The organism is Corynebacterium riegelii, from assembly GCF_001263755.1.
GTDB classification, from domain to species: domain Bacteria; phylum Actinomycetota; class Actinomycetes; order Mycobacteriales; family Mycobacteriaceae; genus Corynebacterium; species Corynebacterium riegelii.
Genome location: NZ_CP012342.1, coordinates 1,972,945 through 2,030,615 on the forward strand (window position 1 = coordinate 1,972,945; position 57,671 = coordinate 2,030,615).

The following is a 57,671-nucleotide window of genomic DNA, read 5'->3' on the forward strand; positions in this document are numbered from 1 at the left end:
CACCTGGGTCCGACTATTGGGAGACACGACCTAGTCGTTGGCGGACGAGAAGATTCGTCAGCATGGCAGAGTAGCCACACTTCGAATTTCAGGTTAGAAACAACAAGTTCAATGCCTTCCTTTTTCGCAAGTTCAATTGCCTGCTGCAGAGCAGTGGGCTGTTGTCCTTGATCCCACTGGTCCACGTCCACGACAGCGAAGCAGCGAGCATACGGCACCACGTCTCGACCTTGATTGGCTGCTTCATCACGGATACGGATGGCTTGTTCCACCACGCTAACTGGGTTACTGGTCCACTTTGTGTTCGGCTTGTTGCTCAACTTCGGCCTTACGACAAGCTGGACCCCGAAGTCTTCACTGATGATTCCTTTGAGGCGTTCGAAGTATTGGGGTTCTGTCACCGTGCCTTCCGTCACCACGAGAACCTTGTTCTTTACCTCTTTCGGTGCACGCCTCGCCGTTGCCTTTCTCCGCGACGGATTACCAGATCTGGACTTCCTTGCTGCCATTAGCGCTACCCACCCACATTCGCGTTAGTTAGGCCCCGTAGCGTTGCCGGGGAGAGGTTCGGGATCGCCCGGTAGCGGCCGTCAAGGTAGCGGCGCTCATAGTTTGCACGTGAATCCTTCCTGAAATCCGCCAACGAGTAGACCGTGGTTTTGCCGTCGGAGCCTTTTTCGGTGAACCAGAACGACTGTTCCTTCAGGTTCAGCTCCTGCATCCGCTCCAACAAGTTTGTGCTGTGTGAGGTGAAAAACAGTTGCGCGCCGCCCACATTGATTGTTGTGTCTGTGAAAGCTTCAACGATGAGAAAGAGCAGGTGCTGGTGCAGGTGTGCATCAAGCTCATCAACAACCACCACACCACCGGTCTTTAGCGCTTCTACCAGAATGGTGGCGAGTGAAAACCAGGTAACGGTGCCGTCGGATTGCTCACGTAGTCCGAGCGACATCGTGCCGTCCTCGGATTGATGCTCAAAGATCAAGTGCAGCGCCACAGCCTCCAGATCCTTTTCTGAAAACTCGATGACTCCCCCGTCACCGTCGGAAATCGTCAGCGCAGCGCCTGCCCTAGGCGAAGGATGAAGTTGCTTAAGTGAGGTGGCCGCTGTCTGAAGCTTCTCAACGAGGTCTGGTGGCAACTTGCTTTCATCGAGCGTGACGTTGACTATGCCGGTGTCCGCAGCCGCAAGAAGCTGTCCCACATCATCAAAGTTCATCGCTCCGCTTCGCAGCGCTCGCATCACATTGTGAATACGCTGCTCACGATGCTGATCACTCAAAGCGATGAAACGCAGCGAATGGACGATCGCCTGAGCCAGGGCGCCGAGTTTTCCAAATTGTCCGCGCAATGCAACCGAAAGGTAGAGCTCGCGGGGGTTGGCAAAGCGCAGCACTGCCTGCTCATCTTCGAGCACAACGCGGTTGTTGAACTCGATGGTCTCATCGCTTCGCTCAAAGATTGGGGTCCACCGCTCGTTGGGAACGTAATGCAACCATTCGCCCTCAACACCGAGACCGCCGTATTCAAACCCGTACAAGTACCGTTTGCCGTCTACAACAAAGTCGAGTTCAAAAAAGCTTGGCTTCACGCCAGAGCTCTCCGAGGCGAACGGGTAAAACATCACCTCACCAGGATCTTCGAGATCTTGCCAACGGGTGGCTGAAAGTCGGATGGCGCGGGAAAAGTAGCCCAACGCGTCCAGCATGTTGCTCTTCCCAGACGCGTTTGCCCCCATCAGCACCGTCACCGGCCGCACAACATCTGCCCACGGGACATCAGGTACCGAGCTTTCGCCAGGCCAGTAGGCAAAATCAATCGTCTGCTCATCAGCGATGCTTTTGAAGTTTCCGGCGGTAAATCGAATGAGTTGCACACCGAAAGGATAACTTAAAAAGGCTTTCTGCGTACTTTTTACGCATTTTCCGTGGTTGGCTACAGCAGTTCGTCCATAAGCAACTTGGTGCTCAGCACCACCACCAGCCCGAGCAGTGCGAACCGGACCAGCTTGGAGCCGCCGGCGAGCACCGTGCGGGCGCCGATTTGCGCGCCGATGACGTTGGCCACCGCAAGGCCGATTGCCAGTGGCCACACCACGTAACCGCCGATGATGAACACGCTGAGCGCGCCGATATTGGTGGCGGTGTTGACCACTTTGGACATCGCTGCGGAGCGGATGAAGGATTGCGCGAATACGGCGGTGAAGGCCATGATGAGGAACATGCCGGTGCCGGGGCCGAAGATGCCGTCGTAGAACCCGATGGCAGCGGCCGCTACAAGGGCCATTGCTTGTCGACGCCCCGTGAACACCCCATCACCGCCCACCCCAAACTCCGGCCGCAACGCCACAAACGCGCCCACGGCTAAGAGCAGGACGATGATGATGGGGCGCACGACGCTATCACTAATCAACGCCACCGCCGCCGCACCACCTGCACTTGCCGCGCCCGCCGCTAGGGCATAGGACCACGTTGCCTTGGGCACGCCCACTTTGCGCACCAGCGTGATCGCCGCCGACGCCGTGCCCGTGACCGCCGCGACTTTGTTGGTGGCAAGCACCGATGCGGCAGGCATGCCGGTGACGCTCATCAGCACCGGGATCAGCACCAAACCGCCGCCGCCAATCACCGCATCAATCCAACCGGCGAAGGCTGCGGCGATGGCGAGGATGGTGATGGCGGTTGGAGTCATAAGCGCAAAGGGTATCCTAAGCGGCTGTGAACCGTTGGCTTTTCGTAGTACCTGCGTCCGTGGCGCTGGGCGCCCTGCTGAGTTGGGCGCACGTGCCGGCGGCGTGGATCTTGGGCGCGATCATCGCTTCCGGTGCGGCCGCGCTGATTGGCAAGCGTGAGCTTGAAGTCAACGACATCTTTTTCAAGTTCGCCCGCGGCATCATCGGTGTGATGGCGGCCCTGCCGCTGGTTGGCATCCCGCCGGCGGACCTGGTGCGCTACCTTGTGCCCGGTTTGGTCAGCGCGGCGTTCATTATCCTGCTGGCGTTTGGCGGCGGCATCATCCTGGCCAACCACGGGGTGTCCCGTGAGACAGGCGTGTTGTCACTGTTGGCGGGTGGGGCGTCCATCATGCCCGCAATCGCCCACGAGGTTGGTGCGGACGTGCGCTATGTTGCGCTGTCGCAGTACCTGCGGCTTCTGGTGGTGTCGTTCACGTTGCCACTGGTGGCTTCGCTGCTGGGTGCCACCGGCGATGGCAGCTTCAGCGCGCAGCCTACCGAGTGGTGGATGTGGATCCTGGTTCCCGCCATGGCCTTTGTGGGCCAGCCGCTGGGCAAGCTGCTGCGCCTTCCCAACGCACCGATCTTCGGCCCGATGTTGCTCACTGTGCTGGTGGGCTACGTGGTTAAGGTGCCGGTGGTCAGTCCCGCCCCGGTTACCATTGCCGCGCTCATTGCCATTGGCTGGATGGTTGGCGGCGGTTTAAGCGTGCCATCACTGAAGCTGTTTTCACGCATGCTGCCAGCCACGTTCCTCTACATCATCATCCTCATGGCCGCCTGCGCTGGCATGGGCTGGGTGATGTCTCAGTGGCTGGGCCTGATCCCGCTTGAGGGCTACCTGGCCACCACACCCGGCGCGATTGAAACCGTGCTCGCCCTGTCCGCTGAAGGCGGCACCGGCCCAGCCGTGATCACGCTGCAGCTGATCCGGTTGATCTGCGTGGTGCTGTTCGCGGGCTACTTGCCGCAGATCCTGCTGCGGTTGAAGCACCAGCGCTAAGCAATTAGCTCAGTCGTGGCCTCCTAGCAGACAACACGAAAACGGTGCTGTGTCTACATAATCCACCTGGGGATATGCAAGCCTGTTTTCGTTATCTGCTAGCAGGCAGCCTGTTTCCGGGTGGCCTACTAGCACACAACACGAAAACGGTGTTGTGTCTACACATTCCACCTGGGGTTTTGCAAGCCTGTTTTCGTTATCTGCTAGCAGCCAGCCTGTTTCCGGGTGGCCTGCTAGCAATGTCCAAGAACACCATGGATTCCGTGTCCAAAAAGACACCGGACTCCATGTCCAAAAACCCTATGGACATAACACGCCAGCGCTAGCCACCAGCGCTAAGCGCCGTGGTTGAGCACCTCACACGCCAGCATGTCCATCGGCATTGAGCCCAGGCGCAGCGCCTTGTCGTGGAAACGCTTCAGGGTCATGCCCTGCTCCAGGGCCTTGTCGCGCAGGTTCAGCCAGTCGCGGAAACCAAGGGCGTAGCACGGCGCTTGGCCTGGCCAACCCAGGTAGCGGTCCAGCTCAAACGCCACCTGTGCCTCGCCGAGCGCGCAGTTGTCACGCAGGAATGCCTTGGCGTACTGGGCATCCCAGATGCCCGATCCGTCGGGGGTGGGTTTTTTGAGGTGCACGCCTACGTCGATAAGCACACGCGCCAGACGCAACCTGCGGGCATCCAGCAACCCCATGCGATAGCCGGCATCCTCAAAATAGCCATGCTCTGCCATGAGGTGCTCGGCGTAGAGCGCCCAGCCTTCGCCGTGGCCGGAGTAGAACAGGTTGCGGCGCAGCAGGTTGATGCTGCGGCGCTGCAGAAGCGCGGTGCCAATCTGCAGGTGGTGGCCCGGCAGGCCCTCGTGGAAAACGGTGGTCAGTTCCTGCCAGGTGTGGAATACCTCCTGGCCGTGCGGCACGGACCACCACATGGTGCCGGGGCGCTCCAGATCGTCTGAAGGCGGGGTGTAGAAGATGCCGCCGGAACCGGCGCGGTCAATCGCGCACTCCACCTTGTGCAGCTCAGGCGGAACGGTGAGGTCCTCGCCGTTGAGTTCAGCAAAGGCGCGCTCGTTGACCGAGTTCATCCACTCCAAAAGCGCGTCGGTACCGCGCAGCTGGTAGCGCGGGTCCTCATTGAGCTGGCGGTAGGCGGACAGCACGGTCGTGCCAGGGCCATAGAGTTCCGACGCCAAGCGCCCCTGCTCATCCACGGTCTCCGCGAGCTGCTCCTTGGCCCAGTCGTAGGCCTCGTCCCAGTCAATGTCGCGGCCCAGGAAAAGGCCCGCGAAGAGTTCGTAGCGGTCACGGCCCACAGCGTCCTCGTGGGAGGACTGCGGGGACAGCTCTGTGGACAGCCAGTCCGCAAACTCAGCGAACGCGTCCTTGGCGTCCTGCACCGGCGCGCTCTCCGGATCCACGCCGAGCTGCTCCAGCTGGGAGCCGACCTCTGCCAGCGCCTCCGCCTGGTTAATTACAGCATCAATCTGGCGATGCGACGCCACGTTGCCCGTCTGCGCCGCCTCCGCCAAGGACTCCGCATACCCGTGCAGGGCGCCGCGCACCTTGGACAGACGCGAGGCAATCGCCTCAATGTCCTCGGGGGTCTCCTGGCTCATCAGGGAGAAGGAATCGCGGATAGTCTGCAGCGGCGAGTCAATAACGTTCAGACTGCTGAGCCACTCACCGTTGTGGTGCAGCTCCAGCTCCCTAGTGATGCGGTCACGCACAACGGCGGCGGTGAGGTGGTCGACGTCATCAAAGTCGTCTTCATCGTCCGAATCATCCGTGGAGTCATTCAGGGCGTCAATGTCCTGGACCAAGTCACGCATGCGCTCAGCCACGGAGTTCCAGAATTCCGGGCTGTAATCTTGCAGCTCACCGTCTAGGCCCTCCATGCCTAGTTGCGTGCCCAGGGTGGGCACGAGCTCCGCAATGTCGTACACGAAGTCCTCGCAGGTAGCGTCAAGCAGAGATGGCTTACGCAAGGGCTCGGATGTTGCAGTCATGGGAAGGCAGTCTAGCCCAAATCGCGTGTTTTACCACGAATCCAGCCTTGCACAGCTTACTACGCGCCGAATGGACAAAGCGGTCTAGAATGGTGTACTCATTATGCATGGCTTTCCTCCGCCCTCAGACCCCAGCCGCGAAGTGCTTGCACCTCGTACGGCTCGGTCAGCTGTCCACCAGGGCCGAACTTATAGAGGCCACCGGACTATCCCAGCCCACAATCACCCGCGCAATCGCCGCACTTTCGCAAGCCGGCTACGTCACCGAACGCTTCGACCTAGCCAAGACGCGCGGCCGCGGCCGCCCCACCGTCCCGCTTGAGTTGGCAGAGCCGGAAGCGGTCCACGCCGGCATCTCCATCGGCACCGACTCCACCTACATCGCCCTATTTGACCTGAAAGGTCGCACGCTGCGTTGCGTTGACGCGGAGCTGCCCGTGGCAAAGCTAGACCAGGATGACTTCATCCAGCACATCATGGCGGAGCTGAACAAGCTCACCGCCACCATCCATCGCCCCCTGGCCACCGTCGGAGTTACGGCTTCGGGCACGGTGACTATCGACGGCCACGTCACCGCCCCCAACCTCAACTGGCAAAACGTCGCGCTGGGCGACCAGCTGCGCGAGCAATTCTCCGTACCCGTCCAGGTCAGCTCAGTGTCCGCGGCCATCGTCGGCTCTGAGATGCAGTCCAGTCGCGACCTTTCCAACCCCTCGGTCCTCGCCCTGTTTGCGGATGATTCACTAGCCTGCGCCATTACTACCGACGCCGGCGTGAACAACATCAACGTCGAACGCGACGACCTGACCACCTTTGGCCTGCTCAGCACCATTAACAAGCCGGAGATTCGGTCGCTGCGCCAGGCGGTGACGGACTCGAAGTACCAGACCGTGACCCGCCCGGCGCTGGACAAGCGCGCCCGCAACCTAGGCCAGCTGGTTGGTGAGCTGTGCACGGAACACAACCCCTCCACGGTGGTCATCGCGGGCAGTGCGTTTATTGATGACCCATTGTCCCCCGCCCCCTTCGCCCAAGCGGTACGCGCAACCGGCGACCACGCAAAGATTGACCTGCGCATGCTGCCCGGCCACCGCGAGATGGTCCGCGACATCGCCCGCGCCGTGGCCCTCGACCTGGTGCTGACCGATCCGCTTAGTCGATCCGCTTGAGCCCGGTGCGGTAGCGCTCGGCCAGCTCAACGTAGCCTTCCGCGTGCTTGATGCGTGCTTGACGAGTTTCCGGATCCAGCTCACGCTTCACCTTCGCCGGCACGCCCGCCGCGATGGAAAACGCCGGGATCTCCTGGCCCTCAAGCACCACCGCGCCGCCGCCGATGATGGTGCCCTCCCCCACCACTGAGCGGCTGAGCACGGTGGCGGACATGCCGATCAGGCAGGCGTTATCAATCGTGCAGGAGTGCAGCATGGCCATATGCCCTACGGTGACGTACTCCCCCAAGACCGTCTCGCCACCGGTGTCCACGTGGATCACGGAGTTGTCCTGGATGTTGGAGTGGGCGCCGATGGTGATAACGCCGACGTCGGCACGCAGCACAGCCCCCGGCCAAACATTGACATGGGGGCCAAGGGTGACCTGCCCGATCACCGTGGCCTCTGGGGACACCCAGGCGGTGTCATGGATTTGGGGCGTGTGGCCTTCGAAACTGTAGATCATGCCACCAGAATAAGACAGAGCTGTTCATCTCGATTTGGGACACGCCACGGCTAATGGTGTAGGTTAACTGCGTATTCTCGGTTTCTGATGAACCGATCTGTCTATTGGAGTTACAATGCATCTACCAAAATGGGCTACTAGCTTCGGCGCCCAAGTCATCGCAGGCCTCATCATCGGCCTGATCCTCGGATTTATCGCCGCCGGCATGGGCGACGACAACGCGCTCGCCGCAGCCTTGAGCTGGGTCGGCAAAACCTACGTGCAGCTACTCAAACTGCTCATCCCCGCCCTCGTCTTCACCGCGGTGGTCACCTCCATTGCCAACCTGCGCCAAGTCACCAACGCCGCACGCCTAGCAGTGCAAACGTTAGTCTGGTTCGCCATCACCGCGTTCTTCTCCGTGATCATCGGCATCATCGTTGGCCTAGTGGTCAAACCCGGAGTGAACTCCACCGTGGACGCCGCCAACGCCGCCGACCCCTCCTCCACCGGCTCTTGGATGGGCTTCATCAACTCGGTAGTGCCGTCAAACATTTTGGGCTTGAGCGCCAAGCTTAACGACGCCAACGCCATCTCCATCAACTTCAACGTCCTCCAAATCCTGGTGATCTCCCTGCTCATCGGCATCGCTGCCGTGCGCGTGGGCAAGGCCGCGGAGCCGTTCATCAACGTTTCCGAATCCCTGCTGAAGGTCATCCAGGAAGTGCTGTGGTGGGTCATCCGCCTCGCCCCAATCGGCACCGCCGCACTCATTGGTAACGCCGTTGTTTCCTACGGGTGGGACGCCTTGGGTTCTTTGGGCAAGTTCGTCTTTGCCATCTACCTCGGCCTCGCACTTGTCATCTTCGTGCTGTACCCCGCGGTTCTGGCCGTGGTTGGTCTACCGGTGCTCGGATTTTTCAAGCGGGTCTGGCCGGTGACCACGCTCGGCTTTGTCACCCGCTCCTCCATGGGCGTTATGCCGGTGACCCAACGCACCACCGAGGAATCCATGGGCGTGCCGCGTGAATACGCGTCCTTTGCCATCCCGCTTGGCGCCACCACCAAAATGGACGGCTGCGCCTCCATCTACCCGGCAATCGCCGCGATCTTTGTCGCCCAGTTCTACGGCGTTGAGCTTGGGTTTACCGATTACTTGTTGATTGCCATCGTCGCCGTGCTTGGCTCCGCGGCCACCGCCGGCACCACCGGCGCAACCGTCATGCTCACCCTGACGCTATCCACCCTTGGCCTGCCACTTGCCGGCGTTGGCCTCCTCCTGGCCGTGGACCCGATCATTGACATGGGCCGCACCGCCGTCAACGTCACCGGCCAAGCACTTGTTGCCGCCGTTGTGGCCAAGCGCGAAGGCATCCTGAACCAGGAGGTTTGGGACGCCGCCGAGAGCGGCGTTGAGGCTGAGCCGACTGCCGCGGTTGAGCCGGTAGCCACGGCTGAGCCGGTGAATCAAGCCTCCGAGTAACCATGAATTCGATCTGGTCTTGAACTGGGTCTTGAACCTGGCCCACATGTAACAAATATGCAGGGGAAGATATGCAGGTTCCCTGGTCAGGGCGTTTTTTCAATAAGGCACCCGTTAATGAAAATGGTGCGCGACCTGCAGACCTGCATATCTTCCCCTGCATATCTGTGTTTCCGGGGTGCTGCGGACCCTGCCCGGGGCCGCGGCGTGGATCGCCGGGACGCCCGCCAGGCCGGGCTGCGCCGACCGCACCGACCGTGCCGGCTGCACCAGTGCAGTAATTCCCCGAGTAGTTGCACCCACCTGGGTGTTTCAAAGCAAAACTGCACCAATTTGGGAATTGGTGCAGTCGGTTTCGGGTGCCCTGGGCGTTTCAAGCCCTAGCGCATGAACTGTTGCGCAAACCCCGCGAGCACGCTCAGCAGCGAGACAATCGAGACGATGATGCCGATGATCGTCCGAGCGTCAGAGCTCGAACCACCGCCAAGCGGGCCGGTCGGCGGCTCCTTGTATTCCTGGATGCCCGTCGGCTTCTCGCCATCTCGGGCTGGGCGGTACAGGTTCAGCGCCTGTTTGCCTTCCGGAAGCGCTGCGCCACCCAGGGTATGTTCGCTTGCTTGACCTGCGGAGAAGTCATAGAACTGGCGCCCCTCGTACACGTTGACCGTGCCAAATCCGTAGTAGTGGAATTTGGGGTTAAGCAGCGTGTGAAGGTGGCCGTTCCTCGGGTTGGATTTCCCGTTGGCCCTCTTCAACGCGTCCAGCTCGCCATAGCCCCAACCCTGGGAAATGGCGTCAGCCATTTTGCCAGCCGCAAGAATTTCCGCCCAAGACTGCTTGCCGTCAATGGTGGCAGTCCAAGTATCGTTAGGCCTTACGCGGTCGTGCGAAAGCTCGCCCCAGTATCCACCGGTTGCGTACTGCTCCGCTGCGCGCTGGACGGCGATACGGGTCAAGTTCGCATCAATGTTGACGGCGTTGACGTATTGCTCCTTGGTCTTCAAACCAGCGGCAAACGCCGCCTCGCGCAGCGAAACACCGTTGAACGGCGGGTTGATGTCCCACATCTCGCCGCGCAGCTTCTTCAGCTGTGGCAGGCCGATGGTGTAGGCCTCGGTGAAATCAAAACGTGAGTTCACGGCTACAGCACCGTCAATAGTGGTACCGAGTTCCACGCCCGTGACGGGGGCGGGTTCAGCGTTAGCGGTTTGGAGAGGGGCGGCGATGAGTGCGGCGGTCAGCGTTGCCGCGAGAAGACGTTTGCGCATACTCCAACCATAGCTGATAGGCACCGTAACCTGCGTAAATAACCATGAAACACAACGGCACTAACGTGAACGCGATGTTGGGGACGCTAAAGAGCCCGTAGGCAACGTTGTCCGCAACAAAGGGCAGCATGAGCACGATCATCGGCACCGCGCCCCACCAGCGGTACACCACACACCCCAGCAGCACGATCCACACCCAGTGGTGATGCCAAGAAAACGGGCTGACCAGGCAGGACGCCATGCCGGTGAGGGCGACGGCGAGGGGGAGATCGTGGCGTCGATAAGCAAAATAGGCTCCAAACGCCGCGATCGCCGTGACCAGAACCGCCAAGAGTAACCACAGGGCGGTGGAGTCAATACCCAGCTCACGGCTGAGCACCTGGCGCAGCGCCTGGGCGCCGGGATTGTCCGCCACGCCCACGCGATCCGAGTTGAACATGGACTCAGTCCAAAAACGGGCCGCGTCCGGGACCAGCTGAAACCCAACCGCCACCGTGCACAGGAAGGTGAAACCGGCAATGGCGATCGAGCCCCACCGGCCCTGCACCGCCAGCAGCAGCAGGAAATACGCGGGCGTGAGTTTCAACCCCGCGGCCAGGCCCGTACCAATGCCGGGCAGCCGGTTGCGCGGCAGAAAATCCAGGCACACCAGCGCCATCAGGAAAATGTTGATCTGGCCGAAATACAAGGTCGCGTGCACCGGCTCGGTTGCCAGGATGAAAAACACCGCAAGCAAGGGAGCATTTATGCTTCTCGACGCCCCGTAGCACACCACCCCCAGCAACACCACAGCCAGCGCATTCCACCAAAACGCAAGGGTCGGCGTGGGCAGCCCGAACCACGAAAACACCACACCCGAAAACGGCGGATACGTAAACGGCAACCCGGGCAACAAATCCCCGTCATAGAGATCCTGGTGGTTGGCCACCTTCTGCCCACCAAGCAGATACACCTGCAGGTCAGAGGGCACCTCTTTGGTGAAGACGCTTTCCAACGTGCCAGCGTTCACGCTGTAGCGCCAACCGCAAAACGCAATTGCGGCAAGCAGAATCACAGCGTTTATGACGGTCATGGTCGTCATAATCCCACGCCGTCAAGGATTTCATCCAACGCCTCGCCGACATCGGTGCGCCACACCGTATCCGCCTTCACATCCCCACGCCCCGGCCCGCCGTTGATCACAGTGACGGGTTTGCCCTGCTTCGTAGCGTCAATGATGAACTTGTAGCCGCTCATCACCGCAAGGCTCGTGCCGATGGCAATCACGCCCGTAGACTGCGCCAGCCATCGATCCGCCTGCGCCCGGCGCGCCTTCGGCACGTTCTCACCGAAGTACACCACGTTCGGCTTCAGGCGTTCACTTCTGCAGGTCGGACACCCAATCATGGTGAACTGCTCCACGTAGTGTGCGGGCAACTCCACGTCACCGTCTGGGTTGATGGTTAGGTTTTCGTTTTCAACCAGGGTGAGGAAGTGGGGGTTGGCGTGGGTTAAGAGGGCGTCGATAAGCAAACGCTCATGCAACGTATGACAATCCAGGCACACCACATGATCCATGTCCCCATGCAGCGCAATGACGTTTTGGCTGCCGGCCTGCGTGTGTAGGCCGTCGACATTCTGCGTGACCAGCCCTGTCAGCAGCCCGGCGCGCTCCAGCTCCACCAACGCAAAATGCGCGCGGTTCGGCGCGGCGGCGCGCATCATGCGGATGCCCACAAACGCGCGCGCCCAATAACGTCTGACCTGTTGTGGCGAATGCGCGAACTCCTGAAACGTCATCGGCCGGCCCTTGGTCAGCCGCCCATTCTTGCTGCGATAATCCGGAATCCCCGACGCCGTGGACACGCCCGCACCCGTGATAACCAGGTTTTTCGGGTTCTGGAGCTGGTTGATGGTTTGCTCCAGCGCCTCCTGTGGCGGGGTCGCCGGCACCGTCTCATGCACCACCCGCTCAATCGACCGCACGGCGCTTTTGTGCGCCATGGCCACGGCCGGGTCATCAAAATCGGTGAAATCTGTACGGTGCATCGTTGTTCAGATTAGTGTGTTGGGCATGGGGGATTGGAAAAAGGAACTTCGGGGACAACTCACAGACATCCGCGTACACCGAACGCTGCCGCGGGAGACACACGAGGCGCTGCAGCGCGGGCGCCTGCAAACGCTATCCACTTCGCACGCCATCGACGCGGTTGCCTACCTGTCGCTGCCCGTCAACCAGCAACACTGGCTGCGCGCCTACTGCGTGGGACTGTCCATGCGCAACGCCGTCATAACCGGTCGCGCCTCCGCCTACCTCAACGACATGTGGGTGGCCAACACACCACTGCACGAAGTGCAGGTAGTGCTCAAATCCGTCCCGCCGCGCCCCAGCTGGCCCGCCGGTGTGCGCTACATCCAAACCACCACCCGCGACATCGTGCGTGGCGACCACATGTCCACCACCAGCCCCTTCCAAACCTTTTTGCACATCGCGCGTTTCGACGGCTTCCCCCACGCCCTCACCACCGCCGACTGGCTCGTGCAGTATGGCGGATTCTCCGTGGCCAGTTTGCAACGCGAAGTAGCCATGTCGCCACGCGTTCCCGGCATCGGCGTGGCAGCCTGCGCCGCCGCCCACGCCAGCACCCGATCCGAATCCGCACCCGAAGCGTTCATGCGCGGCCTGCTTATCCACGCCGGTTACACCGACCTTGAAGTCAACCCCGTAGTCACCGACAAACGCTACCGAGTCGACCTCCTCCACCGACACCGCCTAGCTGTTGAAATGGACGGCCTAGTCAAAATGGACGGCGCCACCTACGGCCCCACCGACCAGGCGTTTCGCAAGGAAAAATTCCGGCAGGACTACATCACCAACCACGGCATCGACTTCCTCCGCGTCGCCCCCTGGCTTGTGGAGCGCGAACCCGAACGCTTCCTTGCCATGTTCAACGCCGCCGTTACCCGCATCTTCGGGCCCGACGCGGTGCCGTAACTTGATTCGCGCCCCTTTTCGCGCCGCTTTTCAACAGATATGCAGGGGAAGATATGCAGGTTCCCTGGTCAGAGCGTTTTTTCAATAAGGGGCCCGTTAATGAAAATGGTCCGTGACCTGCAGACCTGCATATCTTCCCCTGCATATTTGTTCTCGGAGGGTCCCGTGGCGACGCGAGAGCGCCGCGCGAGAGCACCGCGCGAGAGCACCGCGCGGGAGGACCCACGCGGCACCCCTACCGGAACGGGACTTCGCCGATGGTGCGTCGTAACTTGCGGGTGCGCAAGCGTTCGGGGCGGCGGGCTAGTTTCTCCATGGCGCGCACGGCGCACATGACGTGGGCTTCTTTGGAGTTGGCGTAGAAGGCCTGGGCGCCGGCGGGGAGTTTCGGCACGGCGTGCAGCGGCAGATCGGAGACGGCCAAAAGCGCGCCGTAGGGGACGCGGTACCGGTAGCCGTTGGCGGCGATGGTGCAGGATTCCATGTCCACGGCGGCGGCGGTGGAGCCGCGGAGCCAATTCCAAAGGTCGCGTGGCGCTTTCCATTCCCAGTTTCTGTCGCCGGTGGATAGGACGGTGCCGGTGCGCATGAGGGAGGTGTCGTCGCCGTAGACCCGGGCGACGGATTTCTCCAGCGTGCGCTGGATTTCTGGGACGGCGGGGATGGGTAGTTCGGGTCGAAGGTGCCCGTCCAGCAGGTGGTCGTGGCGTTCGTAGGCGTTGCCAAGGATGAGGTCTCCGATGCGCATGCGGGCGTCCATGCCGGCGCAGTGGCCGATCATGATCCAGGCCTCTGGGCGCAGTACTGCCAGGCAGTCGGTGATTGTTTTGGCGTTGGAGGGGCCGACGCCGATGTTGATCATGGTGATGCCGTCGCCACCCTCGGTGGCTAGGTCGTAGCGTGGCATTTGGAATTTGGAGCCGAGTTCGAGGTCTTCGACGGCGACGGTGTCGGAAATGGTTTCGCCAGAAGGCAGCACGAGTCGGGTGTAGCGGGAATCCTGGCTGGCCAGTTCGCGCACGCCGAAGCGCACGAATTCGGTGACGTGCATGGCGTAGTTGGTGAACAGGATGTATTTCTGCAGGGTGTCTACGTCGATGCCGGTGTAGTGGCGCAGGCGTGCAATCGCCAGGTCGAAGCGTTGGGGGCTGAAGTGGAACAGGGGTTTTTCGTGGCCGTGGAAGGCGTCCCAGTGGCCGTCCACGATCGCGTCATCAACAGCGTCGAGCGCGGGCCGCGGCACGTATTCGCGCGCTTCCGCAGGTAGTTCCCCGAACCCTTCTAGGCCGGGGATGTATTCGGGTGGGATGCTCACGTCGGAGTAGGTGACGGTGACGTCGCAGTCGTAGTTAGAGGTCAAGGCGTCAAGTTGGGCGCGCAGGTAGCCGGCCATGAGGTCGGGGCGCGAGAGCACGGCGGAGTAGATGCCGGCTTCGTCGACGTAGCCGAAGGGTTCGAGGCGGTCGATTGGTTGCCAGTGTTTGACGGTTACGGACAGTTTTGGGTAGCGCACGTCGGCGTATCGGTGCCATTCGCCGGTTTTGAGGGTGTCGTGGGCGAGGGTGACGGAGGCGTCGTAAAGCGAGCTAAGCTCCTGCACTGTGTCCATGAAACCTACCGTAGTTACTCCAGGCCTCCCTGCGCCCGAGGCTGCCGCACTTGCCCTGCTCAAAGACCTGATCCGCAACGCGTGCGTGAATGATCTCACGCCCGATTCCGGCCAGGAGGTCCGCAATGCGGACACGTTGGAGGAGTTTTTCCGCCAGGGGCTTTTGCTTGCCGACGCCCCGTTGCCCATCCACATCCGCCACTTCGAACCCCACCCGGGGCGCGTGTCCGTGGCGTTTACGATTGAGGGCTCGGATCCTTCCGCGGAGCCGCTGACCCTGCTGGGGCACACGGATGTGGTGCCGGTGGATGCGCCGAAGTGGACGCGCGATCCGTTTGGTGCCGAAGAGGTAGACGGCAAGATTTTTGGGCGCGGTGCGACGGACATGCTGTACATCACGGCATCCATGGCCGCGGCGGTTCGTGACGTGGCGATGCGCGGGGTGCCGCCACGCGGGACCCTAACGTTTGTGGGGTTGGCGGACGAGGAGGCCCGCGGCGGCCTGGGCGCCGGATGGATTGCGGAGCACGAGCCGGAGGCGTTTTCCTGGCGCAACTGTTTGTCCGAGGAGGGCGGGTCCCACCTGCCTGTGGAGGACGGCAGCGACGCGTTGATCGTGGTCGTGGGAGAAAAAGGTGCTGGTCAGCGTCGGTTGACGGTGCATGGGGATGCCGGGCACGGCTCGGCGCCGCATGGGCGCGAGTCTGCGGTGGTCAAGATTGCAGAGGTTGCCAGGCGCGTGGCTGCGTTGGAGCCTGAGGTAACAAGCGACGAGCCGTGGCCCGGTTACGTGCGCGCGTTCAAGTTTGATCCGGAAACGGAGGCGGCGCTGCTGCGCGGCGAGGGCTACGAGGCGCTCGGGGAGTTGGCCCGTTACTCGCACGCCATGAGCCACTTAACGTTGGCGCAGACGGTGCTTCGCGCAGGTCAGGCGATTAACGTGCTGCCGTCGGTGGCGTGGTTGGAAATGGATATCCGCCCGCTGCCGGGCCAGACGCAGGAGGATATTGACGCGCTGTTGGTCGAAGCGCTGGGCGACATGGCCGATGAAGTGGAGATCACCCACCTGATTACTGAAGACGCCACCGTCTCCCCCACCGACGGCCCCCTCTACCAGGCGATTCTGGACACGTTTGCGGAATTCTTCCCCGGCGTACCGGTGGTGCCCACGTTGGCGGCGGGTGGTTCGGACCTGCGCTTTGGCCGCCGAAAAGGCGGTGTGGGGTACGGCTTTGCCATGCACCAGCGCCACCAGACGTTGGGCAGTGTGCTGGATACGCTACACAGTCACGACGAATACGTGGAAGTCGAAGACGTCCGCCTCACCGCCCGCGCCTACCGCTCTTTGGTGGAGCGGTTCTGCTTCTAGCGCGCATTAGCGCGTTCGCGCGCGTTTGCGCGCTGTCACAGGTGACACTTGCGTCACTTCCGTGACATACTGTCGTGCATGCGAAATCCTTTCCCTGCACGCACCCTTGCCCTTGGCGCCGCCGTGGCCAGCACGATTGCGCTGGCACCGGCCGCCCAGGCCGACATGATTGACGACGCTTTGGCGAAACTCCCCTCCGGCCCCATCTCCTGCGACCAAGCGAAGCGCTACTGGACCAACGAGGCGGACTACAACTCCAAGGTCCGCCAGGCGCAGACCGTCGCCCGCTTTGACAGCCGCGGTCCGCAGATCCTCAATGCGCTCGCGCGTGTCGACGAAGCCGCCAACCGCTGCGGCCTCAAAGGCAGCGGCAACAACGCTGGTGGCGGCAACAACGCTGGTGGCGGTGCCGCACAGAACAACCAGGGCACACCCCAGAACAACCAGGGCCAGCCGCAGCAGCAGGCACCGCGCCAAGGCCAGCAGGGCCAGCCGCAGCAGCAGCAGGCCCCCGCACCTGCGGCACCGGCGGCGCAGAACACCATCGTGCTCGCCCTTGCCGGCGCGCCGTCCTTCGAGGTCCCGGTCAATGGCGTTGGCACTGTGGTGTTGCCGGATGTCTTGGCGATGCTTCGCCAAGCCCTAGCCGCCATCCTCGACTTCTTCAACGTCAAGGTGCCTGGCATCAACTAACCGCATCAACTAACCGGCTCAACTAACCGCTCAACTAACCCGGACCCCGCGGAAATCTCCCCGGCGGCCCGATGGCACGGCCTCGGGCGCGGCCCGCGGCACCTCGGGAAACACAGATATGCAGGGGAAGATATGCAGGTCTGCAGGTCACGGGCCATTTTCATTAACGGCCCTCTTATTGAAAAAACGCTCTGACCATTACTCCTGCATATCTTCCCCTGCATATTTGTTCCGAGAGGGCGTCACGGCCGGGCGGTACGGCTGGGCGGTTCGCCCGTCCCTGGTTAGCGCGCTGGTTAGGTCCACTCGTAGAGGGTGTTGCCGTCCGCGTGGATGCGCACACCCGGGGTTGGCGTGAGCCACGCGTCGAGTTGAATCTGCCGCTCGTCGAAACCAGCATCATCGCCGAAACCAGCGTCAGGGCCGGTGCGGCAGACGAAGCTGATCGTTTCGTTGGTTTTGTCGAGGACTTCGAGGGTGGCGTGGGTGAGGGGGGCGTTTTGGCGTCGGAAAGCAATAAGCTCCTGCCACTGCCTGTAGATCCACCAACCCATCGGAGAGAGCTCACCTGGGTGGTCAGGCAGCGGCGGGCGGACGCTGTCGTCGGCGGCGAAACCCTCCGTGCGCAGGCCCTCGAAGCCCTGCTCATCGCCGTAATAGATGCTGGGCATGCCGGGCACCATCATGAGAATCGCCATGGCCAGCGGCAGCTTGTCCTGCCCCACCTTGGACGCGATCCGGTCCACGTCATGGTTACCAATGAACGTGTTGGTCAGCACCTGCTGGGCGATTGCGTTATGACGCTCAAGCGCATGCGCAAGCTCCCAAAAATTCCCATCTACCAGCGAAGACCAGATGCCCTTCCACAGCTCATACTGCGTGACGGCATCCAGGGTGCCGGCTTGGGTGATTTCGGCGTAGTTGCCGTGGATGACCTCGCCAAGAAACATCGCATGCGGGAACTCCTCGCGGACCCGGGCGAGCACCTCGCGCCAGAACTCGGGCGGGACGGAATACGCAACGTCCAGACGCCAACCCGCAATACCGCGGCGTAGCCAGTGGCACATGATGTCCACCACGTGGTCCTTGACCCGCTGGTCAGCGTGGTGCAGCGTGGCAAGCTCCGCGTGGCCCTCCCAATCCGTATCGCCGGCCAGGCCCTCCGCCACCCACGGGTGTGTGCGGGCGACATGGTTGAACACGCCGTCCAACATCACGCGGATGCCGCGCTCGTTGCAGGCGGCCATAAGGTGATCGAAGTCCTCGTTGGTGCCCAGGCGGGAATCGATTGTGTAGTAATCCAACGTGTCGTAACCGTGGCCCACCGACTCAAAAATCGGACCCAAGAGCAGGCCATTGCAGCCCAGCTCAATCAGATAATCCAGCCACGCCTCCAACTTGGGCAGGCGGTGGGCGGCATCCTGCGGGTTGTCCCCGCGGTCTCGAATCGGCGCCCCCGTCGCACCGAGAGGATAGACGTGCCACCAAATTGTGTTGTCAATCATGCTGGCCAGTCTAGGGGCCAAACATGGCCAGTGGGATCACCGCAACCCCATCCGCGCGCCGATACGCCCGCGTCCCGGTAGTCAACACTACGGTGTCCACCACATCCTCTGGAAGTTGCTCGCGGAACCACAGCAGGTGTCGCACATCCTCATCATCCACATCCACGCTGAGCTTGACCTCAATGGCAATGATGTCCCCGTCCGCGTTCTGGACAATCAGATCAATTTCCCGGTCCCCCTTGGACGTGCGGAAATGCGATACATTGCCAAACACTGCCTGCGCAGCAACCCGAGCCGACAATGTAGCAAGCGACTCAAACAGCGGCCCCAGCATGTAGTTAAAGCGGGTGCTTAATTTCTTCGCTGGAATCTTCAACAACCGCAGCACAAACGCAGGGTCCGCCAGCTGGTGCTTCGGCGCACGTGCCAAACCGGCAAACGGTGATCGACGGAAATCCCATGCAGGCACCGGATCAAGCATCCAAATCTCTGCAAGTTTTTCGCGGTACTTCATGGTGGTGGTCTTTGCTGGCTTGTCCGCGTCCCCAGGCGTAGCCGCGTCCAGAATCTCCTGGTAGCTCGTCGTGGTAGAGCTTGCCGCCGCGTACGCCGCCAGCCAGTTCATTAACGACGCCGCATTGCGCACCGTATATCCCTGATCCGGCAAGTCCCTATCCACAATCCGCGCTAAATAGGAATCCAGCTGCTGTTCCCTCACCAGCTGGGGTGCCTGCATGAAGCCAGGGAAACCACCGCTGGCAATGGCTTCGATGTAATCAGTCAGCGTTTTCTCCGTGGAACCGCTGATCTCAGCCGTCCCTTGAAAGAGGTCCCGCAAACCAATAGTTGCCTGCCATCCAGGGCGCTCAAACAAAGCCAGCGGGCGCATGCGCAACGAAATGATTCGAGCGGCGCCACTATGCGTATCAGTGCCTGTCACCGGAGTCGCGGAACCCGTCAGCAGAAAGCTACTTGCCTCCGCGCCATCATCCACCGCTCTACGCACCCGGTTCCAGGACTGTGGTTCTACCTGCCACTCATCAATGAGCAACGGTTTTGGAAACGAGCCAAACGAAGGATCCGAGGCCAACGCAGCGGCATCCGCGCTTTCATCCAACCTCAGCACCGTCTTCGCCCGGCGCGCGGCTGTCTCTGTTTTGCCGACGCCCTTTGGACCCTCGATGGCAATCGCAGAAACGTACGGTAAGAGCTGGTCAAGCTGCATGTCCACAACTCTTGTCAAGTAACCCATAGCGCGAACGCTACCAATTTTCCGTTCTGAACGCTACTTATTTTCCTGGTTGAAGACTACTTATGTTCCGCACACAGCCCGTTCGCGGCCCACAAGCTGCCTACAAGCGGTCTAGCACCATGTTCAGCGTTTCGTTGGCAGCCGCGATGTTTTCATCGGTGACCACGGTGAGGTTGACGTTGACCTGCGCACCGTTTTTCACAGCGACCGTGTTGTAGACGTCAAGAGGCTCAAGGCCTGAACCATCATCCTCAATTCGCTGGATAATCGCGTACCCATTCTCCACGTTGCCCTCAAACGGAAGCTCCTCGATGCTCACGTGCATCGTGCCAAGCCCCGGTGCGGTGTAAGAGTACTTCTGGCACTTGGAGAAGTCTGACGGGTCCCACGTAGCGTCGATACCGTCTTTGAGCGCGTCCCTACTGAACGCGACGAGGGAGAACCCGTCCGTCTGCAGGTCACCAATAGTCATCGTTTCCAAGCTCAGCTTTTCGGGGTCGTAATCCTCTGCGTTGTGCTCAAACGCATCGGCGCACTCGGGTGGGTCAAACTGCGCGTCATAATCAACCTCTGTTTCCCGCGCTTGTCGTATGTAGTCCTCAATCCCCTCCTGCGGAATTGCGAGGACTTGCTGGCCTTTGTAGGTAACGCCGTCTAGAAGCTGCGAGAAATCCACATCCGGGGCGGCAGATGTTTCGGTTGTTGCGGCGTCCGCTGCACTAGTTTCAGCAGACACCGCCGACGCTTCCGGGTCGGCTGGCGCTGCAGCTTCTTGGCCATCAGTGCTGCAGCTCGCCGCGAACAACAGCGAGGCTGTAAAGAGGGTGCTTCCAATCTTCTTGAACGTGCGGGAAGTCAACATGTTGCTCCTTTGGGTTCTGGAGGTTACAAGCGGTCTACAAGCGGTCGAGGATCATGTTTAGGGTTTCAAACCCTGCGTCGATGGATTCCGGGTCAACTGCCGTGTGAGACAGCGTGACGTAAGCGTCGTTTTTCCAGGCGGCTGTATAGAACATTTCATATTCCATGTCGTCGCTCTGGCTGGTTTGGATATGGGCGTAGCCTCTGTCCGTATTGCCCTTAAACGGAAGCGCCTCAATGTGGCTCTGTATGGTGCCGTACTCCGTTGTAATGGAGTAGTCTTGGCATGTTTTGGCCAATTTCGGATCATCCTGGGGCAGCTTCTTCGCCTCCGGGTTGAGGTAGGCGTCCTTGTTGTACACCCTGACGGAAAACCCATCGGTCTCAGCAGTAGCAACTGTGAACGTTTCTGGGGATAGCTTTTCAAAATTATATTTCAGGCCATCGCCCCCATACAGCGGTCCGCATTCGGGTGGGTCAAGCTGTATTTCGAACCCGCCCGGTCCCCATTCACCGAAAGTTTGTATCGTCTCTTCCAGCTCCTCCGGCGAAGCCACAACAACTGGCTGCCCTTTGTACGTGATGCCCTCAAGAAGCTGCGGGTAAGGCACAGCCGAGGCGGCAGGTGCGGCAGCTTCTTGGCCACCCGTTTCCCCACTGGTGCTGCAGCCGGCCGCAAGCAGCAGCGAGGATATTACGAGGACACTTCCAAGCTTTTTGCACTGGCGGATGGTGGACATGTTGCTCCTTTGGGTTCTGGAGGTTACAAGCGGTCTACAGGCGGTCGAGGACCATGTTCAGGGTTTCAAACCCAGCGTCGATAGATTCCTGGTCAACCGCCGAGTGGTAGAGCGTGACAAAAGCGTCGTTTTTCCAAGCGGCTGTGTAGAAGCCTTCATACTCCATGCCATCGCTTTCGGTCACCTGCTTGTGGGCATAACCTCTGTCCGTATTGCCCTTAAACGGAATCGGGTCAACGTGGATATGTATGGTGCCCTGATCCGATGTGACGGAGAAGTCCTGGCATGCTTCGGCTAACTCAGGGTCATCTTGGGGTGTCTTTTTCGCCTCGGGGTTGACGTATACGTTCTCGCTGTAAACCCGGACGGAAAAGTTGTCGAGCTTAACTGCACCGAGGGCGGTCTTATCTAGGGACAAGTTTTCAAGATCAAGCTCGTGGCCCTGGTCGCTATACAGCTCAGCACACTCGGGTGGGTCAAGCTGCTCCTCATACCCTTCCGCCTCCGAGGCGAGGAAGGCTTCTAGCATCTCTTCCATGTCTTCCTGTGGAGCTGGAATAATCGGCTCGCCTTTGTACGTGACGCCGTTAAAAAGCTGCGAGTACGGCACAGCGCCTTCCCCACCAGCGCTGCAGCCGGCCCCAAGCAGCAACGCAGAAGCGACGACGGTCGCTCCAAGCATGTTGCGCGTTCGGGAAGGAATCATGCGCCCTATTTTTCAGCAGAATCGGTTTCTTCGCCACGCTTCAGCCACGGTTGCAGCCCCTTGGCTAGACGCTCGCGCCAGCCTTTCGCCGCATCCGCATAGCCTTTCTCCTCCGATCCGGCACCTCTGCGCGTGAGGCTGACTTTGGTTTGGCCGGAGCCGGACTCGTCGTCGTGGAAGTCGAAAACCAGCTCGGCGTCATCGTCTTCGTCGGCTTTCCACACCACGCGGGTGCCGTCGTCGGACTCCTCCACATCCGCAGATTCAAACTCAGCAAACCCGTCAAGCCCGTCAAACTCATTGTCTTCACCGTCGAACCACTCGTTCGGCTTGGTAAACGCGCTCAGCACCTCGTCGCGTGTGCCGGGCACGGAGAAGGACGTGGTGAACTCGCGGATGGCGCGCGCGGTGGTGCCGTCCGAAAACTCGTAGTCACTCATCGCCTGGTCCGGGTCATAGATGGACACGTCCACGCCCTGGTCCCGGAATTGCATCAGGCCGTCCTTGATCAGGTCGCGGCCCGCCTTGTTAAAGGAGGTCACGCGGGAGACGTCGAGGACGAGGCGGGGGCGAAACGCATGCGTCGTAACGCATACAAGTTCTTTTCTGCGATGGCGAAGTTGATCATGCCCTGCAGCTCCACTACCGTCGCGCCGTCCACACTGGACACGGAGCGGATGCCCGGCGCGAAGTAGAAATTGGAGGACACCAGGTTCAGATCCAGCGCGCTGGACAGCTCCCGGAACAGCTTCACGCCGCGCACCGAATTGCCCTGCGCATCCAGACGGGGGCTCAGCGAGGCAATGCCAAGCTGTCCCGGCATCGTGCCAATCAAACCGCCCGCAACGCCGGACTTCGCCGGGATACCCACGTTGACCATCCAGCGGCCGGAAGCGTCGTACATGCCGGCAGAGACCATCACCGCCTGCGTGACCCGGCAGGCCTCAGCGGTCAGGATCTTCTCCCCCGTCACCGGCTGGGTGCCACCGTTTGCCAAAGTGGCGGCCATCAGCGCCAGATCCTTTACCGTGACCAGCACGGAACACTGGCTGATGTAGCTGGATACGGCCTCATGCGGCTGGTCAGTGACCATGTCCGCCTCACGCAGCAGGTGCGCCAAGGCCATGTTGCGGTCCGCGGTGGACATTTCAGACTCAAAGATCTCCTGATCCACAGCCAGCTCGCGGCCCGCCAGGCGGGAGAAGTAGTCACGGATCTTTTCCACTCTCTTATCCACGGCCATCTCAGGACCGCCAATCAACTGATTGACCGTAATGGCTCCCGCGTTAATCAGCGGATTCGCTGGGCGCCCCTTGCTGTCCAGGGAGAGCTGGTTGAACGCCTCACCGCTGGGTTCTACGCCGACGTATGTGTGCACCTCTTCCGCGCCGTACATATCCAGAGCCAGCGCGTAGACAAAGGGCTTGGAAATGGACTGGATGGAGAACTCATAGTCGGTGTCGCCGGCGGAGTAAACGTGGCCGTCGATAGTACAAAGCGCCAACGCCAACTTGTCTGGGTCAGCGTTTTTGAGTTTCTCGATGTAATCGGCGCGCTCACCAGCGTCCTGGTCGCGCACCGCATCCAACATGGTGTGAAGGTACTGCGTTACCGGCGATGTCATGTAGCCGAGTCTAGGTCCGAAGCCGTCTTCGGGTTTTTATAGAAACACACCCAGGTGATGAGGCCGAACAGCAGCGAAATTCCTGCAACCAGCCACAACACGTCCTGGTATGCGTCAACGTACGCCGCCTCGTACCCCATGGTCGGTTCCCCCAGCGCCAGCCAGCGTGCCATCAGCGCACCGGTAATGGCCACGGTGATCAGCGCGCCGAACTCGTAGGCCACCTCTTCCACGCCGGCGGCCATGCCGGAGCGGTGCGCGGGTGCGGAACCGATGATTGCCGTCGACGCCACACTCATCACCAAACCCAGGCTGAACCCAAGCAGTACCAACGCAAGGATCTCCAGCGGCAGGGATCCGGTCTTCTCCCCAGCGATGAGCAGCAGCGTACCGACGCCACCGCCCACGAACCCACCCGACACCAACGGCAGAAAACCAATACGGTGCAGGTTTGCGCCGCCGAGGATGGACGCGGGCAGTGCACCAAGCGCCATCGCAATGATGACAAGGCCGGCGTGCAGCGGCGAATAGCCATTAATCAGCTGCAGCTTCTGCACCGTATGCAGCTCCGCACCGATGAAGACGAACATGCTTCCGCCCGCCGCAATCACGCCACCTAAAAAGATCGGGGAACGGAAAATATCCAGTGTGAGCAGCGGATCCGTCAGGCGCTGCTGCCGGTAGTGGAACAGCAGGCCGAACAAGAGCATCGCCACCACAGCAGCCGCCATGACCACGGTCGTGCGCTCTGGATTTGCCGCCTGCTTGATGGCCACGGTCATGCCCAACAGGGCGATGAGGGAGTAGATAGAGGACGTTGCGTCCCATTTCTTCGCCTTATTCGCCACATTCGGCGGCGCGAGTAGCGCAGTAGCCACCAGTGCGATGATGACCACCGGCACGTTGATCAGAAACAGCGAGCCCCACCAGAATTTCGCCAACAGCAGCCCACCAATCACAGGGCCCATGGCATTACCCACCACTGCGACCGCGCTCCACAAACCAATCGCCGTGTTGCGTTCCTGGCCGTACGGAAATGTCAGGCTGATTAGCGCCAACGTTGCCGGCATCATCGTCGCCCCACCGATGCCCAGGAAGGCGCGAGCCGCGATCAGCATCTCCGGCGTCGGCGAAAACGCCGCCATAAGCGAGGCCGCACCGAACACAATCAGCCCCACCATGAACATCAGGCGGTGCCCCACCCGGTCCCCCAGCGTGCCCGTGCCCAACAGCAGGCCGGAGAGCACCAGCGGGTAGGCATTAATGATCCATAGGGCTTGGCTTTGCGACGCCCCAAGCTGCTCCGTAATCGACGGCAACGCCGTATACATAATCGAGTTGTCCAAACTGATCATGAACAGACCCAGCGAAATGATGGCAAAGAACATCCAGCGCTGGCGCTTTTCGGAGGCGTCGGAAAATGGTGAAGGCGTGATCATAGTGGGAGTATTTTCGTCCCTGTTTCGGCGTGCCGCAAATAAGAAATAGGCCCTGCCAGAAAGCAGGACCTATTTACGTTCGCGGGTACGAATGCTTAGAAGTGGATGCCGTACTTCGCAGCTGCAACACGAACGGCGTCCGGGATAGCGATGCCCGGGCGCTGCTGAGTCACGGTGAAAACTTCAAGAACGGACCAAATCAGAGCGATGGAAGAAAGAGTACCCAAGACTGCGGAGAGTGCGGTGGCTACCATATTTTGAATCCTTTACGACCGGAGATGTTTATGACGGTCACAGCTTTGCTTTCAGTTAAGCCAAGCGTCCTGATTTTCGGGAATTATATTTATCAGGGCCCCCGTTTACAACGTCTACCCCGGGAAAGTTTGTAGCTACCTACACGCAGCTACCAGGCGTTTTTTGCAAAGGTAGCCGAGTGTAGGTAGCTACAAACGCGTTCTAAACGGGTTAAGCGACAAAATGTGTGCTTTTTTGGATATGGATTCCCGGTCCTGCCTGGGCCTACGGCGGGAGAGTGCTCGTTGAATCGGGATTCCCGACCATAGACCGGAAGGTCCACCACTTCAGGCGTTGGATGTGCTACGACAGCAAGCTGTTAAACCAGCTGCATGCCAACTCAACACAGGAAGAGAAAACACAACAGGCCCCTATGCCCGGCATGCGAGCACACCGCCACGAAAATGGGCACCACCTCCAGCGGAAAACAGCGATGGCGCTGTACACACTGCGGGCACACCTTCACCAACCCGAACACGGCTAAGACCAGCGCATATCGGTTTGCCATCTTCATCGACTGGATCACCGGCCAGCGTCCCCTCGACGCTGTGGCTGCTGCACACAACGTCTCCAGGCGCACATTGATCCGCTGGTTCACCTACTTCTGGTTCATCATCGTCCCATGCAAACCAGACCCGTACCGCGTCTACGACCAGCTGTTTATTGACGGCACCTACTTCCACAAAAAATGCCTGCTTGTCGCTGCAACCAGCGAACACGTCGTTGCCTGGCACTGGTGCACACGAGAAACCGCCTACGACTACGCCAAACTCTTCGACCTGATCGCCGAACCCCTAGTCGTGACCACAGACGGCTCCGGTGGCGCAAACAAGGCCATCAAACAATGCTGGCCAAACGCCTCCATCCAACGCTGCCTCGTCCACGTACGCCGCGACACCATCAAAGACACCACACGCCAACCAACAATCACCGCGCACAAAGCACTCCTTCGCCTCGGCAACCAGCTAACCCACATCACCACCCGTGACCAGGCAATTACCTGGGTACTTCGCCTCAACCGCTTCCATGACCTCTACGGTGACTGGCTCAAACAACGCACCTACCGCAACCAAGTCGCCCCAGAAGAGATCCCAAAACGCATCCGCGACAACCAGCAATGGTGGTACACCCACCCCAGAGCCCGCAGAGCCTACCGCCGGTTCGAGCGCCTCTACCAACAAGGCCACCTCTTCGTCTGGCTCAACCCACCAAAACACACCACAACCGAGCTAAAGACCACCACAAACAGCCTGGAAGGCGGCATAAACGCACAACTGAAACACCTTGCCCGAGCCCACCGCGGCACATTTGACGAACACCAACGAATCATCATGGACTGGTGGCTCTACCTGCACACCCAACACCACGATGACCCGCTGGCGCTAGCAATCGAGCAAGACTTCGGCCGCAAAGGCTACGCACACGCCCGCCAGGCACACATGCGTGAACGCGACCAAGCCAACTCACCCGACGGCCGGCCGAAAGTCTACGACACCGGCATCGACACCGACTTCAACCCCTCCTGGGCCATCCGACACGGCTGGGCAGGACGCTCATAACCCCAGCACAGCACCCCGGGCCCGGCCCATTCCAACCCCCGAAAAGCACACATTTTGTCACTTAAATCGACACGCCGAGAAAAGCACACATTTTGTCGCTTAACCCTTCTAAACGGGTTAAACTCGGAGCAAACGAAAACACCCCGCGCGATTTCTCGCACGGGGTGTCTGTCTGTGCCCGGGGGGGGACTTGAACCCCCACGTTCTTGCGAACACTGGCACCTGAAGCCAGCGCGTCTGCCAATTCCGCCACCCGGGCTTGGGACTTGATAACCATAGCACCTCACGCGGGCACAACAACAAATCGCCAGTTAAACACTCATTTTTCTGGCAACTATTCAAAGTTTAATGCTGTCGCCCCATCGTGGTTTCTAGGTTCGTGTGGCATCGGCACCTATACTTACTGCGTCATAAGACACCCGTGCGCACGCGCGCACAGGCAAGCGCACGAGCAAACGCACGAGCAGCACCAGTAAAGGAGGTGAACGGGAATGTCATTTATGGACAGGTTGGCCAAGCTAGATAGTTCTATTCAGCGTGGTTTGGATAACTCCATGGCTGCGGTGTTTGGCGGCAAGGTTGTCTCCGCTGAGTTGGAGGAGCTGATCCGCCAGGAGGCGCAGGATTCGTTGGTTGTTACGGACCAGGATGAGGTTGTGGCACCGAACGTGTACGCGGTTGGTGTGTCCTCGAAGGATCTGGAGAACCTGTCTAAGCAGCGTGATTTGCCCGTTGACCTTGCTGAGCAGTTGATGCGTTTCGTGCGTAATCAGGGCTGGTTCTTGGATGGGCCAGCTGTGGTGCGTATTGCCGAGGAGTCTGGTTTACGTACGGGCCAGCTGCGGGTGTCGTCTTACATTGATTCTGTGCCCGATGTGGGGAGTGGGTTTGACGCTATTGATGCGGAGCCTTCTCCGGCGGCGGTGGCTGCGTTTGCGCGGCGTCGTGAAGCATCGGCACATGAACAGGAGGATGCTGTGTCCGAACCAAATGCTATGAAGCCTGTTTCCGGTGGTGGGCAGCCGATGGTGAGCTTGCTGCTTCAAGACGGCTCGTCGAGGACCTACCTTGTCCACGAAGGGTCCAACATTTTGGGCCGTTCCAACGATGCTGATTTCAGGCTGCCGGATACCGGTGTCTCGCGCCAGCACGCGGAGATCACGTGGGATGGGGAGATCGCGGTGTTGGTGGATTTGGAGTCCACGAACGGCACCACGGTCAATGATGAGCAGGTTGATAACTGGATGTTGGCGGACGGTGACGTGATCACGGTTGGCCATTCCAATATTGAGGTGCGCATTGTGAACCCGCAGGGCGGTAACAGCGCTGGCCAGAGTGCCGCGAACGCTAAGCCGCCGCACTTCCCGGAGGCTGTGGAGCCGCCGGCTGAGCCGGTTCCCTACCCGGGCACTGAGTTTTTCCAACCGCCAGCCCAGCCCAATCAGCCGGGCCAGACGAATAACCAATAACCCCCTGCCGGAAGGAAGCCGATGGATGCCACTGTGATTCTGAGCGCCCGTTTTGGGCTGCTCGCCCTGTTGTGGCTGTTCATCCTGCTGGTGGTGTTTATCCAGCGGAAGGACGTTGTACGCGCGGCGGGGATGGTGCCTAGGCAGGCGGCGCGGCAGGCGCCGGTGAAGCGGGAGAAGCCGCGGCATCTGACTGTGGTTGAGGGACCGTTGCAGGGCTCTCATATGGATGTCTCCTCGTTGGAGGAGCTGACCATTGGCCGTGGCCCGGATAATGACTTCCAGCTGGGGGATGATTTTTCCTCGGCACGGCACGCGCGGTTGTTCCGGCGTGGCAGTGAGTGGTTTGTTGAGGATCTGGATTCGCGCAACGGCACGTTTGTGCAGGGTATGCGCATTGATCAACCGGAACGGGTGTCTGTGGGCACTGATATCAAGATGGGACGCACGATTGTGAGGCTGGTGCCGTAATGAGTTCCGCAAAGGGATCTTCGAAGAATTTGCGCCTTGATTTCGTCGCGTCGTCTGACCGCGGTCTTGTGCGTGGCAACAATGAGGATTCGGCGTATGCTGGTCCGAATTTGTTGGCGCTTGCAGATGGCATGGGTGGTCATGCCGCTGGCGAGGTTGCTTCGCAGATGATGATTGAGCATCTGGAGCACCTGGATAAGGATCCGGCGGATGCGGACATGCTTGCGCTGTTGGGTGCTGCGGCGGATGATGCCAATGCGGCGATTGCTGCTTCGGTGCGTGAGCACTCGGAGCAGGAGGGCATGGGCACGACGCTGACGGCGGTCATGTTCAACGGTGAGCAGCTTGGCCTGATCCATGTGGGTGATTCCAGGGGCTATCTGCTTCGCGACGGCACGTTGAAGCAACTCACCGTCGACGACACGTTCGTGCAGTCTTTGGTGGACGAGGGCAAGCTGGCGCCGGAGGATGTGTCCTCGCACCCGCAGAAGTCCTTGATTTTGAAGGCGTACACGGGCCGGGATGTCACACCGCATTTGGAGATGGTGGACGTGCAAGCAGGCGACCGCCTGCTGCTGTGCTCGGACGGCTTGTCGGACCCAGTCACGGCAGAGACCATCGGTGTGGCACTTGGCCAGGGCACGGTGCAAAACGCGGCGGATCGTTTGATTGAGCTGGCGCTTCGTTCCGGCGGTCCAGATAACGTCACTGTGGTGGTGGCGGAAGTTGTGTCGGAAACTGTGGGTGGCGGCGCAGGGGCGTCGATAAGCAATGAAGCCCCTGTGAAGGCCGGTGCTTTGGCACCCAGCTTTGAGTCCACCCACCCGGATTCTTCGGCGGGGCGGGCGGCGGCGCTGTTGCGCAAGTCGGAGACGATTGAGCCGGACCACAACCGTGCGAAGCTGCAGCCTGCGGACGCCGCGGGCGATGATGCGGAGGGTCCCCAACGAAGCACATGGCCGTGGGTGATCGGTGCGCTGCTGCTGGCGCTGATTCTGGCGTTTTCGGCGACGATGTGGATGCGCAATAAGACGCCGGAGACCTACAACCTGACCACCGATGAGCAGGGCGTTTTTGTGATTGAGACCGGTCGTGGTGAGCCGGTGCAACAGGTGTGCCTGGATTCGAAGAACACGATGCGCACCCAGCCGTATGAGGAGGGTGCGAAGAGCACGTCGGACTGCCACCTGTTTTCTCAAAGCGACCTGCCGGAAAGCCAGCAGGATGCGGCGGAGCGTCTGCCCTCGGGCACCTATGACGAGGTGCTGGGAATGCTGGGCAGGCTTGCAGACGAAGCGCTGCCAGTGTGCGTGGACGGCGACAAGACTGACAAGACTGAGACTGACAAGCCGGACGCTGAGCAACCGAAGTGCCGGGAGGTGAAGTAGTGCGCGGCGTATTTGGGCGGACCAAGGAGCTGGTGCTGCTGCTGTGCTCCGCAGGGCTGTTGCTGTTGATGCTGTTTAGCCTTGAGCTGAGCCAGGGCCGCACCCTGACCGGGGAGCTGTTGTACCTGGTAGGCGGCTTCATTTTGGTCTACGGCATCGCGCACGCGGCGATTGGTTGGCTCGCGCCGTACGCGGATCAGCTGCTGCTGCCGGTGGTCAGTCTGCTCAACGCGATTGGCCTGGTCATGCTGTATCGCCTCGGCTTTACGGATGGCTCAAGTGGGTTGGCGTCACGGCAGATGATCTGGTCCCTCGTTGGCGTGGTGCTGATGGTGCTCACGCTGGCGATTGTGCGTGACCACAAAGCGCTGTCGCGCTACTCCTACCTGCTGGGCATCCTTGGCTTGATCCTGCTGGCGTTGCCGCTGGTGTGGCCGCAGCCGCCGAATGTGAATGCGCGGATTTGGATCTGGATTGGTCCGTTTTCGCTGCAGCCTGGTGAGTTTTCCAAGATCCTGCTGCTGATCTTCTTCGCGCAGCTGCTCACCCAAAAGCGTGCGCTGTTTACGGTGGCCGGCAAGCATTTCCTGGGCTTGACCTTCCCGCGCCTGCGTGACTTGGCGCCGATCCTGGTGGTGTGGGCGATTGCCATTTTGATCATGGGCATCTCCGACGACTTTGGGCCGGCCCTGTTGCTGTTTGCCACAGTCTTGGCCATGGTGTACTTCGCCACTGGGCGCACCTCCTGGCTGCTGATCGGCGTGGGCCTAGTGGCTGTTGGCGGCTACGCCGTCTATCAGGTCAGCACCAAGATCCAGCAGCGTGTGGCCAACTTCCTTGACCCGCTGGCAAACTTCGAAACCATTGGCTACCAGCCTTCCCAGGCCCTGTTCGGCTTGAGCTGGGGTGGGCTGACCGGCACGGGCCTTGGTTACGGGCACCCGGGGATGATCCCGGTTGCGGAGTCTGACTACATCCTGGCCGCGCTTGGTGAGGAGCTGGGTCTGGTTGGCCTGGGTGCAGTGCTGTGCCTGTTCGCGGTGTTTATTTCCCGCGGCTACCGCTCCGCGCTGCAGGTGCGTGACACCTACGGCAAGCTGTTGGCTGCAGGCCTTGCCACCACGATTGCCATCCAGATCTTCGTGGTTGCTGGTGGCATTTCCGCCATGCTGCCCATGACTGGTCTGACCACGCCGTTCATGTCCGCCGGTGGTTCCTCCGTGATGGCCAACTACATCCTGCTCGGACTGCTGCTTCGCGTGTCCAACGCCGCGAACCGCCCGACGGAATTTGACCAGGACGCGCTGCGGAAAACGCCGCGCAGTGTGCGCAGGCACGCAGCACAGGCTGTAGGGACGGGGGCGTAAATGAACAAGTCCATTCGCCTCGGTGCATCGTTTGCGCTGCTGCTCATTGTGGCCTTGCTGGTCAACCTCACCGTTGTACAGGGCTTTCGTGAAGACGTGTATGCGCAAGACCCCCGCAACGCCCGCACCACTGTGGAGCTGCGCCAGATCAACCGCGGCCAGATCAACGCGGGCGGGTTGGTGCTGGCGGAGTCGTTCCGTACTGAGGACGGGTTCTACCAGCGCTCCTACCCCAACATGCCGTTGTCGTTCGGCCCGGTGGTGGGTTACGTCTCTGACCAGTACGGCACAGCCCAGTTGGAGGCTGGCTTCAACGGGCAGTTGACTGGGGATACCGCCGGGGCGTCCTCCCGCTTCCTGCGCACCGGGTTGGAAGAGGACCAGGTGGGCAACAATGTGGAGCTGACCATTGACCCACAGCTGCAGGCGCAGGCCTATGAGCTGCTGGCAAACCCTGGCTACGAGGGCGCCATTGCGGCAATCCGCCCAAGCACTGGTGAGATCCTCGCGCTGGCCTCTACCCCGTCCTATGACCCGAACCTGATCGCTGACCCAGCGACGGCAGAAGGCACCTGGGCGGATGTGAACAACAACCCCGGCAAGCCGCTGTTGAATCACGCGACGCAGGACCAGCTGCCGCCGGGTTCCATCTTCAAGATCATCACCACGGCAGCGGGCCTGCGCAACGGCTACACGCCGGACTCGCTGCTGACGGGTGAGGCGCAGACCATCCTGCCGGGCACCGACATCCCGCTGACCAACTACGGCGGCCAGGTGTGCGGCAGCGGCGGCCAAGTCACACTGTCCACCGCGTTTGCCCTGTCGTGCAACACGGCGTTTGTGCAGATGGGTCTTGAGGTTGGGGCGGACGCCATGCGTGAGGCCGCCGCCGCCTTCGGCGTGGGTGAGCGCTATGACCTTGGTATGCCCAACGCGGCCGGCAGCCTGGGCGACCTGCCCAGCGGTCCGGAGGTGGCGCAATCCGCCATCGGTCAGCGCGACGTCACCATGACCGCCCTGCAGGCCGCAGTGATGGCCGGCATTGTGGCCAATGATGGCGTGCGTATGAAGCCGTATGTGGTCTCCCGGGTGACACGCCCCAACCTGACGGAGGCGTACAAAGCGGATCCGGAGATGCTCAATGAGGCACTGACGCCGGAGGAAGCGGCAACGCTTGCCGGGCTGATGTACGGCTCTGAGCGCTGGACCTGGGGTTATGACGGCAACAGTTTCGCCTCCAAGACCGGCACCGCGGAGCACGCCGAGGGCGCTGACCCGCACGTTTGGTATGTGGCGTTTGATGACGCGAAGGATGTGGCGGTGGCTGTCGTTGTAAAGAATGGCGGCAATTTGGGTGTTGGAGCAACCGGCGGGCAGGTGTCCTCGCCGCTGGGGCGTGCGATCCTGCGAGCGGCACCCGCGGCACCCGCTCCGGCACCGGCAGAGGAAAACACCCAGCAAGAGCAGGGAAATAGGTAGGTGAGTTGGTAAGCATGAACACGGAAAACCGCGAAGATTTACAACAACTTATCGGCGATGACTACCAGCTGCAATGGGTCATCGGCCACGGCGGCATGTCCACCGTGTGGTTGGCAGACGATGTGGTCAATGAGCGCGAGGTGGCGCTGAAAGTCCTGCGCCCGGAGTTCTCCAGCAACCAGGAGTTCCTCGCCCGCTTCCGCAACGAAGCACTGGCTGCAGAAGGCATCAACTCCCCCAACGTGGTGGCCACCTATGACTACCGCGAGGTCACCTCGCCAGCCGGTTTCAGCACGTGCTTCATTGCCATGGAGTACATCCGCGGCGAGTCCCTGGCGGACCTGATCGCCCGCGAGGGCCAGCTGGAGGAATCCGTTGCGCTGGACGTGCTGGAGCAGGCCGCCCACGGCCTCGCCATGATCCACCGCATGGGCATGGTGCATCGCGACATTAAGCCGGGCAACCTCATGATCACCCAGAACGGGCAGATCAAGATCACGGACTTTGGCATTGCCAAGGCCGCGGCAGCAGTGCCGCTGACGCGCACCGGCATGGTGGTGGGCACCGCCCAGTACGTCTCCCCTGAGCAGGCGCAAGGGCTGTCGGTCACCCCGGCGTCTGACGTGTACTCCCTGTCCGTGGTGGGCTACGAGATGCTCTCCGGTACACGTCCGTTTACCGGGGACTCCTCCGTGTCGGTGGCGCTTGCGCACGTGAGCAACGAGCCGCCGGCTTTGCCTATTTCGGTGTCTGCTCCGGCGCGTGAGCTCATTGAGATTGGCCTGCGCAAGAACCCGGAGCAGCGTTTCCGCGACGGCAACGAGATGCAGCTGGCTGTTAGCCAGGTACGAAACGGTATGCGCCCGGCCCAGCCGGGCGGGCGTACGCAGGTGATTGCGGCGGAGCCGTCGGCTACCGCGTCTACCCAGATGTTGGCCAACGTTGCTGACGCGCGCACCACCCGCCCGGCTGGGAAGTACCCGCCGTCCGCGGCGATGGCGGTGCAGGAAAAAGCCCGGCGCGCTGCCGCTGAGCAGGCGGCACGTGAGCAGGCTGCGGCCCAGGCGCAGCGTGCTGCGCTTTCCGCACAGTCGGCGCCGCCGGCACCGGCGCGTGCTGGCGGCGGCGGCAAGAGCGGTGCTGCGGGACCGATCATTGCGGCGTTGTTGCTGCTTGCGCTAATTGGCGGCGGTGTTGCTTGGGCGTGGTCGGCGGGCATGATTGGCAGCTCCTCTCCGAAGACGAACACACCGATGACGCCTACAACCGCCGCCACGGCTGCCACGGAAACGGTGACGGAGACCCAGACGCAGGTGCAGCAGCCGGAGCCGGAGCAGCGCGAGGTGCCTACGCAGGACGCCCCGGGCACGATCACGTTTGAGCCGGAGACCAGCCAGCCGAGTACGACTACCCGCCAGCAGCCGACGCGGGAGCAGCCTTCGCAGCCGCGTCCTTCCCACCCGGAGCAGCCCACGCAGCCGCATCCGTCCCAGCCTGCTCAGCCTTCTCAGCCTTCGCAGCCGCAGCAGCCGGATCAGCCGCCCGCGACGTCTGCGCAGGAGGCGCCGACAACGCCGCAGGACAACGGTGAGTTAGAATCACAAGCTGACCCATCTGTCACAGGAGGTGACAACTAACACATGATGATCGCTGACCGCTATGAGCTCGGGGACATCATCGGCACGGGCGGCATGTCTGACGTCTACGCGGCTACGGACACGGTCCTTGGCCGCCAGGTCGCCGTGAAGATGTTGAAGTCTGACATGGCGCGTGATGAGAATTTCCGTGAGCGTTTCCGCCAGGAGGCGAAGAATTCTGCGCGCCTGAATCACCCGAACATTGTGGCGGTGTATGACACGGGCTCCCAGGACATCGATGGCTTGGAAGTGCCGTTCATTGTGATGGAGCGCGTTGTTGGTAGGAACTTGAGGGACATCGTGCGTGACGACGGCCCGCTTAGCCCCCACGACGCCGCCACCTTCATGCAGCCCGTAACCAAGGCGCTGCAGTCTTCGCATGATGCCGGGATTATTCACCGTGACATCAAGCCGGCGAACATCATGGTTACCAACACCGGCACGGTGAAGGTGATGGATTTTGGTATTGCGCGGGCGTTGGATGACGCGACGTCTGCAATGACCCAGACCTCCGCCGTGATTGGTACGGCGCAGTACCTTTCCCCTGAACAGGCGCGCGGCAAGGCCGCGGATGCCCGCAGTGACATTTACGCCCTGGGCTGCGTGATGTATGAGGCCGTCACCGGCCAGCCGCCGTTTGAGGGCGAGTCCCCGTTTGCGGTTGCCTACCAGCACGTCCAGGAAGACCCGGTGCCGCCGAGCGAGCGTATTGCGGACACGTTGAGCCCGAATGAGGCCGTGAACATTGATTCGGTGATTCTCACGGCGATGGCGAAGCACCCGGCGGACCGCTACCAATCTGCCGACGAAATGTGTGCGGACCTGGAGCGTTTGGAGCGCGGCTCTGTAACGGAAGCCGCGCGCAACCACTTGGCTGCCGCGGAGTCGGACCTGGATGCGTCCAACGCCACCAACGCCACAGACCAGACGGTGGTTGGCGGCACTGCTGTTGCTACGGATCGTGCGCCGGTGCGCAGGGAACCTGCCCGTCGTGCGGATGCGGCGCGTGCCCGTGAGGAGCACTCCCGTTATGAGGATCACCGCCGCGCCAACGAGAAAACCGGCACGTCCGCATGGATGAAGATTGTCGCCGCGTTTCTGGGCGTCGCGCTGCTGAGCACCGCTGGCTGGTTTGCGTACTCCTACTTCTCTGACCAGCGCCAGGTGCAGGAACAGATGATCATGGTGCCGGACGTGGTGGGCAAGCCGCGCGCCGAAGTGCTCGGGCAGCTGGAGGCACTTGGCCTTCGCACCGTGACCTCTGAGGAGCCGAACCCAGACATCGCCCGCGGAGACGTCATTGGCACCAGTCCGGCGATTGGCTCGCAGCTGCCGCCGGGATCCCTGGTCACCGTGATCGTCTCTTCCGGCCGCGAGCTCACAGACGTGCCGGACCTGACCAACCTCACCGCCCAGGACGCGCTTGAGGCGTTGGAGCAGGCGGGCCTGGAGCTCAACGAGGACATTCGGAAGGAAACCTCCGACACTGTCCCGGAGGGCCTAGTTACGTCGCAGCACCCGGCGGCTGGTTCGCAGCTGTCGAAGGGCTCGAAGGTGATAATCACGGTCTCTGAAGGCCGGGAGAAGGTGGAGGTGCCGTCCCTGGTTGGCCTGAACGTGAACCAGGCAACGGCAACGCTTGCGCAGCTTGATCTGCGCGCCACGGTCACCCGCGTGGACTCGGATCGCCCGGACGGTGAGGTACTTGCCGTGGCCGGTGCGAACACCGAGGTAGAGACCGGCACCACGGTGGAGCTGCGCGTGTCCAACAACATGTTGATGACCATGCCGCAGATCACGCGCATGTACCCCACGGAGGCGGACCAGGCGCTGCGTGACCTCGGCTGGACTGGGCGCCTTGTCCCTGGTCCTGCAGTGCCCACGGGCGCGGCGATTGACAGCGGCCTGATCGGCCACCAGGAGGTCGCCGCCGGTGAGGTTATCCGTAAAGACCAGGCCATTGGCTACAACCTCTGGCAATTTGAGGCCTCTGCCCTCATCCCGTAAATACCCGGCCCGCCGCGGCCGGTGATAGGCTAGCGCTCTAGCGTTGAAAGGACTGCACACATGCCCAAGGCAAAAGTGACAAAGGACGCCGTTCGCCCGGTATCTACCACCTCGGCCGGCACGTCGCGCACCCCGGTGAAGATCAACACCGGCGGCACCCCGACCTGGTACAAGGTCATCATGTTCGCCCTGATGCTGCTCGGTTTGGCCTGGATTGTCGCCTTCTACATCTTCGGTGATCAGGTCCAGTTCCTGGCTGAGCTCGGCCCGTGGAACTACGCCATCGGCTTCGCCGGCATGATCGTTGGTCTGCTGATGACCATGGGTTGGCGCTAACTATCCACACCTATCCACAGGCTGTGGATAACCCTGTGGACAACCCTGTGGATTTAGTACACAGGGGTGGCCGTCGGCAGCGTCGGCAGCCACACTGCCAGCACCGATAGCCCCAAACACACCCAAGCTGTCACCCATCGGGCTTTCTTGCTTGGATGCGTCAACGGCCACGCCACCAACGCCCCCACCAACAACCCACCCACGTGCCCCCACACACTGACGTTGGTGGCCACAAACGTATAGCCCACGTTCACGGCCAGAAGGGTGAGGGGGGCGATGAGGTCGGCGTGGCGTCGATAAGCAAGAGCTACTAGCACCGCCATCAGCGCAAACAGGGCCCCCGAAGCACCCGCCGTGGGCACCCCAAAGGCACCCGCGAGCACCATGCTTGCCGACGCCAACGTAAACCCCCCATACGCCACCACAAACGGACCCGTCCCAATCGCGCGCTCAACCTCCGCACCAACGAGCACCAGCATGAGCATGTTGAGGAACAAGTGCGTGGCATCCAGGTGCAAAAAGCCCGACGTCAACGCGCGGCTGTAGCCAAGGCCAGTGACCTCGGGGCCGTAGAGAATCATGTGCTCCGCAAGGGATGACCCCCACACCACCTGCGTCAACGAACGCGTCTGGAGTGCAGACACGCAAAAAACCGCGACGCACACGGCGGCAATGATGGTGGTCGCCGGTGCGCCGCGGAGAACGTTACGGAATACGTTAATGGTTACGTCCGCTTAGTTCGCTTAGTTAACGTCCACGGACTCAATCACCACGTCCTCAACCGGGCGGTCCATGCGGCCGGTCTTAACGTTAGCAATCTTGTCCACAACCTGCTTCGATGCCTCATCGGTAACCTCACCGAAGATGGTGTGGCGGTTGTTCAGCCACGGGGTAGCGTCCACCGTGATGAAGAACTGGGAACCGTTGGTGCCCGGGCCAGCGTTAGCCATGGCCAGCAGGTACGGGCGGTCAAACTGCAGCTCCGGGTGGAACTCATCAGCAAACTGGAAGCCCGGGCCGCCGGTGCCGGTGCCAGTCGGGTCGCCGCCCTGGATCATGAAACCCGGAATGATGCGGTGGAAGATCGCGCCGTTGTAGAACGGGCCCTCATCAGTGCCGGAGGCGTTCTTGGTGGCGTACTCCTGCTCGCCTGTGGCCAGGCCGGTGATGGTTGCCACGGTCTTCGGTGCGTGGTTGCCAAACAGGTCAATCACAATGTCGCCGTGGTTGGTGTGCAAAGTCATCGTCTGCGTTTTCATAGTCATGGTGACTAGGGTACGCGGTATTCAGAAACCCTGAAAAATTTTGCGATATTTTTCAGCGACCTGGGGTTTTAAAATCACATCCGTAACAAATCGATTTGTTTTCAGGGTTCGCCTTGCCGCCGCCCGAGGATTACGGTTAGCCCATGACCGAAAAAGCCCCCTCCGGAGTTATCGACTCTTTCCGCTACGCGTTTTCCTCCCCGGCGCGCCTGCGCACCGAAGTGTTTGCCGGCATGACCGTGGCGCTTGCGCTGATTCCGGAGTCCATCGCCTTTTCCATCCTCGCGGGTGTGGACCCGGCGGTGGGGCTGTTCGCCACCGTCATCATGGCAATCACGATTTCGTTCACCGGCGGGCGCCCTGCGATGATCACCGCCGCCACCGGCGCCATCGCCCTGGTAATCGCACCGGTGATGCGCGATCACGGCTTTGATTACTTCATTGCCACGGTGATCCTCGGCGGCATCTTCCAAATCCTGTTGGCTGTCCTTGGCATTGCGCGCCTTATGCGGTTTATCCCTCGCTCCGTCATGGTCGGCTTTGTCAACGCCCTGGGCATCCTCGTGTTTTCCGCGCAGTTGCCGCACCTGTTCAACGTACCGTGGTTGGTCTACCCGCTGGTGGCCGTCGGCCTGGTCATTGTGGTCGGCCTGCCACGCCTGACCACGGTTGTCCCCGCCCCACTGGTAGCCATCGTCGTGCTCACCGCGATGGTGCTGGCGTTCGGCTGGTCCGTGCCCAACGTGGGTGACATGGGTCAGCTCTCAAGCTCGCTACCAGGGCTTTTGCTTCCCGACGTCCCGTTAACCCTCGAAACGTTTTCCATCATCGCACCGTATGCCTTGGGCATGGCAGTAGTCGGCATCATGGAATCCTTGATGACCGCCAAGCTTGTAGATGACATCACCGACACCCACTCCGACAAAACCCGCGAATCCTGGGGCCAAGGCGTAGCCAACATTGTTACCGGTTTCTTCGGCGGCATGGGCGGCTGCGGCATGATCGGCCAAACCATGATCAACGTGCGCGAATCCGGAGCGCGCACCCGCCTGTCCACGCTGATTTCCGGCGTGTTCCTTTTGGTGCTGATGCTCACGTTGAACAACCTGGTGGGCCAAATCCCCATGGCCGCTTTGGTTGCCGTGATGATCGTGGTCTCCCTTGGCACCATTGACTGGCACTCCCTCCACCCACGCACGCTGAAGTTCATGCCGCTGTCTGAAACGACCGCGATGTTGGTCACTGTCGTCGGCACGCTGGGCACCGGCAACCTGGCCGTCGGCGTGGTGCTGGGTGTGCTGACGGCGATGGTGACCTTCACCCGCCGCGTCGCCCACCTGGTGCGCCTAGAGATGGTCGAAGAGCTGGACACGACTGGCGACGGCCACCCCAACATCCGCACCTACAAAGTCCACGGCCAGCTCTTCTGGGCGTCCAGCAACGACCTTGTGTACCAGTTCGACTACAACGATGAGGCCGAACACATCATCATTGACCTCTCCGCGGCCGAAATTTGGGACGCCTCCACCGTAGCCACCCTCGACTCCATCACCCACAAGTTCCAGCAACGCGGCAAAACCGTGGAGATCATCGGCCTGGACGGCCCGAGCAAGTGGCGCCTCGACCACCTCTCCGGCCAACTCGGCGATAGTTAGCGAGAGTGAAGCTCTCGGCGGGCCTGTGTTGGCCCGGTTGGCCTCCCCCAGCATTTAGCCGCCGGCCGATGCAACAATCCGGGGAGCTAGTGTCGCCACCTGGGCGTTTCGGGGACAGAATGCAGCAATTTGGAAATCACTGCAGCGGGTCGGACTGGATTCCTCACCAGGGCTGTAAGCGACCCGGGGGTCGTTTACAAAACCCCAGGTCGCGTTCGTCACATCCGTAACAAACGGCCTTGGTTGCAATGAGGCTGATGTGGCACGCGGGATTCACCGTGGGCCACACCACAAGAAAACCCCGTGAACTGGACAAATAACACCAGGTCACGGGGTTGACGTGCGAGGGCCAGGCGCCGAGGCTGGGAGCCGCGGGCCACCCAGCCCAGCCGGACTAGAGACCAGCGACGACCTCGTCGCGGGCAGCGACCAAGTTGCGCAGGGACGGGTCGACTTCCTTGTAGCCGCGGGTCTTTAAGCCGCAGTCCGGGTTGACCCACAGGCGCTCGGTCGGAACGTTCTGCAACGCAGCACGCAGGAGGTCCGCAACCTCATCCTTGGAAGGCACGCGCGGGGAGTGAATGTCCCACACGCCGGGGCCGATTTCGGAGTGGAAGGTCTCGTCCAGGTCCTCGAGCAGTTCCATGCGGGAGCGGGCGGCTTCGATGGAGGTGACGTCCGCGTCAAGCGCGGCGACGGCCTCGATGATCTGGCCGAACTCGGAGTAGCACAGGTGGGTGTGGATCTGGGTTGCCGGCTTGGCGTCCAGGGCTACCAGGCGGAAGGAGCGGACGGCCCAGTCGAGGTAGGAGGCGCGGTCGTCGGCACGCAGCGGCAGAAGCTCACGCAGTGCGGGCTCGTCGATCTGGATGACGTTGATGCCGGCGTCTTCAAGGTCGCGAACCTCGTCTGCAAGGGCAACGCCGAGCTGGTCGGCGGAGACGGACAGCGGTACGTCGTCACGCTTAAAGCTCCAGGCCAAGATGGTGACCGGGCCGGTGAGCATGCCCTTGACCGGCTTGTCGGACAGGGACTGTGCGTAGGAGGCCCACTCCACCGTCATCGGGTTCGGGCGGGAGATGTCGCCGACCACAATTGGCGGACGGGTGCAGCGGGAGCCGTAGGACTGGACCCAGCCGTTTTCGGTAACCACGAAGCCGTCTAGAAGCTCGGCGAAGTACTGGACCATGTCGTTGCGCTCGGCCTCACCGTGGACGAGCACGTCGATGCCGATCTCTTCCTGCAGCTCGATGACCTGCTTGATTTCGGCCTTCAGGGCTTCCTTGTACTGCTCATCGGTGAGTACACCGGCCTTGTGGTCGGCGCGAGCCTTGCGGATTTCCGGCGTCTGCGGGAAGGAACCGATCGTGGTGATCGGCAGCTTCGGCAGGCCAAGCTCCTCGTGCTGGATCTTGATGCGCTCCTCGAAGACCGGCTGGCGCTGCACGGAACCCTCCGGCAGAGCTGCAACGCGCTCCTGGACGGCGGCGTTGTGGGTGCGCTCGGATTCGGCGCGGGTGCGCACTGCGCGGTCGGAGCGGCTGAAGGCTTCAGCGGCGGCCTCTTCACCGGCAACGAGTGCCTTGATCTCAGCGATCTTCTCATCCGCAAAGGAGAGCCAGTTGGCCACATCCACCGGCAGGTTCTTCTCTGCGTCCAGCGTGTGCGGCACGTGCTGCAGCGAGGTCGAGGTAGTCACGTGGAGGTTGTCGGCAACGCCCAGCTCCTCCAGCAAAGCAACCTTCTTGCGCAGGTCGGCGGCCCAGACGTTGCGGCCGTCGATAACGCCGGCAACCAGGGTCGTGCCAGCATCAACAGCCTCGCGGACGTGCTTCGCGTAGTCCGGGTCCACGTCCAGGGTCCACGGTGCGAGATCCACCTGCAGTGCCTCAACGCCAAGGGAGCCGAGTACCGGCAGCGCCTCGCGGGCAGCGCCGTACGGGGTGGTCAGGTAGACGTTCGGGCGGGCATCAGAACCCAAAAGCTCGGTCCATGCCTCGCGTAGGTAGCCGGCGATCTCAGCGTCCGGGGTGGACAGGTCTGCCACCACGGCGGGCTCTGCCACCTGGACCCACTCCACGCCGGCGTCCTTCAGGGCGCTGAAAACCTCCGCGTAGGCGTTCACAAGAGCCGGCAGCAGCGACCACTCGGCCGGCTTGGACAGTGCGATCAGGGTGACCGGGCCAACCAGGTAGGGGCGCACGGTGTGTCCTGCTTCCCGTGCTTCGGCGACAAGCCGAAGCACGCGCTCCGGCACGGCCTTAATCTCCTGGCCTGCGGAAATCTCCGGCACCAGGTAGTGGTAATTGGTGTCGAACCACTTGGTCATCTCCAGCGGCACGCGCTCATCGTTGCCGCGGGCCAGCGCGAATTCCTCATCCAGGTCGGTACCGCCCGGCACCAGACCCACGGTGAGTGCGGTTTCCAGCACCTGGTCGTAGTACGCCACGTCTGCCGGGATTGCGTAATCCTCGTCCAGGCCAAGGTCGCGCAGGTGGTTGTAGGTGTCAATGCGCAGGGCGCGGGTGGTGGAGCGGAACGTATCAGCGTCGATACGCCCGGCCCAGTAGCTTTCTAGCGCGCGCTTGAGCTCGCGGTTCGCGCCGATACGCGGGTAGCCTTCGATAGTTGCCTTGGGAAACGTCATGTTAATCCTTGTGTTCGATGCCAATGCGCTGCAAAAGGTCGCGCGTTACGGCGAGATTGTTGTGTGTATAAATGTGCAGGCCGCCCGTGCCCGCGTTCAGAATCGTGCGCGCCAGGTCCGCCGAAAGCTCCATGCCCAGCTCATACTCCTCCTCGCCGGTTGCGGCGGAGCTCAGTTGCTTTTCGACGCCACGCGGAACCTCCAACCCACTCAACTCACCCATCCTCTTCGCCCTGGCGAGCGAAGTGATCGGCATGATGCCGGGGATCAAGGGAATCCGCACGCCTGCCATGCGCGCTACCTCGACGAACTCCAGGTAGTCGGCGGCGTCGAAGAACAGCTGCGTGATGGCGAAGTCTGCCCCGAGACGCTGCTTTGCCAACAGCACGTCTAAGTCATGGTCGAAGTTCTTGCTCTCCGCGTGCCCGCTTGGGTAGCAGGCCACAGACAGCGCCAACTTGCCTGCTGCCAGGCGAAACGCCTCTTCCTCCTGGACCTCATTGATCAGGTTCAACAGGTCGGTGGCATACGGCAGGTAGCCTTCCGGCAGCGCCTTTTGGCCTGGCTGCAGGTCTCCTCGCAGGGCGAGGAAGCCGCGCACGCCGGCGTCGATAAGCTGGCGGATCCAGCCCTCAAGCTCAACCTTGGTGCCGGCAGTGCAGGCGAGGTGAGCGATCGGGCGCAGATCGGTGGTGCTGGCGATGCGCGCGATCAGCGCGGAGGTTCCCTCCAGCCAATCGCTGCGCATGGAGCTGGTGACGGAGACGTAATCCGGGTGGTACGCGGCAAGGCCACCGATCAGCTCGTCGAGCTTCTCGGTGTCGGCGGTGTTGCGCGGCGGGATCAGCTCAAAGCTGAGCGCCGTGCGGCTGCGCCGCGACACACCCTGGTCTGCACCGGGGCCTGTCTCGGGGCCTGTGCCAAGTGCTTCTTCTGCGGTGTCCAGTGGCGCTGAGGCGGACAGCCGCGTCGAAGCAATAGTTCCACGCATGGAAAACATCTGCCTTTCGGATCTCAATTGGGGCGGCTGGCCGGGTAGGGCACTTGCGCTCTGCACCGTTTTTCAACGGTGGTTTGAAAAGTTATTCCGCGTTCATAACCGACACAATGTACCTCTTGGTCTACTTTGTGTCCGTGCAGGCTATCGGGGGTATCTCGGGTGAATAATATTCGGCGAAATGAACCGCTTGGTTCATTTCATGCGTGTGCAAATTAGCTACGCTTGTTGTGTCACAGAAATTTGCAATGAGAAGGAGCACCCCCATGAACAGCACACTGCTGAGGCTTGCCGTGCGCGGCGCAACGGACGCCTACAACTACCTGCGCAACAGCGCGGACAAACGGGAGCGCGAAGTGTATGACGCGCTGTTGGAGGCCGTGAAGAACGGCCGGATTGGCGAGGTCGCGGAAAAGGCCAACATCGATCAGCTAGAAGAGCTGTTTACTGACGCGCGCGCTGAGGCTGGCGACGTCACCCGGGACATTCACGACCGCCTCGACCGTCGCCGCGCCGCCTTCGCCGCGGCTGCCCCGGACCGCAAGGCGCGGCGCGAGGCGCTGATGAGCGCGGCTGCCGAGAAGGTTGGCAAAAAGCCTGCAAAGAAGAAGGGCAAGGCCGGCAAGGTTGTCGGCGGCCTGCTGGGTGCCGCGGGTCTTGCCGCCGCTGGCTGGGCGCTGTGGGAGTTTGTCCTGGCAGAAAAGCTGGACAGGCAGGCTGCTGGCAAGCACGCTTACACCCCGGAGCCCACGCGCACGGAAACCGGCACCGCTGGCACCGCCACGCTGGTGTACTCCACCCGCACGGAAGATGACTACGAAAAGGATGACTACGGCAAGCACGCCGCCGGCCCGCTTGGAGAGGAGCCGGCAGTCCGCGACGAGGAGCTGCTCTCCTCTATTGATGAGCAGCTGACCACCCTCGACGCGCTTGATGATGATCAGCGTGAAGCCACCGCCCCACGCCACCAGCTGCGCGAGGATGATTAATCCGCGACTAGTTCACAGCGCCCTGCGCTGCACCTGCTGCCCGCCACGCGGTCAGCAGGTGGCGCACGAGGCGCTGGCGTACGTCAGGAAACAGCGCCGTGAACTGCTCATCCATCGGACGGGTAACCACGATCAGTTCGGTGGCGAACTCAATGGGCGTCAGGTCCGGGTCAATCAGCTTGTGTGCGGCGGCTTTGTGCAGCAGCTCGCCTAGGCGCTGGAAGAACTCCTCGTACTCCGATTCCATCTCGCAGTCATCGGTGCTTGGCAGGTCAGCCACCAACGCGCCCACCAGCATGCCTACGCCGTAATCCATCAGCGTGAGTACGAAAGTGTCCCACTTCTCTTCTGGGTTGGAGTCAAACTCCTGCACCGTTTTCTGCAGGTATTCCTCTAGAAGCTCGATGAAGCCTATTGCGCAGGCTTCACGCAGTGCCGCGCGCGAAGGAAAGTGACGGTACAGTGTGGCAATACCCACACCGGCATCAGCAGCGATACTCTCCAACGTCACTTGAGAAGCCGGCTTTGTGCGGTAGTGCTCCATGGCCGTGGTGATGATTTGTGCGCGTTTCAAACGGGCGTCGGCACGCAAGGGCTCCCCCTTCTTGACAGCTTTAGTTTTCGCGAGCATGATATCACCATCTATAAGTGATAGTAAACCCTCCGCTTGGAGAATTATGAAAACAGTACTCACAGCACACGATCTAGTGGTGCACGACGGGGGTAACCCCATCAACCTCGAAGCGGGTGAAGGCATGACCATCATCCAAACCAAACGCGAGGTAGGCGGCACAAAACTCGCCATGGCACTCGCCGGCCGGCACAAACCGCAGTCCGGCTCAGTCGACGGCCCCGGCTTCAAGCGCACCGCGCTTGCCGGGGTGAATTTTATCGACGACCTCGAACGCATGGTCAGCGCACGCGAATGCATCCGCGAACAAGTTGCCTGGGCGCAACCCTTCTTCGCGCGCGTGCCGAAAAACATCATGGAACACAAGCTGGTTGCACCCTGGCTCGAACCGCTGCGGCTAGAAAACTTGGACGTAGACAAAGCAGTCGGTGATCTTGGCGTGATGGACCGCTTCCGCCTTCGCATCCTGCTGGCACTGATCTCGCGCCCGGACGCGGAGCTGCTGGTAGTCGACGACATTGACCAGCTGAAAAAAATGGCACTGCGCCACGAAATCCTGCAGGACCTCACCAAGGTGGCGGCGCGCGTACCGGTCATCGTGACCACAGTGAATGAGGAGCTATGAGCGGACTACACATTGGAACAAACTTCCGGAAGTTCTTCCACGGCAAGCTCCCTCCGCTGGCACTGATTGCCATCATGTTGCTGCCGCTGCTTTTCGGCGGTCTCTTTGTTTGGAGCTACTACGACCCGCTGGGCAACTTCCACAAGGTGCCCGTGGCCCTGGTCAACTCTGACGAAGGTGAGGCCGGCCAACAGGTGGTCGATGAGCTGCTCGCGCAGTCCCCGATGGACTTCCACCTGATCAGTGCCGAAGAGGCCCGCGAGGGCGTGGACAACGGCACGTATTACATGGCCATGGAGATTCCCAAGGACTTCACCGCCGCCGCCACCAGCGTGCGTGATGAGAACCCGCACCAGGCCAAGATCAACGTCACGCTGAATGAAACCAACGGTTTCATCCCAACCATGCTGGGCAACGTGGCCAGTGGCCAGGTGGCTGAAGCCGTGTCCAGCACGGTCGGCGCAGAGGTGGTTGAACAGCTCTTCGTCGGCTTCAACACGGTCGGAGAGGGCATGGATAAGGCCGCCGATGGCGCCAGCCAGCTCGACGCCGGCGCCAAAAAGGCCGAGGATGGCGCAGGTCAGCTCGGCGCGGGCGCGGGCAAGCTGGACAACGGCATGCAGGAGTTCAACTCCAAGCTCCAGGGGTTGCCGCCCGCGGCACGCCAGCTGGACGACGGCATGGGCCAGCTTTATGACGGCGCACAGCGCCTCTCCACCGGCCTTACCTCCGCAACCGGCGGCTCGCAGCAGTTGTCGAATGGTTTGAACCAGCTAAAGCAAGGCACGGACCGCCTGGGCGCGGGCGCGGCCCAGATCGCCGGCGGCGTGGACCAGATCACCGGCTTTGCTAATTCTCTAGGCTCCGCGCAGGCCGCACTCAACGACATCGACGCAGGCCTTGCCCAGGTCATCGCCGACCTGGACGCCTCCCCCGTCCCCGGCTCTGAGATCATTGCCAACCAGGCTCGCGCCACCCGCGCGCAGCTCAACTCGGGGGCGCTGACCACCGTTGCCGGCGTTGACCTGGTCGCCCAGATGAACCAGCTGCAGCAGGGCGCCCATGACCTGGCGAACCAGCTGCAGGACCCGACCGCCCAGTTCCGCTCCGGCATGGACCGCGCGGCCGTTGCTGCGCAGCAGCTTGCCGACGGCCTCGCGCAGCTTGAAAACGGCTCCGGCACCCTCATGGCCGGCATCACGCGCCTGAAGGACGGCACCAGCCAGCTCGTCGTCGCCGCCAACACCGCAGCCGACGCATCCTCCCAGCTTGCGGCCGGCTCCAACCAGCTGGTTGTGGGGCTTGGTTCGCTTAACGACGGCCTCGTGCAACTCTCCGACGGCACCGGCGAACTCTCCGTCAAACTTTCCGACGGCGCCCAGCAAGCCCCCCGCTGGGAAGGCGACCGCCTGAACAAGGCTGTGGACGCCGCCTCGCGCCCCGTGGTGGTCAACCAGGTTGGCGACTCCGTGACCTACTTCGGCCGCGGCCTCTCCCCCTTCTTCCTGGCCCTGTCGCTCTGGTTCGGCGGCCTGATCGCCTACATGATCTTCCCGCCGCTTTCCCGGCGCGCCATCGACTCCGGGGCGCGTGCGTACCGAGTCGCCCTCAACACCCTTATCCCCTCCTACCTCATCGGCCTTGCCCAGGTAGTGGCGCTGTGGGTCGTGCAGGTGCTGGTGCTGAAGGTGGAACCAGTCCACCCGGTCTGGATGTTCGCGGTGTTGCTGATTTCTTCCTGGTCCTTCATCACCACGATTTTTGCGTTGAATGCGTTGTTTGGGCCGTCCATAGGCAGACTGACCACTATGGCCCTGATGTCCCTGCAGCTGGTGGCATCGAACGGCCTGTACCCGCCCGAGGTGCAGCCGGAGTTCATCCAATGGATCCACAAGCTGGACCCCATGACGTACGTGGTGGACCTCACCCGCATCGCCATGTTCGGCACCACGAGTACCGACCCCCGCCTCATGCGCGGCATCATCGTGCTCGTGTGCCTGGCCGTCGGCGCTTGGGTGGCGTCGTGTCTGGCGCTTCGTTTACGACGCAACATCCGCGAAAAAGACATCCACCCCGAAATCGCCGTCTAGCGGGTGGGTCGGCTGCGTCGGCGTGGCTACGCCGTCGCCTGGCGGCTTCCCACCAGCCCGAACCGCTCCCCTTTTGAGCTAAACCCCGAATACAAGAGTACGGATAGATACCCAAAACCCGGCCTATCCGTAGTCTTCCGTACGGGGTTTAGCTGTGCGGTTTAGCTGTGCGGTTGGCTAAGCGTTTACGGCGTGAGGTTTACGGCGTGAGGTCTACTGTCCTAGCTCTTTAGCGTCGACTTCGGGGGCCTTCGACACGTCATAGGTGGCGCTGTTGACAATCTCCATCACCTCATCCTGGCTCAGGCCGCCGTCCCTGATGCTGAGCAGCTCCATGGTGGCCACGTTGCCCGTGGCACGCTTGCCTGCGGAAAGCAGCAGGCCATTCCACAAGTCACCGTCATTGTCCGTGTATTCGAAGAAGGACACCATCGCGTTGTCAGCACCCTGGATGTCCACGTCATCGGAACCGCGCTCTTCAACCTTGCCCGCCTGGGCGATCGCATTGCCGCCGAGGATGATGTAATTCGTGGCGTCTGCAAGCGGAGCCTGACCACTGTCCTCTGACATGCGGATCTGCGTCACCGTCTCAACATCCAACACGCCAACAACCCACGGGTCCGGCAACTCATCCGGATCAGTAGATCGGTCGTACACTTCCCAACTCTTCGGCACCTTGATTGTCAACGGGCCGGAGTTGACTGTTCAGAAGACTGAAATGGTAGCGGTGTGGTGAGTATCTGGTAGCGCCTGAGTGAGTATCCGGTAGCGGTGTCCCCACTCAGGCGTTGTTGGTGGTTATGCGTTGGTGGTCAGGCGCATGTTTGGTCCTTCGAGTGTGATGATCTCCGCACCGGAGACGAGTCGGTTGAGGATTGACTCGGAGATCACGGCATCGGGGATGGATTTGTACCACTCCAGTGGGGTGAATTGTGAGGTCACAATCGTTGAGACTTTGCTTTCACGCGCGGCGAGGATGTTGAGAAGTTGGTGCGCGGTTGCGGCATCTACTGGTGTGGTCAGGAAGTCATCGAGGACTAAGACGTCGACGTCGTGGAGGTACTGGATGAACTTTAACCGTGCGGGGTCATCGGGTTGGAGGACTGCTAGTTCGGCGGCGAGCATGTCGGTGCGGTAGAAGCGTGCGGAGTAGTCCTTGCGGCATGCTGCTGTGATCAAGGCTTGGGCGAGGTAGGTTTTGCCGACTGAGGATTTGCCCAGGATGACAATGTTTTGGCCCAGGTGGCACCATTGTCCGTGAGCGAGTCTGCTGACTTGCTCGGGGTTGATGTTGCGGTCAGGCGTGCAGACCACGTTTTCAAGGCAAGCATCAAGGTTTGGCGATCGGGATGCTTTCAGTAGTTTGTTGATGCGTCGTTCGCGCCTGGCCGCGACTTCTTTATCGAGTGCGTAGAGCACCTTTTGGGAAAACGTCCATGCGTCGAATGCGGGATCGTTGGCAATCTCGATGACGCTTTGTCCAAAGGCAGTCATCCGCAGCGCGGTGAAGTCGGGCAGGACGGACTCGTCAAGGAAGCGATCTGTTGGTGGGGTTGGTGATGACATGGGCTTAGTGTCCTTTCTTGGTGAGGTTTTCGATGCTGAACTGGTCTGCACCGCCGAGAAACGCGCCGGTGGTATCCCGGTCGGTGACTGCAGGGGCGGTGGGCTGGTTGGTTGTGGTGCTGCGCGGGGCCTGGTCTAACCCGCGGGGCCGGGTGGCGTGTTCTTTGCGTATGGCGGCCATCATGTTTTTGACTGCGGTATATGACACTGCACGTCGGCTGCCGTCGTTGGCCATTAAGCGCTGGCATGCCTCTTCCAGGATTGGTTTGTTGCCGTGTTTGCCCATCGACAGCACGTTTCTACAGGACTGGTACGCCTGGGCCGGGATGGCTTTCGCCGCGATGAGTTCTTCGATGACTTTGCGTGTTGCCGGGCCGGTTTTGCTGGCTTCGCGATAAAAGTAGTCGCTTGTCCACAGCCCACGAGTGGAGTCCATGCCAGATGGAATGTGCTCATAGTCAGTGACATAGGCCCCACGTTTATGCGAAACTTGGTGGGTTGCCACGGTCGTGCCTTGATCAAAGACGGTCAAGACTTGGCCGGTGATGCGCACATCGACAGTGCGGCCAACAAGCTGATGCGGAACGGAGTAGCGCACCGTTGCAACCGTGATATGGAAATCTGGGGCTACTTTCGCACGCTTCCACTCGGTGTGCTGCCACGGGGTTTGCGGCAGATCAGCAAGCAGATGCTGCTCGTGTTGTTCAAAGAGATCCCTGCGGCTTGACTGCTGGCTGCGAAACGGCACGGAGGTGTTGATCGCGTCGACTAAGTCCACAATCTTTTCGTTGAGCTCGTCTACGTCAACGCACTGGTGGCCTTCAAGGGTGTGGATGACTTTGTGGGTGACGATCTTTACCGCAGCTTCCACATTTGCTTTATCCTTCGGTCGGCGCGCGCGTGTGGGAAGTGCTGCTGTGTTGTAGTGCTCCAAGAACTGCTGGTAGGTGTCGTTGACCTTCCGATTCCTATCGGCAGTACTAATCGCGTTTGATGCTGTTGACGCGTTATCGGGGACAACAACCTGACAGACCCCACCGAAGTAGTCAAACGCTTGACGATGGGCATCAAGCCAGGACTGTTGACGCTGGTCAACACACGCACACGCAAACAACATCCCTGAATACGGCAACGAAGCGACGAAAATACTGACTTTCGCACCCGGCGTGCCCGCAGGGTCGTACAGGCACATCTTGGTACCTGCCCAATCCACCTGCATCGTATGCCCTGGTGCATGGGTGATCCGCGCGCTAAGCCCGGCAACATCGACATGGGAGGCAACTAGCTGGCGGAACCGGTCGTAGCTGTAGTGACGCTGACCCGGCTGGGCTGGGGTGGTGGTGTAGCGAGCCCACAATACTTGCAGTGTTTGCTTCGTACGCCCTGTGCGTGCTTTGACGACCGCGTCAAAGTCAATCGGGACGAACCCGCCTTGCCCACTGGTGCGTTTGTCAACGAATATCTCGGCCAACTCGTCATCGGTCAACGCCGCGACCTGCTGGGCAGTGGTCAGGCCGAGGCTTCGTAGCGCTTGGTTCGCTCGGGAAATCGCGCGGTGCGAGCACCCGAGCTGGTCTTCAATCTGGCGGTAAGAGCGCTTCCTAATCAGCAGCGTCATCACCGCACGGTAATCCGTCATCAGCGGACTCCTTCCAGTCACACGCCGCACCCGAGTGGTGCGGCTACCGGAAGTATCACCCCGAGCCCCCTGAGCTGCTACCAGATACTCACTGAAGTGCTACCAGATAGTCACGACACTGCTACCAAATAGCCGGTCGCAACAGTTGACCTCCACCAAGTCGGAAGCCTTCGCGGTGGATTCTTCTGTGGCTTCTTCTGTGGTTTCTTGGGAGCTTGCTTCCGCAGTTGTCTCCTGCGTTGTCTCCGGGGACGGCTCTGGCGCTGACTCGGTCTCCGCGCAGCCGGCTAGACCTAGGGTTAGTGCCCCGACGACTGCGATTGTTACTACGTTCCTTGCGTGTTTGCTCATGAGGGCGGGTCCTCTCGCATCTATCGCTAGTACTTAGTTGCGCCATAGTACTGAAAGTTGGAGGAACCGCCCCGGAAAGCGCCTCTTTGCGCTAAACCCCGAGCGGAACACTACGTGTAGGCCCCAAAAACACGGCGTATCCGTAGTGTTCCGCTCGGGGTTTGTGCGTTCGGGGTTTGCGAGAGTGTGGGGCGAGCGCCCAAATGCACCTCGTGGGCTAGATCGTGGGCTAGATCCCGTTTTCGGGACCCCGTTTAGACCCCGAAAAGACGGCGAAAACGGGATCCTCCAAACGGGTTCCTTCAATCGGAGCTACTCCCAGCGTGCAGTTGCGGCGAGGCCAGGGCTGGAGCGGGGCTGGGCCTGCGGGTGCCCCCGAAATTTCAAAACGCAAAATGCGCAGGTGGGAGGGGTGGGTTTCCGGGCTAAAGGGTTAACGTTTCTTGCCTTGTCCGGGCAAGCTGGAGCTGATGGCCCAGACGCTTTTGCTTTTGGGCCACTTGCGCTTGTGTTTGCGGTTCTTCTATCCATGAGGCTTGATAGATGTTTTCGTGCTGGCATTTTCTAAGCAGAATTGCCTGTAGCTAGCGCGACATATCCTCCCATTGACCTTGTGTTTTTGAATCGTGGATGCACGAAAGTTCGGCATTACTGGCTGTTGGCATCTGGGGCAAAGGACCTTTCCGTCTGATCGGACACCAAGGTCGGGGAGGGGCGCAGGATCCTCGTTGCACGCTGTTGGTCTTTGATGTGTTGTGGATCAGGGAACGTTTACGATGTCGAACTCCAGGCTGAAACGGCGAAGTATCGGCTACCTCAAGGGTAAAAGAGACCAGTTCGTCTCGGCGGCGGTTGAGGTGCCACGGTTGGATATGCGCCTGGTTTCCAGAATCACTACGACAAAACTACGCGCACGGGACTTTGAGCGGGTATGAAAACGCGAAACCCCAACCAGACGAATCCGGTTGGGGTCCCGCTACGTACTACTGCAAGGGGCTAAGGCGCTAGTTTTCTTCGCGCTTTGCCTCTTTCTCGGCCTTCTTGTCCTTGGCCTTGCCCACTGCCTGCTGGATGGCGTAGGAGGAGGTTGCCTCTTCCTGGCCACATGCACGCAGCACGCCGTCTAGGATGGCCAGGCCTACGGCCACGGCAGCCAGGGCGCCGCCGGCGAGAGCCAGCTGGCTTGCGTCGATGCCACGCAGTGCAGCGTCAACGCCAGCTGCGCTTTCAGCCTTGTCCTCGTCGTAGATGCCCAGGCCACGCTGCAGCGAGGTGTTCGCGCGCTGGACTGCCATGTTCAACTGCTGGTGAACCGGCTCCAGACCCGGGATGCTGACCTGGGACAGGATGCCCAGCGGGATCAGCAGCGCCAGCGGTGCGGTCAGACCAACGATGGACCAGATGCACTTGTCATCCAGCTTGCTGGAGCCACCCTCACCGTCTTCACGGGAAGACAGACCGTTGATGTTGATGTTGGTGTTGCGGTTCGTGGTGTTGTTGCTGACCCAGATCATGCTGACACCGTCAACCGGCTTGCCATCCTTGCGGGTGATGGTCCAAGTGCCGTCCGGGTTCTGCACGATGTTGTAGTCATCTGCATTGCCGTCAGTGATCTCGATCTTGCCGTTGCCCTTGTTGCCACCCGGCACCGTCACGGTGATGGAGCCGTCCTGGTTCCGCTTGATGTTGGAATCAGTGATCTCGATCTTGGTGTTGCCAGAGTCGTTTTGGTTCGGGTTCTTGCCGTCCTTCTCGCCCGTCTCACCAGTGCCCGGCTTCGGTGCAGGGTTGTTGTCTGTGATCACGATCTCGTGGGTGTTGACCACGTTGCCGTTGCCATCGCGCTCTTCGATGATCACGGTGCCCGGCTTGCCCTTCGGCTTCACTTCATTGCCGTCGATGATGACCAGGTCTCCACCCTTACCCGGCTTCGGGGTCAGGGTGTTGCCCTCGGTGATCTCGATCTCAACAACAGTCTTGGTGTTGGTCTCGGTCGTGGTCTTGCCCGGCTTGATCTCAATCGTGTGAACGTTGACCACGGTGCCGTTGGCGTCACGCTCTTCGATGATCACGGTGCCCGGCTTTCCGGTCGGGGTGACCTTGTTGCCGTCGATGATGACCAGGTCGCCACCCTCGCGAACAACGAGCTTGTTGTTGCCGCGAACATTGATCACGATGACGGAGTAGTTCTCAATCACGCGGGTCAGGTTGCCTGCCGACGGATTTTTCACGTTCAGGGTGACCTTGCCAACCAGCTGGTCGTGTTCGTTCTTCAGCTCGATGTAGACGCGGCCAGTCTTACCCGGCTTCGGCGTAACAACCAGCTTGTCGCCCTGGCGGTCAACCGTGACGTCCGCCTGGTTCTCAACAATGTTGAAGCTCCAGCCCTCAGAGAAGGTCAGCTTGTGCTCAACGTTGTTGAAGATGTCCTTGTTCAGCTCCTGCACCACAACCGGCTGCGCCTTGATCGTGACCTGGATCTTGCCAATGACACGGCCGTACTCATCACGGTCCTCAATGACGACGGTGCCTTCAGCGCCGTTCTTCGGGCTCAAGGTCCAGCTAGAACCGTTCTTGGTCAGGTCAGCGTGCTCAGAGCCGCTGACGATGCTCAGGTCCTTGCCCGGCAGCCCGTTGATCTCCTGCGTGTTGTAGATCTCCAAGTAGCTGGTCTTTACCTGCGCCTTGAAGATGGTGATCTTGTGGGTTGCGATGAGGCGATCCTGACCGTCACGCTCCTCAACCACCACAACGCCCTCAGCATCCTGCTTCGGAACAATGATCCACTGGGTGCCGTTCTGGGTCAGCTCAACAAGGTGGCCATTCTCAGTGATGGTCAGCTTGTGGCCGGACTCGGTATTGACCTTCAGGTTGCCCAGGTTGGAAACGCGGTAGGAGAACTCCGGAGCGTCCGCATCCTGCTGGTTCCACACGACGTTGATGGAGTAGCGGTAAATCACGTTGCCATGAGCGTCTACAACCTCAACGATCGCAGCACCATTAGCGCCGTCCTTGCCGGTGATGATCAGCTGGTTGCCGTTACGGGAAACGTCGATAAGATCCTGGCCCTGAACAACCCTGTACTCCCAATTAGAGTTCTCGATGGTGATACGGCTGCTGGAGCCGTTCTCCAGGGTGAACGTGTTGTTCTTGATGGACGGGGTGGTCACCGTGATCTTGTAGTGGATCTCATTGCCGTACTTATCCGTAACAACAATGGTGTCGGTGCCGCTTGCGCCCTCCACGCCAACGATGATCAGCTTGCCGTTGCGCTCCACAACGCGGATCAGGCTGTCGCCACCAATCACGCGGTAGGAATCACCAGATTCGATGGTGATCTCAGCCTGCTGGTTGGAAACGATCTCGATCGAGCCGCCAGTGGTGATCTGGGTCTTGTACTCAATGTTGATCACGTGCTCAGACTGGGAACCATCCGGGTTGGTCACGATGACCTTGACAGTCTTGCCGTTGGAGCCCGGCTTCGGGGTGATGATGATGGTGTTGCCCTCGCGGCGCCACTCAACCCACTCCTCACCAATGACCTTGACGTTGGAGTTGTTCTCTACCGTGATCTTGCGGGACTGGTTGTTCCAGGACTCGAAGGACCAGAAGTAGGAGTAGAAGTAGTGCTTCTCAATCCGGGTTTCCTTCTCGCCCGGAACAACAACCGTGGTGGTGGACGGCTCATGCGTCACCGTCGTGGTGGCGGTGGTGGTCTGAGTGGTCGTCTTGGTCGTGGTCTCAGTTGCAGTCTCAGTGGTCGGCGTCGGCTTCGGATCCGGCGTCGGCTGCTCTGGGGTCGGCTTCGGATCCGGGGTGACCTCAGGGGTCGGCTCCGGCTTCGGCTTCGGGGTGATCTCCAGGCCCGGCTGGTAAATCGTGATCAGACGCTGCGGAGCCTTGAAGTTCACCGCAGCGGACTTGGTGTTGTAGCTCGTGGGCACCAGAACCGTGATGTACTCGTAAGACTTCACGGTGCGCTTGATCTCGTTGTGACGCGAGGTCTTAACAAAGTAGTAGTTGGTCTCCAGGTTGCCAGGCTTTGCCTGCTGGCGATGATCAACCTTGAAACCGGTCAGGTACTCAAACTCGCGGTTGGTCAGTCCACCCTTGTTGTAGTAGAAGTTCTCGCGAACACCGTTCAAGTGACCCAGGTTGTTGCCCAGCAGCGCCTGGAGAACCAGGTTCAGCTTCTGCACACGGCCGTCATTGCCTGCCTCAGCAGCCTTCATGAGCTCCTTGGTCACGTTGACTGCCGCTACGCGAATGTCCTCGTGCAGACCCAAGTTATCGCCGTAAGCACCGGACTGACCGGTGAGCTTACGGACCTCATAAGTGTGGCCCTGAACATACTTCGTTTCCGGAGCGTACAGACCAAGGTCGATGCACCAGCCGTAACCGACCGGGGACTGCATGAGACCCGAGGCGAACACGTTCGGGTTCTGAATCTCCTGGCGGATCTTCTGCTCTTCAGCGCGAGGGAAGCTCTCGTAGTAGGACAAAACCTGCCTAGTGTCGCCCCTCTGCTGCTTCTGGGTGACAGTAGAGGTAGAGGCAAAGCTAAACGCTTGAGCGGACGGTGCAACGGTTACCGTGCTCAATGCAGTGACACCCGCCACGGTTGCGGCGAGAATCTTCTTCTTCAAATTCTGAGACAAGACTGATTACTCCGTGTTGGGGTTACAGAACATTAAGAAAATACTCTGTAACACGTCATTCAAATATCAGTCAGTAACTCTACAGTAAGGTTTCTCTTATCTGACTCGAGGCTTGCGACCAGAATTTAGCCCCGGAGAACTAATCAAACCTAAAGGTACGCAAAAAGCCCTATATTCTGGCTAAACAGAATGGTGATGCGTCATATTAAACTCTCAGAAATAGGGGTCGTATCAACAAAATCTCCCCTATAACGGGGGTAATCTGGCACTAAGCTTAAGACTTCATGGGGTTCTGGCTGCTGGATTCTTAGATGTTGGTGTCTTGGGGGTGTCCTGAGCGTTTGCATCGCCTGCTTGACCTTGACGACGGCCGACCACCGAACAGCGCCCGAACACAAATATGCAGGGGAAGATATGCAGGAGTAATGGTCAGAGCGTTTTTTCAATAAGGCACCTGTTAATGAAAATAGCCCGTGACCTGCAGACCTGCATATCTTCCCCTGCATATTTGTTGAAAACGAAGCTGGCTTGCCGCAAGGGCATGGGCGCTATCCGATGTTTGCTATCCGATCTTTAGGTATCGCCGTGAGCCGCCTCCACGAGGTTTAGAGAGCAGCCTGTTCATGTAACGCTTCTACCTGCAGAAACAATGGGCTGAAGGGAACGCTGGCCGAGCGGCGGGGTGGTGGAGTTGTCCGATAACGATAAAGATCGGATAGCCGCTCGGCGGGCCTTATCCGATGTTTGTGTGCAATCACGTACAGTGGCGCCGAAGAATGCCCTAACGGCTCTGCAGCGGCATTCAAAAAATCCACACGAAATGTCCCTTAACCCGGAGCGTGCAGACAGCCAAAGGAAGACCCCTAACCTTCCGGCTAGAGGGTCTTCCCTTATTCCTATTGTGGAGCATAGGAGAATCGAACTCCTGACATCCTGCTTGCAAAGCAGGTGCTCTACCAACTGAGCTAATGCCCCTTGCGAGTTCCTCGAGAGGATCCCGGTGGGCCTAGCAAGAATCGAACTTGCGACCTCATCGTTATCAGCGATGCGCTCTAACCGACTGAGCTATAGGCCCGTGGAACGAGATAGAACATTACCCAGCAACTTGATAACTACCAAATCGCCAGGTAGATGGCTATCTTTTTGGACTTATAACCACGCTATAACTCACGTTATAACGCTCGCTTAAACGCAACTTTAGCGGACTCGGTTGGACATTGTGTAGGTAATGCCGCCAACCATGTCTGCAATGGAGTTGTAAATCACCGCTAGAAGCGGCGAAATGACCGCGGTGAACACCACACCAATCAACCCCACCAACGCGGCGCCAGAGAGCACCAGAGCCATGTCAATGACCTGGTCCCCGCCCACGCCGCCGATCAGTGAGTTGATGGAGTCAATGACGCCAGTCTGCTCGAGGCCGAAGTAGATGAGGGTGGCCGCGAGCATCCATACGACGAAACCGACCAGCGACATGATGGTCGCCACCTTGAACACGGAGCCGACGCCGATGTGCTTGATGGCAACTTTGCGTGCAGCCATGGGCTACTCCTCGCCCTCAGGAGCCTCAGCACCAGCCTCAGCACCAGCCTCAGCACCAGCCTCAGCACCAGCCTCAGCACCAGCCTCAGT

General features: G+C 60.7%; 47 protein-coding genes, 3 tRNA genes and 1 pseudogene (3 of these 51 cut by a window edge). 20 read left to right on the forward strand and 31 right to left on the reverse strand.

The window, feature by feature from the left end; all coding sequences use genetic code 11:
- A protein-coding gene (locus tag AK829_RS12315) for a transposase (protein WP_332307947.1) crosses the window boundary here: on the forward strand, positions 1 to 34 show its end. Its footprint begins 233 nt before the window's first position; only the last 34 of its 267 coding nucleotides appear in the window; the start codon falls outside the window, past its left edge; the stop codon is at positions 32 to 34.
- Here AK829_RS12315 and AK829_RS09550 read toward each other — a convergent pair.
- The 3 genes from AK829_RS09550 to AK829_RS09560 all read right to left on the reverse strand — a co-directional run.
- Positions 1 to 416: the 5' portion of an RloB family protein gene (locus AK829_RS09550; RefSeq protein WP_052205630.1), read on the reverse strand. It extends 1 nt beyond the left edge of the window; the window shows 416 of its 417 coding nt (coding positions 1-416); the start codon lies at positions 414 to 416; its stop codon straddles the left edge of the window (only 2 of its three bases are visible, at positions 1 to 2). The two genes, AK829_RS12315 and AK829_RS09550, sit on opposite strands and share 35 nt — an antisense overlap.
- Before the next feature lie 98 nt (positions 417 to 514).
- The gene (locus tag AK829_RS09555) at positions 515 to 1,876 is read right to left on the reverse strand and encodes an AAA family ATPase (protein WP_052205631.1); all 1,362 of its coding nucleotides are present in this window, start codon (positions 1,874 to 1,876) and stop codon (positions 515 to 517) included.
- 59 nt (positions 1,877 to 1,935) lie between these two features.
- Positions 1,936 to 2,691: a TSUP family transporter gene (locus tag AK829_RS09560; RefSeq protein WP_052205632.1), complete on the reverse strand. Its 756-nt coding sequence runs from the start codon at positions 2,689 to 2,691 to the stop codon at positions 1,936 to 1,938.
- Between the two features lie 26 nt (positions 2,692 to 2,717).
- On the opposite strand from AK829_RS09560, the gene AK829_RS09565 reads away from it, so the two are divergent.
- The gene (locus tag AK829_RS09565) at positions 2,718 to 3,737 is read left to right on the forward strand and encodes an AbrB family transcriptional regulator (RefSeq protein ID WP_052205633.1); all 1,020 of its coding nucleotides are present in this window, start codon (positions 2,718 to 2,720) and stop codon (positions 3,735 to 3,737) included.
- Positions 3,738 to 4,072: 335 nt separating this feature from the next.
- Here the strand turns inward: AK829_RS09565 and AK829_RS09570 are convergent, their stop codons facing one another.
- Positions 4,073 to 5,743, reverse strand: coding sequence for a DUF885 domain-containing protein (locus AK829_RS09570; protein ID WP_052205634.1), 1,671 nt, complete (start codon positions 5,741 to 5,743; stop codon positions 4,073 to 4,075).
- A gap of 107 nt (positions 5,744 to 5,850) precedes the next feature.
- Between AK829_RS09570 and AK829_RS09575 the strand changes: the two genes are divergently transcribed.
- Positions 5,851 to 6,912 (forward strand): ROK family transcriptional regulator, encoded by a 1,062-nt coding sequence (locus AK829_RS09575; protein WP_157045344.1) that lies wholly within the window; start codon positions 5,851 to 5,853, stop codon positions 6,910 to 6,912.
- On the opposite strand, the gene AK829_RS09580 is transcribed toward AK829_RS09575, so the two are convergent.
- Entirely contained in the window at positions 6,896 to 7,417 is a 522-nt protein-coding gene (locus tag AK829_RS09580; protein ID WP_052205636.1) for a gamma carbonic anhydrase family protein, read from the reverse strand. The two genes, AK829_RS09575 and AK829_RS09580, sit on opposite strands and share 17 nt — an antisense overlap.
- Before the next feature lie 115 nt (positions 7,418 to 7,532).
- On the opposite strand from AK829_RS09580, the gene AK829_RS09585 reads away from it, so the two are divergent.
- Complete coding sequence (locus tag AK829_RS09585; RefSeq protein WP_052205637.1) at positions 7,533 to 8,879, forward strand: dicarboxylate/amino acid:cation symporter; 1,347 nt, start codon at positions 7,533 to 7,535, stop codon at positions 8,877 to 8,879.
- 380 nt (positions 8,880 to 9,259) lie between these two features.
- On the opposite strand, the gene AK829_RS09590 is transcribed toward AK829_RS09585, so the two are convergent.
- Genes AK829_RS09590 through AK829_RS09600 form a run of 3 tightly spaced genes read right to left on the reverse strand, consistent with a single transcriptional unit; the run spans position 9,260 to position 12,175 of the window.
- The gene (locus AK829_RS09590) at positions 9,260 to 10,147 is read right to left on the reverse strand and encodes a CAP domain-containing protein (RefSeq protein WP_052205638.1); all 888 of its coding nucleotides are present in this window, start codon (positions 10,145 to 10,147) and stop codon (positions 9,260 to 9,262) included.
- Positions 10,080 to 11,219 (reverse strand): glycosyltransferase 87 family protein, encoded by a 1,140-nt coding sequence (locus AK829_RS09595; protein ID WP_198147761.1) that lies wholly within the window; start codon positions 11,217 to 11,219, stop codon positions 10,080 to 10,082. Before AK829_RS09595 ends, AK829_RS09590 begins: the two co-directional genes overlap by 68 nt.
- Positions 11,220 to 11,224: 5 nt before the next feature.
- Positions 11,225 to 12,175 (reverse strand): Sir2 family NAD-dependent protein deacetylase, encoded by a 951-nt coding sequence (locus tag AK829_RS09600; RefSeq protein WP_052205640.1) that lies wholly within the window; start codon positions 12,173 to 12,175, stop codon positions 11,225 to 11,227.
- Between the two features lie 25 nt (positions 12,176 to 12,200).
- On the opposite strand from AK829_RS09600, the gene AK829_RS09605 reads away from it, so the two are divergent.
- The gene (locus tag AK829_RS09605) at positions 12,201 to 13,121 is read left to right on the forward strand and encodes a hypothetical protein (protein ID WP_052205641.1); all 921 of its coding nucleotides are present in this window, start codon (positions 12,201 to 12,203) and stop codon (positions 13,119 to 13,121) included.
- Between the two features lie 235 nt (positions 13,122 to 13,356).
- Here the strand turns inward: AK829_RS09605 and amn are convergent, their stop codons facing one another.
- Positions 13,357 to 14,730 (reverse strand): AMP nucleosidase, encoded by a 1,374-nt coding sequence (amn, locus tag AK829_RS09610; protein ID WP_052205642.1) that lies wholly within the window; start codon positions 14,728 to 14,730, stop codon positions 13,357 to 13,359.
- On the opposite strand from amn, the gene AK829_RS09615 reads away from it, so the two are divergent.
- Together AK829_RS09615 and AK829_RS09620 are read left to right on the forward strand one after the other, a co-directional pair.
- Positions 14,729 to 16,099, forward strand: a complete 1,371-nt coding sequence (locus AK829_RS09615; RefSeq protein ID WP_052205643.1) for a M20/M25/M40 family metallo-hydrolase — start codon at positions 14,729 to 14,731, stop codon at positions 16,097 to 16,099. The two genes, amn and AK829_RS09615, sit on opposite strands and share 2 nt — an antisense overlap.
- A gap of 78 nt (positions 16,100 to 16,177) precedes the next feature.
- Complete coding sequence (locus AK829_RS09620) at positions 16,178 to 16,792, forward strand: hypothetical protein (RefSeq protein WP_052205644.1); 615 nt, start codon at positions 16,178 to 16,180, stop codon at positions 16,790 to 16,792.
- Between the two features lie 296 nt (positions 16,793 to 17,088).
- Here the strand turns inward: AK829_RS09620 and AK829_RS09625 are convergent, their stop codons facing one another.
- The 8 genes and pseudogenes from AK829_RS09625 to AK829_RS12560 form a co-directional block, all read right to left on the reverse strand.
- Entirely contained in the window at positions 17,089 to 18,297 is a 1,209-nt protein-coding gene (locus AK829_RS09625; RefSeq protein WP_052205645.1) for an alpha-amylase family protein, read from the reverse strand.
- A 10-nt stretch (positions 18,298 to 18,307) separates the two neighbouring features.
- The gene (locus AK829_RS09630) at positions 18,308 to 19,549 is read right to left on the reverse strand and encodes an ATP-binding protein (protein ID WP_052205646.1); all 1,242 of its coding nucleotides are present in this window, start codon (positions 19,547 to 19,549) and stop codon (positions 18,308 to 18,310) included.
- A gap of 100 nt (positions 19,550 to 19,649) precedes the next feature.
- Positions 19,650 to 20,411 carry a hypothetical protein gene (locus AK829_RS09635; RefSeq protein WP_052205647.1) on the reverse strand — a complete coding sequence of 254 codons (762 nt, stop codon included), beginning with the start codon at positions 20,409 to 20,411 and terminating at the stop codon, positions 19,650 to 19,652.
- 34 nt (positions 20,412 to 20,445) lie between these two features.
- Positions 20,446 to 21,150 (reverse strand): hypothetical protein, encoded by a 705-nt coding sequence (locus tag AK829_RS09640; protein WP_052205648.1) that lies wholly within the window; start codon positions 21,148 to 21,150, stop codon positions 20,446 to 20,448.
- Between the two features lie 34 nt (positions 21,151 to 21,184).
- Entirely contained in the window at positions 21,185 to 21,856 is a 672-nt protein-coding gene (locus AK829_RS09645) for a hypothetical protein (RefSeq protein WP_052205649.1), read from the reverse strand.
- Between the two features lie 410 nt (positions 21,857 to 22,266).
- A pseudogene (locus tag AK829_RS09650) lies at positions 22,267 to 23,480 on the reverse strand (glutaminase); the annotation flags it as partial.
- Positions 23,477 to 24,919 carry an MFS transporter gene (locus AK829_RS09655; protein ID WP_052205650.1) on the reverse strand — a complete coding sequence of 481 codons (1,443 nt, stop codon included), beginning with the start codon at positions 24,917 to 24,919 and terminating at the stop codon, positions 23,477 to 23,479. The pseudogene AK829_RS09650 and the gene AK829_RS09655, both read right to left, overlap by 4 nt.
- Positions 24,920 to 25,014: 95 nt before the next feature.
- Positions 25,015 to 25,173: a hypothetical protein gene (locus tag AK829_RS12560; RefSeq protein ID WP_157045345.1), complete on the reverse strand. Its 159-nt coding sequence runs from the start codon at positions 25,171 to 25,173 to the stop codon at positions 25,015 to 25,017.
- 372 nt (positions 25,174 to 25,545) lie between these two features.
- Between AK829_RS12560 and AK829_RS09660 the strand changes: the two genes are divergently transcribed.
- Entirely contained in the window at positions 25,546 to 26,772 is a 1,227-nt protein-coding gene (locus tag AK829_RS09660) for an IS1249 family transposase (RefSeq protein ID WP_083439767.1), read from the forward strand.
- Positions 26,773 to 26,947: 175 nt separating this feature from the next.
- Here the strand turns inward: AK829_RS09660 and AK829_RS09665 are convergent.
- Positions 26,948 to 27,031: transfer RNA gene (locus AK829_RS09665), tRNA-Leu, on the reverse strand.
- Between the two features lie 232 nt (positions 27,032 to 27,263).
- Between AK829_RS09665 and AK829_RS09670 the strand changes: the two genes are divergently transcribed.
- The 8 genes from AK829_RS09670 to crgA are packed head-to-tail and all read left to right on the forward strand — an operon-like array spanning position 27,264 to position 36,926.
- Positions 27,264 to 28,241: a DUF3662 and FHA domain-containing protein gene (locus AK829_RS09670; RefSeq protein ID WP_052205651.1), complete on the forward strand. Its 978-nt coding sequence runs from the start codon at positions 27,264 to 27,266 to the stop codon at positions 28,239 to 28,241.
- A gap of 21 nt (positions 28,242 to 28,262) precedes the next feature.
- A complete protein-coding gene (locus AK829_RS09675; RefSeq protein WP_052205652.1) occupies positions 28,263 to 28,712 on the forward strand; it encodes an FHA domain-containing protein FhaB/FipA in 450 nt (149 codons plus the stop codon).
- Complete coding sequence (locus AK829_RS09680) at positions 28,712 to 30,100, forward strand: PP2C family protein-serine/threonine phosphatase (RefSeq protein ID WP_052205653.1); 1,389 nt, start codon at positions 28,712 to 28,714, stop codon at positions 30,098 to 30,100. Before AK829_RS09675 ends, AK829_RS09680 begins: the two co-directional genes overlap by 1 nt.
- The gene (locus AK829_RS09685; protein ID WP_232305720.1) at positions 30,100 to 31,467 is read left to right on the forward strand and encodes an FtsW/RodA/SpoVE family cell cycle protein; all 1,368 of its coding nucleotides are present in this window, start codon (positions 30,100 to 30,102) and stop codon (positions 31,465 to 31,467) included. The genes AK829_RS09680 and AK829_RS09685 overlap by 1 nt, the downstream gene beginning before the upstream one ends.
- On the forward strand, positions 31,468 to 32,946 hold the full coding sequence (locus AK829_RS09690) for a penicillin-binding transpeptidase domain-containing protein (protein ID WP_052205654.1): 1,479 nt from the start codon (positions 31,468 to 31,470) through the stop codon (positions 32,944 to 32,946). It abuts the gene before it with no gap.
- Positions 32,947 to 32,960: 14 nt separating this feature from the next.
- On the forward strand, positions 32,961 to 34,583 hold the full coding sequence (locus AK829_RS09695) for a serine/threonine-protein kinase (RefSeq protein WP_052205655.1): 1,623 nt from the start codon (positions 32,961 to 32,963) through the stop codon (positions 34,581 to 34,583).
- Positions 34,584 to 34,589: 6 nt separating this feature from the next.
- Positions 34,590 to 36,590 (forward strand): Stk1 family PASTA domain-containing Ser/Thr kinase, encoded by a 2,001-nt coding sequence (gene pknB, locus AK829_RS09700; protein ID WP_052206494.1) that lies wholly within the window; start codon positions 34,590 to 34,592, stop codon positions 36,588 to 36,590.
- Between the two features lie 60 nt (positions 36,591 to 36,650).
- Entirely contained in the window at positions 36,651 to 36,926 is a 276-nt protein-coding gene (gene crgA, locus AK829_RS09705) for a cell division protein CrgA (protein WP_052205656.1), read from the forward strand.
- A 53-nt stretch (positions 36,927 to 36,979) separates the two neighbouring features.
- On the opposite strand, the gene AK829_RS09710 is transcribed toward crgA, so the two are convergent.
- Entirely contained in the window at positions 36,980 to 37,570 is a 591-nt protein-coding gene (locus AK829_RS09710) for a rhomboid family intramembrane serine protease (RefSeq protein WP_232305721.1), read from the reverse strand.
- 99 nt (positions 37,571 to 37,669) lie between these two features.
- Complete coding sequence (locus AK829_RS09715) at positions 37,670 to 38,191, reverse strand: peptidylprolyl isomerase (RefSeq protein ID WP_052205658.1); 522 nt, start codon at positions 38,189 to 38,191, stop codon at positions 37,670 to 37,672.
- 143 nt (positions 38,192 to 38,334) lie between these two features.
- On the opposite strand from AK829_RS09715, the gene AK829_RS09720 reads away from it, so the two are divergent.
- A complete protein-coding gene (locus AK829_RS09720; protein ID WP_052205659.1) occupies positions 38,335 to 39,846 on the forward strand; it encodes a SulP family inorganic anion transporter in 1,512 nt (503 codons plus the stop codon).
- Positions 39,847 to 40,240: 394 nt separating this feature from the next.
- Here the strand turns inward: AK829_RS09720 and metE are convergent, their stop codons facing one another.
- Together metE and AK829_RS09730 are read right to left on the reverse strand one after the other, a co-directional pair.
- Positions 40,241 to 42,493, reverse strand: coding sequence for a 5-methyltetrahydropteroyltriglutamate--homocysteine S-methyltransferase (metE, locus tag AK829_RS09725; protein ID WP_052205660.1), 2,253 nt, complete (start codon positions 42,491 to 42,493; stop codon positions 40,241 to 40,243).
- A 1-nt stretch (position 42,494) separates the two neighbouring features.
- The gene (locus tag AK829_RS09730) at positions 42,495 to 43,484 is read right to left on the reverse strand and encodes a methylenetetrahydrofolate reductase (RefSeq protein ID WP_052206495.1); all 990 of its coding nucleotides are present in this window, start codon (positions 43,482 to 43,484) and stop codon (positions 42,495 to 42,497) included.
- Between the two features lie 272 nt (positions 43,485 to 43,756).
- Here AK829_RS09730 and AK829_RS09735 point away from each other — a divergent pair, with 272 nt between their 5' ends.
- Positions 43,757 to 44,479 carry a hypothetical protein gene (locus tag AK829_RS09735; RefSeq protein WP_052205661.1) on the forward strand — a complete coding sequence of 241 codons (723 nt, stop codon included), beginning with the start codon at positions 43,757 to 43,759 and terminating at the stop codon, positions 44,477 to 44,479.
- Positions 44,480 to 44,486: 7 nt separating this feature from the next.
- On the opposite strand, the gene AK829_RS09740 is transcribed toward AK829_RS09735, so the two are convergent.
- Positions 44,487 to 45,110 (reverse strand): TetR/AcrR family transcriptional regulator, encoded by a 624-nt coding sequence (locus tag AK829_RS09740; RefSeq protein ID WP_232305722.1) that lies wholly within the window; start codon positions 45,108 to 45,110, stop codon positions 44,487 to 44,489.
- A 46-nt stretch (positions 45,111 to 45,156) separates the two neighbouring features.
- Between AK829_RS09740 and AK829_RS09745 the strand changes: the two genes are divergently transcribed.
- Together AK829_RS09745 and AK829_RS09750 are read left to right on the forward strand one after the other, a co-directional pair.
- Positions 45,157 to 45,735, forward strand: a complete 579-nt coding sequence (locus tag AK829_RS09745; protein WP_232305723.1) for a hypothetical protein — start codon at positions 45,157 to 45,159, stop codon at positions 45,733 to 45,735.
- On the forward strand, positions 45,732 to 47,825 hold the full coding sequence (locus AK829_RS09750) for a YhgE/Pip domain-containing protein (protein WP_052205662.1): 2,094 nt from the start codon (positions 45,732 to 45,734) through the stop codon (positions 47,823 to 47,825). Before AK829_RS09745 ends, AK829_RS09750 begins: the two co-directional genes overlap by 4 nt.
- Before the next feature lie 213 nt (positions 47,826 to 48,038).
- On the opposite strand, the gene AK829_RS09755 is transcribed toward AK829_RS09750, so the two are convergent.
- From AK829_RS09755 to gyrA, 8 genes are all read right to left on the reverse strand, one after another.
- Positions 48,039 to 48,482 (reverse strand): hypothetical protein, encoded by a 444-nt coding sequence (locus tag AK829_RS09755; protein ID WP_052205663.1) that lies wholly within the window; start codon positions 48,480 to 48,482, stop codon positions 48,039 to 48,041.
- A gap of 141 nt (positions 48,483 to 48,623) precedes the next feature.
- Positions 48,624 to 49,391 carry an ATP-binding protein gene (locus AK829_RS09760; protein ID WP_052203473.1) on the reverse strand — a complete coding sequence of 256 codons (768 nt, stop codon included), beginning with the start codon at positions 49,389 to 49,391 and terminating at the stop codon, positions 48,624 to 48,626.
- Positions 49,392 to 49,395: 4 nt separating this feature from the next.
- Positions 49,396 to 51,030 carry an IS21 family transposase gene (gene istA, locus AK829_RS09765; RefSeq protein ID WP_052205628.1) on the reverse strand — a complete coding sequence of 545 codons (1,635 nt, stop codon included), beginning with the start codon at positions 51,028 to 51,030 and terminating at the stop codon, positions 49,396 to 49,398.
- Positions 51,031 to 52,385: 1,355 nt separating this feature from the next.
- Positions 52,386 to 56,039, reverse strand: coding sequence for a hypothetical protein (locus AK829_RS09770; RefSeq protein WP_052205664.1), 3,654 nt, complete (start codon positions 56,037 to 56,039; stop codon positions 52,386 to 52,388).
- A gap of 902 nt (positions 56,040 to 56,941) precedes the next feature.
- Positions 56,942 to 57,014: transfer RNA gene (locus tag AK829_RS09775), tRNA-Ala, on the reverse strand.
- Positions 57,015 to 57,040: 26 nt separating this feature from the next.
- Positions 57,041 to 57,114: transfer RNA gene (locus AK829_RS09780), tRNA-Ile, on the reverse strand.
- A gap of 122 nt (positions 57,115 to 57,236) precedes the next feature.
- Positions 57,237 to 57,581: a DUF3566 domain-containing protein gene (locus AK829_RS09785; RefSeq protein WP_052205665.1), complete on the reverse strand. Its 345-nt coding sequence runs from the start codon at positions 57,579 to 57,581 to the stop codon at positions 57,237 to 57,239.
- A 3-nt stretch (positions 57,582 to 57,584) separates the two neighbouring features.
- Positions 57,585 to 57,671, reverse strand: partial view of a DNA gyrase subunit A gene (gyrA, locus tag AK829_RS09790; protein WP_083439924.1) — the 3' portion only. The gene runs 2,586 nt beyond the window's last position; 87 of the gene's 2,673 nt are visible here — the last part of the coding sequence; its start codon lies off the right edge, out of view — the gene reads right to left on this strand; its stop codon occupies positions 57,585 to 57,587.

Coding starts and splice junctions, on each gene's coding strand:
- AK829_RS09580 (WP_052205636.1), bottom strand. CDS start 7,417: ATGATCTACAGTTTCGAAGGCCACACGCCCCAAATCCATGACACCGCC.
- AK829_RS09690 (WP_052205654.1), top strand. CDS start 31,468: ATGAACAAGTCCATTCGCCTCGGTGCATCGTTTGCGCTGCTGCTCATT.
- AK829_RS09695 (WP_052205655.1), top strand. CDS start 32,961: ATGAACACGGAAAACCGCGAAGATTTACAACAACTTATCGGCGATGAC.
- AK829_RS09560 (WP_052205632.1), bottom strand. CDS start 2,691: ATGACTCCAACCGCCATCACCATCCTCGCCATCGCCGCAGCCTTCGCC.
- AK829_RS09640 (WP_052205648.1), bottom strand. CDS start 21,150: ATGTCCACCATCCGCCAGTGCAAAAAGCTTGGAAGTGTCCTCGTAATA.
- AK829_RS09740 (WP_232305722.1), bottom strand. CDS start 45,110: ATGCTCGCGAAAACTAAAGCTGTCAAGAAGGGGGAGCCCTTGCGTGCC.
- AK829_RS09570 (WP_052205634.1), bottom strand. CDS start 5,743: ATGACTGCAACATCCGAGCCCTTGCGTAAGCCATCTCTGCTTGACGCT.
- AK829_RS09735 (WP_052205661.1), top strand. CDS start 43,757: ATGAACAGCACACTGCTGAGGCTTGCCGTGCGCGGCGCAACGGACGCC.
- amn (WP_052205642.1), bottom strand. CDS start 14,730: ATGGACACAGTGCAGGAGCTTAGCTCGCTTTACGACGCCTCCGTCACC.
- metE (WP_052205660.1), bottom strand. CDS start 42,493: ATGACGTTTCCCAAGGCAACTATCGAAGGCTACCCGCGTATCGGCGCG.
- AK829_RS09600 (WP_052205640.1), bottom strand. CDS start 12,175: ATGCACCGTACAGATTTCACCGATTTTGATGACCCGGCCGTGGCCATG.
- AK829_RS09745 (WP_232305723.1), top strand. CDS start 45,157: ATGAAAACAGTACTCACAGCACACGATCTAGTGGTGCACGACGGGGGT.
- crgA (WP_052205656.1), top strand. CDS start 36,651: ATGCCCAAGGCAAAAGTGACAAAGGACGCCGTTCGCCCGGTATCTACC.
- pknB (WP_052206494.1), top strand. CDS start 34,590: ATGATCGCTGACCGCTATGAGCTCGGGGACATCATCGGCACGGGCGGC.
- AK829_RS09660 (WP_083439767.1), top strand. CDS start 25,546: ATGCCAACTCAACACAGGAAGAGAAAACACAACAGGCCCCTATGCCCG.
- AK829_RS09625 (WP_052205645.1), bottom strand. CDS start 18,297: ATGATTGACAACACAATTTGGTGGCACGTCTATCCTCTCGGTGCGACG.
- AK829_RS09730 (WP_052206495.1), bottom strand. CDS start 43,484: ATGCGTGGAACTATTGCTTCGACGCGGCTGTCCGCCTCAGCGCCACTG.
- AK829_RS09680 (WP_052205653.1), top strand. CDS start 28,712: ATGAGTTCCGCAAAGGGATCTTCGAAGAATTTGCGCCTTGATTTCGTC.
- AK829_RS09720 (WP_052205659.1), top strand. CDS start 38,335: ATGACCGAAAAAGCCCCCTCCGGAGTTATCGACTCTTTCCGCTACGCG.
- AK829_RS09605 (WP_052205641.1), top strand. CDS start 12,201: ATGGGGGATTGGAAAAAGGAACTTCGGGGACAACTCACAGACATCCGC.
- AK829_RS09670 (WP_052205651.1), top strand. CDS start 27,264: ATGTCATTTATGGACAGGTTGGCCAAGCTAGATAGTTCTATTCAGCGT.
- AK829_RS09785 (WP_052205665.1), bottom strand. CDS start 57,581: ATGGCTGCACGCAAAGTTGCCATCAAGCACATCGGCGTCGGCTCCGTG.
- AK829_RS09645 (WP_052205649.1), bottom strand. CDS start 21,856: ATGATTCCTTCCCGAACGCGCAACATGCTTGGAGCGACCGTCGTCGCT.
- AK829_RS09630 (WP_052205646.1), bottom strand. CDS start 19,549: ATGGGTTACTTGACAAGAGTTGTGGACATGCAGCTTGACCAGCTCTTA.
- AK829_RS09595 (WP_198147761.1), bottom strand. CDS start 11,219: ATGACCGTCATAAACGCTGTGATTCTGCTTGCCGCAATTGCGTTTTGC.
- AK829_RS09590 (WP_052205638.1), bottom strand. CDS start 10,147: ATGCGCAAACGTCTTCTCGCGGCAACGCTGACCGCCGCACTCATCGCC.
- AK829_RS09620 (WP_052205644.1), top strand. CDS start 16,178: ATGCGAAATCCTTTCCCTGCACGCACCCTTGCCCTTGGCGCCGCCGTG.
- AK829_RS09750 (WP_052205662.1), top strand. CDS start 45,732: ATGAGCGGACTACACATTGGAACAAACTTCCGGAAGTTCTTCCACGGC.
- AK829_RS09635 (WP_052205647.1), bottom strand. CDS start 20,411: ATGTTGACTTCCCGCACGTTCAAGAAGATTGGAAGCACCCTCTTTACA.
- AK829_RS09715 (WP_052205658.1), bottom strand. CDS start 38,191: ATGACTATGAAAACGCAGACGATGACTTTGCACACCAACCACGGCGAC.
- AK829_RS09615 (WP_052205643.1), top strand. CDS start 14,729: ATGAAACCTACCGTAGTTACTCCAGGCCTCCCTGCGCCCGAGGCTGCC.
- AK829_RS09585 (WP_052205637.1), top strand. CDS start 7,533: ATGCATCTACCAAAATGGGCTACTAGCTTCGGCGCCCAAGTCATCGCA.
- AK829_RS09655 (WP_052205650.1), bottom strand. CDS start 24,919: ATGATCACGCCTTCACCATTTTCCGACGCCTCCGAAAAGCGCCAGCGC.
- AK829_RS09760 (WP_052203473.1), bottom strand. CDS start 49,391: ATGTCATCACCAACCCCACCAACAGATCGCTTCCTTGACGAGTCCGTC.
- AK829_RS12560 (WP_157045345.1), bottom strand. CDS start 25,173: ATGGTAGCCACCGCACTCTCCGCAGTCTTGGGTACTCTTTCTTCCATC.
- istA (WP_052205628.1), bottom strand. CDS start 51,030: ATGACGGATTACCGTGCGGTGATGACGCTGCTGATTAGGAAGCGCTCT.
- AK829_RS09575 (WP_157045344.1), top strand. CDS start 5,851: ATGGCTTTCCTCCGCCCTCAGACCCCAGCCGCGAAGTGCTTGCACCTC.
- AK829_RS09675 (WP_052205652.1), top strand. CDS start 28,263: ATGGATGCCACTGTGATTCTGAGCGCCCGTTTTGGGCTGCTCGCCCTG.